Genomic DNA, 55,499 nt, shown 5'->3' with positions numbered 1-55,499 from the left:
TCGCGCGCCGTGCGCCGAGTCGTGTCGGCCGTCACCGCGGAGGCGCTGGACGTGGACTCGTCCGATGTGTCCGTCGAGCTCGACGACGAGGGAGGACGCCTCCACGTCGTCGCGCACGCCCCCATCCACGTCACGCCCCTGGGCGAGACGGGCCGCCGCTCCTCCGGGACGCTGCTGGACCGACTCAGCCGGGCGCAGACGACCATCCGCTCGCGCTGCCTAGAACTGACGGGCTCCACGATCGGCCGGGTCGACCTCCGGATCACCGGTGCCGACCTCCGAGAACGAAGGAGGGTGTCGTGACGACTCCCACCACTGCCGGCCGGGCGCTCTACCCGCGCCTGGTGCGGCGCGAGACGCACTCGTCCCGCTCCGGATCGGCGATCGTCCTCGCCGTCCTGCTCATCCTCCTGTTCGCGTGGCTGGGCACGGAGGCGGTCCTCGCCGTCCTCGGCCAGCCCGCGCTGCTCGTGGCCCCGCAGGACGGAGCGTCCTCGCTGCTCAACGCGGCCGCGGCGCCCATCGCGCTGACCGCCGCCGCCGGCGCCGTGCTCGCGCTGATCGGGCTCGTCCTGATCGTCGTGTCGCTCAAGCCCGGCCGCCGCGGCCGTCGCGCCGTCAGCACCGACCGCACCGCGGCGATCGTCGACGACCGCGTCATCGCGCAGGCCGTCGCGCGCACCGCCGGCTACGCCGGTGACGTCGACCCCGACAACGTGTCGGTGTCGGTCGGATCCCGCGTCGTCGACGTGACGGTCTCCCGCACCTCCGGCCGCAGCATCGACGTCACGCCGATCCGCGAGGCCGTCGACGCCGAGCTCGCCACGTTCGACTGCACCCCGCGCCTGCGCTCCAAGGTGCGCCTGTCCGAGAAGGGAACGGTCCGCTGATGACCACCACGAACCGATTCCTCAACCGGCTGCTCCTGTTCGTCGTGGGCCTCGTCCTCCTCCTCGCCGGCGGCGCCGTCGCGGTGGGGTCGCTGCTCCCGCAGGTGCAGGAGAACGTGTCCACCGCCGCGCAGGACGCGGCCGACCCCACGAGCCAGGCCCTCTCGGGCGGCACCCCGTGGATCCTCTGGGTCATCGCGGTCGTCGCGCTCGTCCTCATCCTGCTGCTGGTGCGCTTCATCGTGCGCCAGGGCCGCGGCCGCACCTCCACGCTGCTGCGCGTCGGCTCGGGAGAGGGAGCGGGGACGCCCACGGGCGGCTCCGTCACCATCGACGCGAAGGTCGCCGAGCAGGTCCTCGAGGAGGCCCTGTCGCAGGAGCCGTCCATCGTCGCGGTCGACGTGACCGCGTTCGAGATCAAGCACCAGAAGGTGCTGCGCGTCACCGCGCACACCCGCCGCGGCGCCTCGCCCGCCCGCACCCGGCAGACGGTCGACCAGGCCGTCCGCCAGTGGGACGCCCTCCTCGGCGAGGAGACGCCCGTCGTCATCCAGATCGTCAGTGGTCTGCGGACGAAGATGAGCGGCACCGCCCGCGTGCAGTAGCCGCCGGCACCACCGTCCGGCCCTCCCGATCGGGAGGGCCGGAGAGCCCCGCTCAGGCGGGATGGAAGTCTTTCTGAAGGAGCACCCCATGTCCGATCCGATGGAGCCCGGCACCGTCGAGCTCATCCGCACCGATGAGCAGCCGACCCCGAACGAGCAGAGCCGGCGCGAGTCCGCCCGCCGCGACGGGAAGCCGTCCGAGCCCGAGTCGACAGAGAGCCGGGTCGCGACCGCCGCCGGCGAGAGCGCCCAGCGCGTGTCCGGCGTCCACCACCTCGGTGGAGCCGTCGCCCGCGGCCTCGACCGCGCCTCCCGCCGCGTGCTGGGCACCAGCACCGTCCCTGGAGTAACGGTCTCGAAGGCCGACGGCGTCACCACCGTCGACATCGACCTCGTCGTCGAGTACCCCCACCCCGTCCGCGAGGTCCTGGACGCCGTGCGCGATCAGGTGCAGCGCGTGGCGGAGCCGGTCGCCGGCGGCCACGTCGTCGTCAACGTCGAGGCGACCGACGTCCACGGCCCGTTCGACCCGATCGAGAAGCCGGAGGAGGACGAGGAGCCGCTCGTCGACACCGCCAAGCGCGCCGCGTCCGACGCCCGCGACTCCGCCAAGGAGGCCGCCGGGAACGCTCGCGACGCCGTCTCCGGTGCCGTCGACTCCGCCCGCGGACGTCTGGCGGACGCCGCCGACGACGCCGCTGACGCGATGGACCGTGCGGCCGACGAGCGCGACGAGCGCGCAGCCGCCCAGAAGACGGCCGACGCCGAGCGCGCCGCCGAGCGCGACGAGGACGACCCCCGCGTCGAGACCCACGCGGCCCCGGCCGTCGTCGAGACCGCGGAGTTCGTGGTCCGCGTCCAGGTCGAGCCGGTGGACGACGACGGCGACCCCCGCACCGCGACCGTCGAGGTCGCTCCGGCGGAGGAGTCCGAGCACGTCGAGCGCGACGAGGCCGCGGCCGATCGCGACGCCGCGTCCGACGACGCCGACGCCCACCGCTCCGAGGACGACCGCGCGTCGTCCGCCGCCGGTCGGGAGTAGTCCCGTGCGCACCCGCTCGTACGGCGCGCGACGCAGGCCGCGTGCGGCCTGGATCGCGCTCGGCACGGGCGTCGTGCTCTCGTTCGTGGTCGTCGTCGCCGTGCTGCTGCCCGTCCTCGGGCTGATCGGCGCGGCGGACGGCACCACGGCCGGGGCGCTCGACGTCCCGGTCGGCGCGATCGTCCTCTCGATCGTCCTCAGCTACGCGGTCGGCCTGGCCTGCCTCGCGGTCGCGTTCCTCTCCCGCAACGCGGCCCTCGCCTGGGTCGCCGCGGTGGCCGCCGTGATCGCGACGCTCATCGGCTCGATCTGGCCGCTCGTCGCGACCGGATTCGCCAGCGTCGACCAGGCGAAGGACGTCATCCCCTTCATCCAGGACCTGATCGCCCGGGTCCGGGGGTAGCGTCGGGGCGATGAGCTCCGACTACCTCCGCGCCTACGACGACCAGCTCCGCTCCGACGCCGAGACCCCGAGCGCCGTCTCCGTGACGCGCGAGGGGCCTCTGCGTCTGGTGACCTTCGCCGGCGGACGCGGCTTCGTCACCTACCGCGACCTCGCCGGCGCCTCCTCCGCGGAGATCGCCCGCCTGGTCGCCGCGGCCTGCGCGCACTTCGACGCCGATCCCGGCATCACCCGCGTCGAGTGGAAGACCCGCGGCCACGACGAGGCCCCCGGCCTGCACGACGCGCTCGTCGCGAACGGCTTCGCGCCGGACGAGGCCGAATCGATCATGATCGGCCCGGTCGAGGCACTGCTCTCGGACCGGCCGGTCCCGGAGGGGGTCGTCCTGCGGCGGGTCGTCGACGAGCCGGACGTCCGCGCGTTCAGCGCCATGATCGACGCCGCCTTCGAGGAGGAGGTCGACGTGTCGATCGCCGATTCGCTCGTCGCCCGCCTGGCGCGCGGCGACGGCATGGAGCTGTGGGTCGCCGAGGTCGACGGGCGCATGGCGTCCGGCGGCCGGCTCGAGCCCGTCCCGGGCACCGCCTTCGCCGGCATCTGGGGCGGAGCGACGCTGCCGGAGTACCGCGGACGCGGGCTCTACGGCCTGGTCACGGCCGCCCGCGCCGCCTCCGCACAGGCACTCGGGAAGACCCTCGTGCACAGCGACTCGACCGAGTACTCGCGGCCCATCCTGGAGCGCGCGGGCCTGGTCCGGGTGTCGACGACGACTCCGTACCGTCGACGTCGTCCGTAGTCCGCGCTCCGTGGGTTCGCGAGGATCTCGAGACGCGCGCTGAGCGCGCTACTCGATCAGCATGTCGGGGACTTCTGCTGGTCGAGTAGCCCGAAGCGGCGTATCGAGACCTGCCCGTTCGTGCGTGGAGATCTCGATACGCGCGCTGCTCCGATCAGCTCGGGGACGTGATCTCGAGCGCGATGTTGTCGGGGTCGCGGAACTCGAGGAGGCTCATGCCGCCGGCGTCCTTGATCGGCTCGTGGGCGATGCCGAGGTCGTCGAGCACGGCCGCGGCGGCCTTCAGCGCGTCGAGGTCGGGGACGGTGAAGCTGACGTGGTCGAGCCCGACCCGGTCCTCGTCGAAGCGGTCGTCGCCGGGCGCGACGGGGCGCAGGCCGAGCAGTCCGCCCGGGAACTGGTAGATCACGCCGCCGAACACGAACGCCAGCTGCTCCTTCTCCTCCGGCGACGCGTCGGCCGGCGGCGCCTCGAAGGCGACGTCGAAGCCGAAGACGGAGTCGTAGAAGGGGCGCGAGACGGCGATGTCGCGGACGGTGAGTCGGACGTGGTTGTAGTCGACAGCGGGGATCGGCACAGGGGTTCCTCTCGGCGGGGCGGGCGGAGTGCCCGTCTCCAGTTGTTCGGAGGCGGCGGGCCGCCGGTTCGGGGCTGGCGCCGCCTCCGGGGATCGGGTAGCGCGTCAGTCCAGCTCGGTCGGGCGCGCCGGCTCGGCCAGCAGGGCGCGCGCCGCCATCCCGATCACCGCGCTGTAGGTGGGGTAGGCGAAGCGGACGTTCGCGAGGGTCGCGAGGTCGACTCCGGCCGCCATCGCCGTGGTCACCGACTGCACGACCTCGATCGCGTTCTCGCCGACCGCGTGCGCACCGAGCAGCAGCTCGCGGCGCCGGTCGGCGATCAGCGTGAGGAACCCGTTCTCGCGGTCGTCGATGACGGCGCGGTCCAAATTGGAGAACGGCACCGAGGCGACGACGCACTGCGGGTCGCGCTCGCGGGCCTGCTCCTGCGTGAAGCCGACGCCCGCGTAGTCAGGGTCCGTGAATCCGCCCGCGGGCAGGAGGAACTGGGGCGTGCGCCGGTTCGCGCCGAGCACCGCGTTCTCGGCGGCGGCCTCCGCCTCGAACTGCGCCGCCTGGACGAGCATGTCGCGCCCGTTCGCGTCGCCGACCGCGAAGATGTGCGGCACGACGGTGCGGAAGTACTGGTCGGCGGGGATCGCCGAGCGGACGACCTCGATGCCCGCGTTCTCGAGTCCGAGGTCCTCGACGTCGGCGGGCCAGCCGGTGGCCATGATCACCACGTCGACCTCGGCCGTGCGGTCCTCGCCGCCCTCGCGCCACGCGATCGCGAGCGAGCCGTCGTCCTGCCGCTCGATGCCCGACACCGTCTCGATCCCGGTGCGGACGCGGACGCCCTGGCGCTCGAAGGCGGCGCCGACGTGCTCGGAGATGCTGGAGTCGGAGGTCATCAGGATCCGCGGGGCGACGTCGAGGAGCGTCACCTCGGAGCCGAAGGCGTTGAAGACGGTGACGAGCTGGGCGCCCGTGTTGCCGCCGCCGATCACGGCGACGCGGCGCGGCAGCTCGGTCAGCCCGAGCACGTCCTCCGGCACGGTCGCGAGCTCGGCGCCCGGGATCGGCAGCCGCCGCGAGTGCCCGCCGACGCAGACCATGATCGAGCGCGCGCGGATCCGCCGCCCGCTGTCGAGCACGAGGGTGCTCTCGTCGACGAAGCGGGCGCGGCCCTCGTGGATCAGGTCGACCCCCGCCTCCTCGAACCGCTGCGCCTCGCGCTTGATCGAGCGCACCAGGTCGACGCGCTCGTGCACGTGGCGCACGGTCGCGGCCCAGTCGAGGACGGGAGTGCCGATCTCGATCCCGTAGTCGCCGGCGGAGCGGGTCTCGCGCATCATCCGCGCCGTCTTCGCGAGGACGCGGGTGGGCACGCAGCCGGTGTTGACGCAGGTGCCGCCGACGCGCGCGGCCTCGAGCACGACGACGCGCGCTCCCAGCTCAGCGGCGCGGAGGGCGGCGGCCGTCCCCGCGGGTCCTGCGCCGATGACGGCGACGTCGTACTCGGCCTGCTCGGGAGTGCTGTCGGGCACGGGGACCTCCGGTTCTGGGTGTGCTCCGATCCTGCCGCTCCGCGCCCCGCTGCACCCGGCCTTGACAGCCCGCCCGCGGACCGGCGTCGCGGGCGTCCCGACGCTGAACATCGGCCGAGGACGGTTGCTCGGCGGGCGCCCGGCACGGTGGGATGACCGGGTGGGCTGCGGCGGGGGACTCGAGCGGAAGGCGCTCCGATGAGCGCCCGCACCTTCGGGGTGGAGGAGGAGTACCTCCTCGTCGACGCCGGCACGTTCCTCCCGACGCCCGCGGCGCCGCTGCTGCTCGGCTCCGTGCGCGGCTCCGCTGCGGTCGCCCTGGCCGCCGAGCTCAAGGCGGAGCAGATCGAGGCGGTCGGCTCGCCCGCCCGCACGTACGACGCGCTGCTGGCCGGACTGCGCGAGGGCCGCCGCCTGGCCGACGACTCCGCCCGCGAGGTCGGTGCCCGCGCCGTCGCGGTCGCGACCAGCCCCGCCGCGTTCGAGCCGCACCTCTCGGCCGACGAGCGCTACGACCGGATGGCCGAGCGCTTCGGCCTCGTCGCCCGCGAGCAGTTCACCTGCGGCCTGCACGTCCATGTCGGGATCGGGTCGCCGGAGGAGGGGATCGCGGTCCTCGACCGGCTGCGCGGCTGGCTGCCCGCCCTCCTCGCCCTGAGCACCAACTCCCCGCTGAGCGCCGGTGTCGACACCGGGTTCGCCAGCTGGCGCTACCAGTCGTGGGGGCGCTGGCCCACCGCCGGCCCGGTCGGCATCTGGGGCGACGTCGAGCAGTACCGGAGCGTCGTCGCCTCCCTCACCTCCTGCGGCGTGCTGCTGGACGAGGGCATGCTCTACTTCGACGCCCGTCTCTCCCGTGCGCACCCGACCGTCGAGGTGCGCATCGCCGACGTCCCGCTGCACGCCGAGGACTCGGCGCTGATCGCCGTCCTGATCCGGGCGCTCGCCGAGACGGCCGTGCGCGACGCGGGCGCCGGGGTCCCGCCCGTGCCGCTGCCGACTCCGGTGATCGCCGTCTCCTCGTGGCTGGCGAGCCGCCACGGCACGACCGGCGACCTCATCGATCCGGTCGACGGCTGCCCGGCCCCCGCCTCCGCGGTACTGGCACGCCTGCTCGACCACGCGGGTCGGGCGCTGGCGGAGTCGGGCGACGAGGAGGTCGCGGTGTGCGGCGTCGAGCGGGTCCTGGCGCGGGGCACGGGCGCCGAGCTGCAGCGCGCGGTGTGGGAGCGGACGGCGTCCGCGGCCGAGGTGATCGCGGACGCGGCGGAGGCGACGCGCGCCTAGAGGCTCGCTGGTCGCAGGCTCACGGCTCGCTGGTCGCGGGCTCGGCGGTTCAGGGCTCGCTGGTCGCGGGGTCCGCCGACCCGGACTCCACCGACCCGGACTCCACCGTTCCGGACTCCGCCGCCTCGGGCTGCGGCGACTCCGGCACCAGCTGGTAGCCGCCCTCGATCGTCCCGTCCGGGCGGAGCAGGATCTGCGTGTACACCGGGGCGCCGCTGCGGAGCGTCGTGCCGCTGACCCGGAGGGGCTCCCCGGCGAAGAACGCCTCCGAGCCGGTGCAGCCGGCGAAGAAGGACGCGTCCGGGCGCTGCACGGCGAGGCACACCGTGGTGCCGTTCGGCTCGGTGATCAGCAGGCGGTCGTTCTCGGCGGTGTCGAACCCGGAGCCGTAGACGACGGCCTCCCCGGCGAGCAGGGCGAGGCCCGGCGGGACGTCGGTGGTCGGCTCCCAGCCCTCGACGAGCGCGGCGAAGCGGTCGGCGGGATCCGCGGAGGCGGTCGGCGGGGCGACGGGGTCCGCGGGCGGAGGGAGGAGGAGCGCGGTGGGGACGATCGCGCCGACCGCGGCTCCGCCGACGATCGCGGCGGCGAGCACGAGGCGGCGGCGGGGGTGCGGCGTCCGCGGGGCCGGCCGGTCGGGGTGCTCGGCGGGCGACTCCGGAGTCCCGGAGCCGGCGGTCGCCGACAGCGGAAGTGCGGTCGCCGGCAGGGGGAGACGCGAGTCGATCGCCGTCCCGGGATGCGCCGCGCCCGGCTGCGCTCCAGACGGCGCGGCGCCGGTCCGCGCGCCGGACCGCGTCACTCCGGGAGGCGCGTCCTCCGCCTCCAGCTCGCCGAGCCGTCGCAGCGCCTCGCGCCGCTCGTCCCGGTCGGCGCCGTCGTCGCGGGGTCGGGCCGACAGGATCCGCTCGAGATCCCTGCGCTCGTCGTCCTCGGCCTGCACTCCGTCAGTATGGCGGCGCCGGACACGGGAACGGCCCGCGACCCCCGGGACTCCGCCTTTTCAGCGGTGTCCCGGTGGCCGCGGGCCGTTCCGGTGCGGGCGTCAGCCCGACGGGTTCTCGACCGGGTCGCCCTCGGGGTCGGTGGCCGTCTCGGGGTCGACGTGCTCGGGGTCGGTGGTCTGCGGGTCCTCGGGAGTGTTCTTCTCGGTCATCGGATCCTCCTTGTCGCTGGATGCGGAACGTGCGGACAGGTTCCACGCTACGGCGGGAGCTCCGTGGAGCGCGCCCGGTTGACTCCGCCGCCCGGTGTCCGGAACCGAGGTCAGGAGCGGCGGATCCGCCCGAGCGGCCCGTCACGCTGCTTCCGGCCTCGGCTCCGGACGCCGCTCGCCTCAGCCGGCCCCTTCACCCGTGGCAGCCGCGGGCGTCCACCGCAAGGCCTGGCAGCGCTCTGTCGCGATTCGTACGCTGAACCCATCGAGCCGAGGAGCAGCAGCGCCACATGATCCGCACCACCGTCACCATCGAGGGCAAGACCTACGGGCTGTCCCAGGGGACCGACGTCGCCGAGCTGAAGCGGTCGGCGACCGAGGCGACGCAGGCCGGAGGAGGCCTCGTCGACTTCGTGATCGTGGGCAACCGCCAGGTCAGCGTCCTGATCTCGACGGGTGTTCCGGTGATCTTCGAGGAGCTCGAGGTGCCGGACGACGACCGCGACACCGGTGACGTCCACCAGCCGTGGGACGACATCGACTACCTCGACTGACCCCGTCCTCCCGGTCGCGCCGAGTCGCGGCCGGGTCCCAGACGCCTGAGGGGCGCCGCCGGCTGGACCCGGCGTCTCTCGGGCACCTCGTGCCGCGCTACTCCGCGGACTCGCTCTCGGCCAGCTCGCCCTCGACCAGCGTGCGGGCGGCCGAGGCGAGGGCCGAGCGGATGCGCTCCGCCGGCTCGTGCAGCATCGCCGCGATCGCGTCGACGTCGTGGCCGCCGGTGTGCCGGAGCAGCCAGGCCTGGCGCTCGAGCGTCGGCAGGGCGTGCAGGCGGCGGTGGAAGCCCGAGCGCAGCAGGTCGTCCTCGCGGATCGCCGCGGGGGCCTGCTCGGCGCGCTCCATCGCGGAGCCGCCGCGCTGCACGCTCGCGCGCCCGACCTCGGAGCGCATCAGGTCGAGGGCGCCCGTGTCGTCGAGTCCCTGCGGCCGTCCGCTGCGGACGGTGACCGCCGCGTGGCGGAGGGCGGCGCTCGCCGCGGAGTCCGACAGCGTGAGGCGGTAGGCGTACGCGTAGAGGCCGAGGGCGCGGTTCTCGAGGGCGCGGCCGGCGAGCAGTTCGCCCTGCTGCTGCGACTGCGTCATGCCGACGGCGGCGACGGGTCTGTCGTAGGTGGTCACGGTGACTCCTCGGCTCCGCGCGCTCCCGGTCGGGAAACGCGTCGGAGGCGATGCTAGGGAGTCGAGAACGATCGTTCTACCCTTGACATTTCAGAATCTTTTTCGATGCGTGCGCATGGAAGCGCTTTCCCGACAACCGTCCCGGAACGTGGAAGCGCTCTCACTCCCGCGCCGAGAGGATGCAGAACTCGTTGCCCTCCGGGTCGGCGAGCACGACCCAGGACTGCTCGCCCTGCCCGATGTCGGACCGCGTCGCCCCCAGGCCGACCAGCCGCGCGACCTCCGCCTCCTGGTCGTCCGGCACGAAATCCAGGTGCAGGCGGTTCTTCACGGTCTTGCGCTCGGGCACGTCGAGGAAGAGCAGGCTCGGCCCGCGGCCCGATGGGGCGAGCAGCTCGATGCCGTCCTCGTCCTCGTCGACGACGTCCCAGCCGAGGGCCTCCTGCCACCAGTGCCCGAGGGTCCGGAAGTCGGTGCAGTCGACGATGATCTCTTCGAGTCGGAGGGCCATGCACCGACGCTAATCGGCGCGGGGCGTGTCGGGGAAGTGCGTCCGGCGGGTCCGCGCGGCGCCGCGGCTCCGTCCGGCCGTGTCGTCCGCGGGACGGGTGCCCGTGCCGGTTCGGCACGACGGCTGGCGGCCGGAGCGGCGGCGCGGCATCCTCGACGCGGGTGCCTCTGCGCCCCGGGGACGAGGAGCAGCATGAGCACCGCACGCGAGCAGTGGGAGGCGCGCTACGCCGACTCCGATCGGATCTGGTCGGGCCGGCCGAACGCGACGCTGGTCGGGCTGGTCGGCTCGCTGCCGCCGGGCCGCGCCCTCGACCTCGGCGCCGGCGAGGGGGCGGACGCGCTGTGGCTGGCGTCGCTCGGCTGGCGCGTGACCGGGCTCGACCTCTCCGAGACGGCGCTGGGCCGGGCGCGCGCGGCCGCGGCCGAGCGGGGCGCCGACGTGGACTTCGTGCAGGCCGACCTCGCCGAGGACTGGCCGGTCGTGGGGGAGTTCGATCTGGTGACGGCGAGCTTCCTGCACTCGATGGCCGAGTTCCCGCGGATCGACGTGCTGCGGCGGGCGGCCTCCGTCGTCGCTCCCGGCGGCCGCCTCGCCGTCGTCTCGCACGCCGCACCCCCGCCGTCAGCGAGCGGCGACGACCACCGCCACGGAGCGATGCACCTCGTCGGCCCCGAGGAGGAGCTCGCCGAGCTGGCCCTCGACCCCGCCGAGTGGACCGCGGAGCTCGTCGAGACGAGGGAGCGCGCCGTGACCGCTCCCGACGGCACGGCAGCCGTGCTCCTGGACGGCGTGATGCTCCTGCAGCGACGCGGCTGAGCAGGCGCCGCTCGAGGACCCGCGGCCGGGCTAGCGTGGTCCGCGACCCCGACCCCGCAGGAGGCGCCGATGCCGCTCGATCCGTACCTCGCCGCCCGGCTGCCCCTCCTGGCCGGCCTCGCGTATCCGCTCGACGCCGAGCAGGCCGCCCGCATGGCCGCCTTCGAGGAGGATCCGGGGCCCTGGTCGCTGCCCGAGGGGATCGACGTCGTCACGGAGACCGCGTCCGGCCCGCACGGACCGGTCCCGCTGCGCGTGTACTCGCCCGCCGCACCCGAGCGCGCTCTGCTCTGGGTGCACGGAGGAGGGTTCGCCGCCGGGAGCATCGACATGCGCGAGTCGCACGTCGTCGCGGCGGAGCTCGCCCACCGGGCGCGGGCCCGGGTCGTCTCCGTCGACTACCGGCTCGCCGGCCCCGACGTCCGCTACCCCGTCCCGCTCGACGACGTGCACGCCGCCTGGCGGCACCTCCGCAGCACGGAGTCCGGATCCACACCCGTCGCGATCGGCGGCGCGAGCGCGGGAGCGGCCCTGGCCCTCGGTGCGGTCCTCCGCGAGCGCGACGCCGGTGCGCGGCTGCCGGAGCACGTGCTCCTGGCCTACCCCTTCGCCCACTTCCCCAACCCCGCCGTCGACGACGCGATCGCGGCCGAGCTGCGCGAGCTGCCGCCCGTCCTCCGCTTTCCTCCGTCGAGCATCGAGGGCATGGTGCGCACCTACCTCGGGCGGACCTCCGACCTCCCCGTCGAGGCGCTGCCCGGCTCCGCGCCGCTGGCGGGTCTGCCTCCGGTCACGGTCCTCGTGAACGAGTACGACGAGCTGCGGGGGTCGGCCGAGCTGCTCCTGCGCCAGCTCGCGGAGGCGGGCGTCTCCGTGACCGGGCACCTGGCCGCCGGCATGCCCCACGGGCACCTCAACCGGACGCCGGCGCTGCCCGAGGTCGACCGCTCGCTGCACCTCTTCGCCGCCCAGCTGCGCGCGATGGGCTGAGGCGCTCTGCCCCGTCCCGTCCCGCTCTGCCCCGCTCAGCTCAGGCGCGGTCCGCACCGTCCCGCTCAGGCGCGGTCGTGCAGGGTGACGTGGTAGCCGTCCGGGTCGGCGAAGGTGAAGGTGCGCCCGAACGGGCCGTCGATGGGAGCCGCGACGACGGGGTACCCGTCGGCGACGAGCGCGTCGTGGATCTCCTGCACGCCGGTCGCGTGCAGCCAGATCGCGGCGCCCACCCCGGGGCGGGAGGCGGAGTCGAGGTCGGTGCCGGGCGCGAGATCGCGCAGGGCGAAGGCGATCGGAGTCGTCGTGAAGACGACGGCGTGCGGCGGGCCGGCGGGCGAGCGGACCAGGCCGAGGTACTGCTCGTAGAACGCCTGGGACGCCGCGAGGTCGCGGACCTGGAGCGAGACGAAGTCGGGGCCGGTGACGGGCATGGGGTTCCTCCTCGGTTGTGTCAGCTTTCTGACACACCGGAGCGTATGTCAGAATACTGACATGAGTCAAGACGGCATCGACCTCGAGACCTCGCTCGGCTACCTCCTCAAGGAGGCGTCGAGCGCCCTGCGCGCGGCGATGGAGGCCGTGCTCCGCCCGCTCGGGATGACGGTCACCCACTACTCCTGCCTCGAGCTCCTCGCCCAGCGGCCGGGCCTGTCGAACTCGGAGCTCGCGCGGGGCGCCTTCGTCACCCGGCAGTCGATGAACGTCCTGCTGCAGACTCTGGAGCGCGACGGCGTCGTCACCCGCCCCGACGCGGCTCCCGTCGGCAAGGCGCTCCCCGCCCGGCTCACCGGGCGCGGACGCCGGAGCCTGGCCGAGGCGTCCGCCGCCGTCCGCGGGGTGGAGCTGCGGATGCTGGAGGGGCTCGCGGAGGAGGAGCGGCAGGCGGCGGCGCGCCTGCTCCGCGGGATGATCCGATCGCTGCGGGTGGACGACCGCGCCTGAGGGGCGCTGTTCCGCCGTCTGTAGGAACGGGCGCCGCGCGCTCGCCGGTACGGTCGCGCTCATGGCAGCAGGAGGAGCGGTGCGCCCGCTCGACGTCGGGATCGTCGGCGGCTCGATCGGCGGACTGTTCGCCGCGGCCCTGCTCGTCCGCGACGGGCACCGCGTGACGGTCCTCGAGCGGTCGGCGACGGGCCTGTCGCGGCGGGGCGCCGGGCTGGTGGCCCAGCAGGACCTGATCGACCTCCTGCACGCGATCGGCCGCGACGACGAGGCGCGGGTCGGCGTCGTTGCGCACGAGCGGATCACCCTCGACCGCTCCGGGCGCGTGATCGGCCGCGACCCCTCCCCGCAGACGCAGGTGTCGTGGGACCACCTCTACGACACGCTCCGCTCGCGGATCCCCGCCGACCGCTACCTCCTCGGCCACGCCGTCGCCGGGGTGCGCCCCTCGACCGGGACGGACCCGGTCGTCGTCGAGCTGCGCGACGGGAGCGGCCTGGAGTTCGACGTCGTCATCGGAGCCGACGGCCTCGGATCCGTCGTGCGCGCGGCGGTCGCGCCCGAGGCGCCGGGCAACCGCTACGCCGGCTACTCGACCTGGCGCGGGCTGATCCCGGAGTCGGCGCTCCCCGCCGGGGCCGCGGCGACTCTGCTCGGACGCTTCGCCTTCTACACCGCGCCCGGCGAGCACATGCTCGGCTACCTCGTCCCCGGACCAGCCGGCGAGGTGGAGCCCGGCCGACGGCGCTACAACTGGGTCTGGTACCGGCCCCTCTCCGAGGACGCCCTCCGCGGAGTGATGACGGCGTCCGGCCGTCCGTCGGAGAGCGTGTCCCTCGCGCCCGGCGATCTCGCTCCCGATCTCCGCCGCCGGCTCGAGGAGGACGCGGTCGACCGCCTGCCGCCGCCCTTCGCGGCTGCCGTCCTGGCCGAGTCGCAGCCCTTCCTGCAGGCGATCGTCGACTACGTCCCGCCGCGGACGGTCCGCGGCCGGGTCGCCCTCCTCGGTGACGCCGCCGTGACGGTGCGGCCGCACACGGCCATGGGCGCGGCCAAGGCGGCGGGCGACGCGCTGGCCCTCGCCGCCTCCCTCGCGCGGCACCCGGTCGACGAGGCACTCGAGCGCTACGAGGCCGAGCGGCTCCCCGTCGGCCGCGCCATCGCCGAGTACGGCAGGCGCGTGGGCCGCTCGATCCCGCTGCTGTCCGAGTGACCGCAGCAGCATGCGCCCGGCCGAACCCGGATCGACGGCGCGAGCCGATCCTCGGTCGGAGCGGACATGGCTCGCGCTCGCCCTTCAGCGTGCAGGGTCCGATGCGCTGCCCGGCGGCGACTCGAAGGGAAGCTGGAACGGGGGTTCGCAGCATCGCATGGTCGCCACCACGTGGCGCCGGCGCGGACGATTGCAGTCGATAGCGATGAATTAGGTTTCGGCTAGAGGTGACTATCATCGGCTAGATGTTGCCTGAGCAGAACCCCTACAGCCCTGGATCCGGTCGGCGGCCGCCCGAGCTCGTTGGTCGGACTGGCGAGCTCGAAGCGTTCGACACGATCCGCGCTCGTGTCACGCATGGAATGAGCGATCGCGGCATCGTCCTCACGGGCCTCCGCGGCGTCGGCAAGACGGTGCTGTTGAACGAGATGCACCGCATGGCGGAGTCGTTCGAGTGGCTCACGGTGCGCCTCGAGGCGCGTCGGGATGAAGGCGGCGCGCGGGCCGTACGGCGTGCCCTGGCTCGAGAGCTCGTCGTGTCCGCTCGCAAGCTCACCCGCTCGAAGCCGACGGCGCTGATGCGAGAAGCGCTCGGCACGATCTCCTCGTTCAATGCGAAGGTCGGTGCAACGGGGATCGAACTCGGAGTCGCACTCAACGACGGACGTGCCGACTCCGGCGACGCTGAAGTCGACCTCCTCGAGCTCGTCGAAGACGTTTCCACCGCTCTGGGGGAGCGTCGTCGTGCCTTCGGTGTGTTCGTCGATGAGATGCAGGACCTCGATGCGGAGACGATGGGTGCGCTCATCGCCGCTCAGCATGCGGCGAACCAGCGGGAGTGGCCGTTCTACATCATCGCCGCCGGCCTCCCGAATCTCCCCCGTGTCCTCACGGAGACGCGTTCGTACGCCGAGCGCCTCTTCAACTATCGACAGATAGGCACCTTCTCTCGCGATGATGCGGCGCACGCTCTCCGAGAGCCCGCGGAGCGGCTCGGCGCTGAGTTCGCTCCCGATGCGCTCGAGATTCTCCTCGAAGCCGCAGGCGGCTACCCGTACTTCATTCAGGAGTACGGGCAGGCCGCATGGAACCTCTCCAGTCGTCTTGTCACTCTGGCCGACGCCACGGCAGCAGTGCAGTACGGGACCGAACAGCTCGATGCCGGATTCTTCCGCTCACGATGGCAGCGAGCCACGCGCTCAGAGCGACGAATGCTCCGCGCCATGGCAGCCGACGGTGAGGGACCCTCCTCCACCGCTCTCGTCACGCAGCGAATGGGTATCCCGACAACCAGCCTCGGGCCCTACCGTGCCGCGCTCATCAGCAAAGGACTGGTCTACTCACCCGAGCACGGCCAGATCGCCTTCACGGTCCCCGGCATGGCTGGATACGTCGACCGCCACCACGAGGACCTCGACGACGGGAGCCCGAGCGTCTGAAGTCGACCAGACGTCTCCTCTCTCAAGGGCTCGGAGTCCGGTCGCGTACGGGACGTCGCAGAACAGTAGGCCTGGGGAGGCATCAAGACGGAGAACCAGGGACGGCCCTGATCTTCCGGCTGGTCTCCTCAGGTGAGCCGAGGTCCGTGCCCGTCACGAGTTCATCCGCCGCCCCCGCCTGGCCGCTCCCCGCCGTCCGCCGCGCGTCCCTTGCTCCTCGACCGCGGAGACGGCACCCTCGGGTGACGGCCCACGGCGAAGGAGACGCATGGACGACGACGGACTCCTGGCTGCGCTGCTGCGGGGACGGCCGGCGACGCTGGCCGACGCGGCGGAGCTGACCCACATCGACGCGGCCGAGGTCGCCGCGGCGATCGAGCGGCTCCGCGGCCGGGGGCTCATGGGCGGCGAGGGCGAGCAGCTCGACTTCCCGGCGCCGATGGAGTGGGCGGCCGCGGCCATCGCCCGGCACACCGAGTCGGCGCGGCGGGCGGGCAGGGAGTCCCTGGACGGGATCGAGCGCGTCGTCGCGGGCCTGCCGATGCTGCTCGGCGCCTGGCGGGTCGGCGAGGACACGTCGGATCCCGTGCCGACCCTCCTCCGCCACGGGCCGCACGCGTCCGAGGACCTCTGGTTCGACCTGGTGCGCCGCGACTCCGGCTCGCTCGTGGCGGTGCTCCCGAACGTGGAGCGGTTCCTCGACCCGCCGACGGAGCGGGCGATCCGCTTCGGGCACGCGCTCGCGGCGAAGGACCGGGTGCGCGTCATCATGCCGGCCGCCGGCGCGCGCGACCCCCGGGTGCTCGCCCGGGTGGAGGCGTACCAGGCGGCGGGCGTCGAGTACCGGCTCCTCGAGAGCCCGCCGAGCTGGTTCTGGGTCGACGGCGACCACCTCGCCGTCCCGTTCGAGTGGGGCGAGACGAAGCCGACCAGCGTGCTCGGCGTGCGCCATGCGGCGCTGGCCGGTCTGGTCGAGTCGTACTTCGAGGTGCTGTGGCGGCAGGCCGCTCCGATCGGAGCGGTCGACCAGAGCTGGCTGCCGCTGCTCCGGCTGATGCGCCAGGGCGTCACGCTCGAGACCGCGTCGCACCGGCTCGGCATGAATCCGCGGACCGGCCGCCGCCGCGTGGCCGCCGCGATGGAGCACTACGGAGTGGCGACGCTCTTCGCGCTCGGCACGGCGTGGGCGGCGGACTCGCGCACCCGCGACGGCGACGCCGGTGCCGGAGAGCCGGTGCTCGATGATCCGGAGGCGCTCGAGCCGGGAGCGCTGGACGACGGCGAGATCGACCTCGCCGAGACGGTGCCGCGCGATTGAGCTCCCGCGGGACCGAGCCGTGCGGCCGACCCCTCGACGCCTTCGGGTGGCAGTGAGGAGTCGGCCGATGCGCCCGCCCGGGCACCTCTCCAGTGTCCGGACGTGACCACCGCGGGGACAAGAGCCTGTAGCGGACACGTCCGGAAGAGGACACCGCACCCGGGAGCGGATCGCCGGCGCTCCCGCTCCGGGGCGGGCGCGTGCCAGGCTTGCCGCATGGATCTCGAGGTGCGGCCGGGGCTCGTCGTCCCCGCATCGGAGCTGCAGTGGCGGTTCTCGCGCTCCTCCGGGCCCGGCGGGCAGCACGTGAACACCTCCGACAGCCGCGTGCAGCTCACCTGGAGCGTCGAGGAGTCGACGGCCCTCTCGGACGAGCAGCGCTCGCGCCTGCTCGAGCGCCTCGGGCGGCGGCTCGTCTCCGGAGCGGTCACCGTCACGGTGGCGCAGGAGCGCTCGCAGCTGCGCAACCGCGAGACGGCCCTCGAGCTGCTCCGCGGGATCATCACCGCGGCCCTCGCGCCGCCCTCCGCCCCGCGGCGCCCGACCCGGCCCACGCGCGGCTCCACCCGCCGCCGGCTCGCCGCGAAGCAGCAGCGCTCCGAGACGAAGCAGCAGCGCCGGCGGCCGCCCGGCGACTGAGCGGAGCCGGGGGTCCGTCCGGCGGGTGCGCCAGGCCGCGGTGCCCCGATCGCGCCGGACCCGGCTCAGGGAGTGAAGAACGCCTCGATCGCCGCGGTCAGGGCGACCAGGTCGTCCACGTGGGCTAGCTCGCGCGCCGAGTGCATCGAGAGCAGCGGCACTCCCACGTCGACCGTGGAGATGCCGAGCCGGGTCGCGGTCAGCGGGCCGATCGTCGATCCGCACGGCACCGAGTTGTTCGAGACGAACTCCTGGTACCCGACCCCGGCGCGCTCGCAGACGCCCGCCCACAGCGCCGCGCCGCGCGCATCCGTCGCGTAGCGCTGCGTCGCGTTGATCTTGAGCAGCGGCCCCTTCCCGGCCACCGGCTGGTTCGCGGGATCGTGCTTCTCGGAGTAGTTGGGGTGCACGGAGTGGCCCGCGTCGGCCGAGAGGCACCAGGAGGCGGCGATCGCCCGGGCGCGCTCGTCGACGCCGGCGCCGAGGGCCGTGCCGATGCGCGAGAGGACGTCCTCGAGGAACGGCCCGCTCGCTCCGGACCGGCTCGCCGAGCCGAGCTCCTCGTGGTCGAAGGCGGCGAGCACGCTGATGTGCGCGGGCGGCGCCGCGGGATCGGCGCTCGCCGCGAGGAGCGCGACGAGGCCGGCGTGCACGGAGCTGAGATCGTCCATCCGCCCGGCGGCGAGGAGCATCTCGTCGAGGCCGAAGCGGCGCGGCGCCTGCGTGTCGGCGGTGAGCAGGTCGTAGCCGGCGATGTCGGAGGCGTCGTCGAGCCCGGCGTGCGCGGCGAGCAGCTGGAGCAGGTCGACCTCGGAGGCGTCGCCGATGCCGAACACGGGGACGGTGTGCTTCTGGCGGTCGAGGGTGAGTCCCTCGTTCGCCGTGCGGTCGAGGTGGATCGCGAGCTGCGGGATCCGCAGCAGCGGGCCGGTCCGGAGCAGGCGCGTCGAGCCGTCGCGGGTGACCACGCGCCCGGCCAGCTCGAGCTCGCGGTCGAGCCAGGAGTTGAGCAGCGGGCCGCCGTAGATCTCGACGCCGGCCTGCAGCCAGCCCTTCGAACCGATCGTCGGCCGGGGCTTGAGCATGAAGCCGGGGGAGTCGGTGTGGGCGCCCAGGATGCGGAAGGGCGTGGTCGCCCCGGAGCCCTCGGGCAGGTGCCAGGCGATGATCGCGCCGTCGCGGACGACGTAGTACCGGCCGGGCCCCGCGGGCCACGCCTGCGTCTCGTCCAGCCCCGTGAATCCGGCTCCCTCGAGGCGCCGTGCCGCCTCGGCGGCCGCGTGGTACGAGGAGGGGGAGGCGGTCAGGAACTCGGCGAAGTCGGCGATGTGGTCGTCACGCGTGGTCATCCCTCCAGTGAAGCACGCGGCGCGGCCGGGACGGGGAGGGTGCCGGGGGAGCCCCTGCGGCGGCCGTCACGGCCGGGCAGGGGCACCCCGGGGCGGAGGGTCAGCGCCGGGTCAGGTCGACGTCGGCCTCCGCGGCGATCGCCTTGATCAGCGCCGAGGCGTTCTCCCCGCCGAAGCCGGCGGCCATCGCCTCGTCGATGTAGTGGCGGGCCGTCGCGACGCCGGGGACGGGTGCGCCGACGCTGTCCGCGTAGGCCTGGATCAGCCCCGCGTCCTTCTGCATCAGCGCGAGGGCGAAGGACGGCGAGTAGTCGCCGGCGACAGCCTGCTCGACCCGCTGCGGGCGTCGCACTTCCCCGTTCGAGTCCGCGACGGCCGAGGACGCGGTCATCACGGACGCGGAGTTCACGTCAGTTGCCGCGGATCTGATGAACATCCGCAGCACGATCGGGTACGTCTCGAGCAACCTCAACCAGCTCGCCCCTCGGTGGCGCCAGCGGGCGAGGGCTGATGCGCAGAAGTTGTGCGCGGGAAGAGGTGCTGAACCGCTCGTCGCCGCGTGAGGAGGGGGCGACGAGCGGTTCAGCGCTGGTCTTTCGGGTGTCGTTAGCGCACGACTCCGTCGATCTCGAAGCTGTCGAAGCTGCCGGCGAGGTACGGGTCGGGGAACTGTGACTTGCCGAGGAAGTTGCCGCTGGTGCGGCCTAGGTCCTTCGGAGCGAGCGGCATGGCGGTGTTCTGCCCGACCTGCACTCCGTTGGCAAAGATCGTTCCCGTCGTCGTGCCGTTCGTATTCGCCTTGAAGGTCACCTTGATGTCGGTCCACTGCCCAGCGGGCATCGTGAAGTTCGTCGAGATCCGTGTCTCCGCTCCATTACCGGAGGTCGTGAGGGCGAGCCCTAGCTTCCCGTCAGTCGACTTCGGCGTGAGGAACACGTACTTCTGGGTGCTGCTGCCGAAGTCGAACAGTCGGCTGAAGGTGGAGATCGAATCGACCTTCACCCTCATCGAGATGGTCAGGTCCTTCGAGCGTGACAGGATGTCCGACGGCAGCTGGGCGAAGGCCCCGTCGCTTCCGTTCAGCCGCAGCACGCTCGCCGTGCCGTCGGTGGCGGTTGCCGCCGTCCCCTTGAGCGCGAGCGCGTTGCCGTTGCCGGAGGCGTCGGGGACGGTGCCGTTCGACGATGAGTCGAAGGTGTAGGTCACCCAGTCGGCCGGGAGCGGCTGCAGGGCTTGAACGGTCACGGACACCGTGTCGGTGGTCGCAAGGACGCCGTCGCTTGCCCGGAGTGCGAACACGTAGCTGCCGGCGGTACTCACCGACGCAGACGTGCGGCGAGCAGTCGGCGACGCGAAGGTCGCGGTGGCACCGGCAGGAGCAGACTGCACGCTCCACTGCGTCGTCAGGGTTCCGTTCGGCGAGCCGAGTCCGTCGTCGGAGGCGGATCCGCTGAGCTGGATCGGATCGAGTCCGAGGGACAGCCCGGCCTGGTCGGGTCCGGCGTTGACGGTCGGCGCCGCATTCGCGCCCGGGGCGGTCGAGACCAGGTGGACGATGTACGTGCTGCCGGCGGGCGCATCGAACGGGACGCGGACCGGCGCGGGAAGCGTTCCCGCGAGAGAGGCGGGCCGGTAGACGTTGACGGTGCGCTGGCGCACGCCGTTCACGATGACCGCGTAGCTGCCCTGCGCGAGGCCGCTGACCTCCGCGATGCCGGAGTGTGCGGTGCCGGTGCGGTTGAGCATGTCCAGGCGCAGGTCGGCGCTGTTCGAGCCGACGATCGCCTGCGAGTAGGCGTCGTTCTCGAGGTCGACCGACAGCTGCTGGGTCACCAGGTTGAGGCGGCGCTGCAGGCCGTCCTTCGGGATGACGGTGGTGGAGTAGGCGTCCCGCGAGACGTCCGCTCCGTATCCGACGACTCCGAAGATCGGGTCATCGGTGACGACGTCGGCGCTGAGGGTCTGCAGGGTGCCCCACAGTCCGAGATCGCTCTCGCCGGTCATGCCCCGCCAGCCGTTGTTCAGCTTGACGTTCGCGCCTCCGCCGACCCCGAGGGTGCCGAGGTTGCCGCGCTCGGCCTGGTACGACCACGATGCGGCTCCGATGTTGGCCGGCGCGTTGCTGATCTGGCCGGAGTTGATGGTCGCGAGTCCTGCGACCTTGCCGGCGTAGTTCAGGCGCTGCAGCTCGGCGCGGCGCGCGGCGGTGATGGCCGTGGTTCCGGTCTCGAGTGCTGCGGTGTGGTTGATGTAGTCGTCCATCGTGTAGCCGGCGAGGGAGGCGCTGTACTGGAACTGCCACCAGTTCTCGCCCGTGATGGTGGTGGGGTCGGAGTACCAGTACCAGACGGGCATGCGTCCGCGGGCGGCCTCCGTCTTGGCGACGATGTCGCGCATGACGCGCAGGGCGTTCGTCTTGTCATCGTTCACATTGAGCTTGGCGAGGGTGTAGACCGCCTCCTCCCCCGTGTTGTCGTAGCTGTACTCGGAGCCGTAGGGGTAGGCGTTGGAGGAGAAGTTGGCGTACTTGATCGCCATCTTCGCTTCGATGTCGTTGGCCTGCGTGTCCAGTCCCTCGGCGCGCAATGCGGCGATGAGATCGGGTGTCGAGAGCTCACCCATGAGTCCGGTCTCCCAGTTGTAGGCGACGGGTCCCTCGTAGAGCTCCTTGAAGATCCCGTAGGCCGTCGTCAGGTACCACTGAGCGGGGTGGGCGTAGGCGATCGCGGAGGGGTTCTGCTTGGCGATGTTGTACATGCCGAAGAACGTGTTGTAGACGTGCGGGTAGGCGTAGCCGCGGTAGCCGGGCGTGGTGTTCAGGCTGCCGGGCTTCCCCTGCTCCCAGAAGTCGTAGACGGTGTACTTCGGCGCGGCGCTGGGCGACGTGTTCCCCATCAGGTTCTCCCAGACGGCCTTCTGGAGGTAGTCGTCGAGGGCCTTGATCTGGGTGGCGTCGGGCAGGGCGACGAGCTTCTCCGCGAGGAACTGGCCGTGCGGGAGTCCCCAGTCGTCGCCGAGCCCGTAGTAGCCGGCGTACTCGTTGCGGCGGCCCTGAGGGGCGTTCGTCGTGGTGGCGAGGCTGCCGTCGGGGGCGTTCATCATCCAGTCGTCGAAGGTGTAGTTGCGGATGTCGCTCGCGGAGAGTCCGTCGGACGGCTTCCACTGGGTCTTCTCGACCATGAACTTCGCATGCGTGTCGAGGAGTCCCGCGACACTGTCGATCACGGAGAACTGGAGGACGGACTGCCGCGCGGCGCCGGTCTGGTCCGTGTACGAGACGGTGACGTCGTTGGCGCCCAGCTGCGTGCGGTCGAAGGTCATCCCGTAGATCCGGTAGTCGCCGTTGCTCCGGGAGAACGTCACGACGGGGTTCGTGGGCGCTGACCCCTTGAGGTCGTTGCGGTTGCGCGCGGTGACTGACGTGATGGTGCCCTTGATCCGGAACGCCATCTCTGCGCGCCGGTCGATGGGCACGATGAGTCCGGGGACGACCGTGGTGTCGAGCAGCCCTCGATCGAACATCGTCTGCTTGAGTGCTGCGTCGTCATCGACCTTGCCGATGCGATAGGTGTAGCTCTTCGTCGCGCCCGGCGCGATGGCGACACTGGTGGAGCTGAGGTAGCCGCGGTTGGTCTTCTGGATCGCGGTGGAGTGCGGGTAGTAGATGTTGAGGCCCTTGATGTTCGAGCTCTCGTTCGCCGAGTTCCAGGCCCAGGAGGTGTTGCCGACTTCCTCGGTGCGCCAGCGGTCCTGGTACTCGAAGCCGGAGCCGGATGCGGTGTCGGCGGTCATGGCGATGAACGGGCCCTGGCCGCTGGGACGCTCGAGAGTGACGTAGGAGCCGTTCTTGCCCACGTAGGAGTGTGTGAGGACCCGGGTCTCGTAGATCGAGTCGCCCTGCCTCCATAGCTCGTTGCCGGGAACGGGGACACCCCAGTCGCCGATGACGAGCTGCGTGGCCGCGGTGTTCTTGACGTCCTGCTTCCAGACCAGGGAGCCGTCGGAGGCGAGAGAGTACGTCTCGGTGACGGTGAAGCCCTTCACGCCTTCCGCGTTGGTGGAGTTCTGGTGGGTGACCGTCACACTGCTCGACGTCGCCGAGACGGTGCGGCCGTCGGCCGACTGGGAGGTCCACGCGGTCTTCCAGGGGTTCGCGCCGACACCGGTGGTCGACACTGCTCCCGTGCCGTTCGCGTAGGAGAACATCAGGTTCCCGAACCACTGGCGGTACTTGCTGTTCGTCTCGCGGGCCTGCTCCGGAGCGCTGTCCGGGTTCATCAGGTATTCGGTGTCGTGTAGGTCGCCGACGATCTTGAGCGACTGCATCGACCCGTCCGCGGCGAAGCTCGCGCGGATCTTGTCGGAGGCGAGCGTGTAGGGGTAACTGGTGGCGGCGTCGGCGGTCTGGCCGACCACCACCGATCCTGCTGCGGCGATGACGCCGATCGTGAGTGCCGCGAGCAGCCGAGAGGCTCTGCGTGAGAGGAGGGACATGTCCTGCCTTCTTCGTCGAAGTGCGGATGCGGTGACCGGCGGCCGCCGCAGAGGAGCGAGGATCCGCCCGGCGGTGGGAGCTCGCCCGGGAATCAGGAGTGGTTCACGGGAAGCCAGATGCGCATCGACACGGGACCTCGGGATCCCCACGACCGGTACGGGGTGAGCGCCACGGTCAACGGCCGTCGGTGCGGGGTTCGAGGGATTCTGGAGAAGGGCCATTCGTGCTCGTCGCGTTCGGCGACGCTGCCGGCGAGCGTCACACGCCCCTCTCGTGCGATCGGGACCGCTCCGGCGTCCAGGGCGATGTCGTCGACGTGGGCGCCGGCGGGGAGGTCGACGGACTCGAGGCAGAGGATGTCCGGTCCGTGCTGGACGGCGACGGTGCCGCGGGTGGCATCGATCCTCTCGTCGGGCTGCACGAGGACGGGTTCGAAGGGGAGGTCGAGTTCGATCCGGTCGCCGACGCGGAAACGCCGTTCGAGGTGGAGCGTGCCGTGGAACGGTCCGGTCGGCGTCTCGGCAGCATCCCCGTCGGCGGAGACGACGACGACGTCCGCGTTCGTCGCCCAGGTCGGGATCCGCAGCGTCAGAGTCCACGGCTCGACGGGTGTGCGCGTGATGGTCACGGCGACTCGCCCCCGCTCCGGCAGGTCGCTGGAGACCTCCATCGAGACGTCTCCCTGGAGGAGAGCGGCGGAGATCGTGGCGGACGCGTACTGGTGCAGCTGCACACCCTTCGCATCGGTGGTGGCGAGGTAGCCGGACAGCGAGGCGAAGGTGCGGGCGAGGTTGTTGGGGCAGCAGGCGACGTCGAACCACGCCGCCCGCTGACTGGAGTCCGCGCGCTTGGACTGCTCCTCCGGGGAGGACGCGACGCCCGGCTCGCGCCGGTGGAGGGTGTTCGCGTAGAAGAAGGAGCGGCCGTCCTCGGACACGGCGGTGGCGATGATGTTGTGCAGAGTGCGTTCGATCAGGTCCGCGTAGCGCGGGCGGCCGGTGGCGAGCAGCAACCTCCACGAGAGCATGATCGAGCCCACGCCGGCGCAGGTCTCGCAGTACGCGCGGTCGTTGGGTAGCTCGAAGTCGGCGCCGAACGCCTCGTCCTGGTGATGCGAGCCCATTCCACCGGTGATGTAGGTCCGGCGTGCGACTGTGGCCTCCCACTGCCGCTCGACGATCGCGAGCAGCTCGGCGTCATCAGTGTCCACGGCGACGTCGACCACCGCGGACGTGAGGTAGAGGGCGCGCACCGCGTGTCCGCGGAGGACCTTGGCCTCGCGGATCGGGACGTCGTCCTGGAAGTAGGCGCGACCGAACTCGACGTCTTCCAGGCTCTGGTGACCGCGGCGGTCCAAGAACACGCGGGCTTGCTCGAGGTAGCGCTCCTCCCCCGTGGCGCGGGCGAACTCCGTGAGCGCGACCTCGATCTCCGGATGTCCGCAGACCGTCTGGCGGCCGTCCGCCCCGAACTCCGAGCAGATGTGGTCGGCGAGACGGCGCGCGGCCTGCGTGAACCCGTCCTCACCGTGGGTGCGCAGTCGCGCGACCGCGGCCTGGAGGAGGTGTCCGGCGTTGTACAGCTCATGGCCCCACTCGAGGTCGCTGTAACGCTCAGCCTGACCGTGCCGGCCGAAGCGGGTGCCGAGATAGCCGTCGCTCTCCTGCGCACTGACGATGCGGGCGGTGAGAGCGCGGATGATCGATTCGGTCTCCGGGTCCTCACGTCCGGCGGTGTGCCAGCAGAGCCCTTCGAGGGTCTTGTAGACCTCGGAGTCGGCGAACTCGCGTCCGCGACGGCCTTCGGCGAGTCCGCCCCCGACGGCGAGCTCGAAATTGCGCAGCCATCCGGCGCGCTCCAGCCAGCCGAGGTTGTGCTCGAAGGTGGCGGTCGCGTTGACGGCGACCCGACGTCCCCAGAACCCCTCCGGGTCCAGCTGGACCCGGTCGATGGCGAGGGGTGTCAGGGTCCCGGCGGCCGGGTCAACGGGCAGGGCTGGGGAGAAGGTCATGACGGGATCTTTCAAGAGTGGCGCGGGACGAGAGGAAGGACGACTGCTACTTGACGCTGCCGACGGCGAGGCCCTCACGCAGCAGCCGGAACGACAGCACGTAGACGGCCAGCAGCGGCAGCGAGGAGATGACCGCGAGAGCCATCAGCCCGGGCCAGTCGATCCCGTACCCCGACGTCTGCTGCGCGATGAGAGCGCTGATCGGGTAGTTGACCGGAGAGAGGAAGAGGTTGATCGCGAAGAGGAACTCGCCCCAGGCGACGAGGAAGATCAGCGAGCCGACCGTCGCCATGCCGTTTCGAACGATCGGGACGACGACGGCGAAGAAGGTGCGCAGCCGACCGGCCCCGTCGATGGAGGCGGCCTCTTCGATGGCGTCGGGCACCGCGGCGAAGAACGGTCGCAGCAGCAGCACGGCCCACGGCAGCAACATCGCCGTATCGGCGAGGACGAGACCGGCGGTGGTGTCCAGAAGACCGAGCCTGCTGAAGATCGCGAACAGAGGGATGATGCTCGCCGTCTGCGGCACCATCTGCAGGAAGATCAGCAGCCCGAGGACGAGACCGGCGACGACGCCGTCGACGCGGCGCAGCGCGTAGGCGAACGGGACGCCGAGCGCGAGCACCAGTGCAGTGGTCCCGAGGGCGATCTGCGCCGACTGGGCGAGCGCCGTCGCGAGGGCGGGGTTCGCGAGCGCCTCCGCATAGGCGTCGAAGGAGGGCGCCGAGAGGATCGCTCCGCCGACCACGTCGCCCTGGCGCTTGAGGGAGGTGAGCACGATCCAGACAAGGGGCAGCCCGTACAGGACGTAGAGCACCACGCGTACGGTGAAGGCGACCGGCTCCCGGGTGCGGGACGGTCGCGCGACGCGGGTCGCAGCGCCGCCTCGCAGGCGGGTCAGGGGGGCGGTGAGGGTGCTCATCAGGACTCGCTCCTGGTCGATCGGACGTAGACGACGGCGAGGACCGCCACGATGGCGAGGGCGATGATGCCCGTCGCGGAACCCAGTCCGTAGTCGTGCTGGACGAAGGCCTGGGAGTAGCTGAGGTAGGGCAGCGTGGACGTCGCGTCTCCGGGGCCGCCGGCGGTCATCACGTAGATGAAGTCGAAGCTGCGGAAGGCGTAGACGACGGTCAGGATCGCCAGGATGACGGCGGTCGGCCGCGCCGCGGGGATGAGGATGCTCCGGATCTCCTGCCAGCGGCTCGCGCCGTCGACCGAGGCCGCCTCGAGGATCTCGGGGTCGATGCCCAGCAGAGCCGACCGGAAGACCAGCGCATTGAAGGGGATGACGGCCCAGGCGTTCACGATCGCGACCGAGAGCAGCGCGAACCTCGCGTCGTAGAGGAAGGGGACGCCCTCCGCCGAGAGGCCGGTCGCCCGCACGAGCGTGTTGACCAGACCCTGATCGGCGAGGAGGAACTTCCAGATGCTGCCGTTCACCACGGGCGGCATGGCCCAGATGAACACCATCATCCCCAGGAGGAAGGCACTGCCCAGCCGGGAGGAACGGAGGGCGATCGCCGCTCCGAGTCCTCCGACGACCCCGACGACCGTGACCAGGACCACGAAGGCCCCGGTGCGCAGCGTGGCGCCGCCGAGGTCGGAGCCCTGGAGCAGCGCGAGGAAGTTCTGCACTCCGACGAACGGCCAGTCCCCGTTGAGGGTTCCGGAGCTGACCTCGCTGACGCTCATCCTCATCAGCAGGTAGATGGGGTAGAGCGACAGCGCCGCGAGCAGCACTCCTCCCGGTGCGGCGAAGCCCAGTCGGCCGCCGCCGACGCCGGATCGTCTCCGGGTCGTGGTCGAGGTGCTGCTCACGGTCGCTCCATTCTCTCGTCGGGGTCTGCTACTGCTGGAGCAGCGGCGTCAGGGTCGTCATCAGGTCGCTCGAGAGCTGCTCGGGGGTCCCGCTGCCGGCGACCGCCGCGCTCCAGGACTCACCGACGGTCTGCAGCACCTTCGCGACGTTCTCGGACGGGATCGCCGGGTCAGGCGAGGTGTGGCCGTCGTCCTGGAGGATCGCCGCGAACTGGGAAAGGATCGGGTCGCTGCCGACCTTGTCGTCGGCAGCTGCATCGGCACGGGCGGGGATCGAGCCGAAGGCGTCGAGCAGCGTCAGCTGCCCCTGCTTCGAGAAGAACTCCTGCTCGAGGTACTCCTGCGCGAGCGCCTTGTTCTCGGAGAAGGCGCCCACGTTCTGCACCTCACCGCCGAGGTAGACCGAGCCGCCCTCACCGACGGGGATCGGCACGACCCCGTACTCGAACGCGGCGTCCTTCTCGGCCGAGGTGATCTGCCAGTTGCCGTTGACGGCGAAGGCCGTGTTCCCCGCGGCGAACTGCTGGAAAGGGACCGTCTGGTCCCACGTCGCCGCCTCCTTGGTCAGGTAGCCCTTCGCGGTCCAGTCCTGCACCATCGCGAACGCGTCCTGCAGAGGCTGCTGCTCGGGTGCGGCGTAGTCCCACCCGGCACGCGAGAGCCACGGGAACGCCTGCCACTCGCCCTCGGAGTTCGCCTTGCCGGTCAGCGTGATGCCGTCCTTGCCGGCGGCCGTGGCCGAGGCGAGATCCGCCTCGAGCTCCTCGAACGTGGTGGGAGCCTCGACACCCAGCTCGGTGAGGATGTCCTGGTTGTACCAGAGGCCGATCAGGTTCACGAAGCCCTGCACGCCCATGACGTCGTCGCCGACCTTCTGCACGACGGCGTCGGGGAACTGCCCGGCGTCGGCGTACTGGTCCCACCACTCGTTCATCGGCTCGATGGCCTTCGCCTCGGTGAGGGTGAAGGTGTCGGCGGCGTTGTAGACGACCACATCGGGGCCGGTGCCCGTTCCCGCGGCCTGCACGAGCTTGTTCGTCAGCTGGTCGAACGGAACGTAGACGTTCTCGACCGCGACCCCCTCGTGCGTCGATTCGAAGTCCGACGCGAGCTCCTCGAGTCCGGCGGTCTGGCCGTCGACGGAGTAGTAGTGCCAGACGGTCAAGGTGTCGCCGCCGTTCCCGGCCGAGGCGCCTCCCGCGGACGACGGCGTGCAGCCGCTGAGAAGAAGGGCCGCAGTCGCGGCTGTGACCGCTGCGACGATGCTGATCCGGGTGCTGTGACGCCTCACGACGTGCCTCGCTTTCACTGTCTTCATTGACTCGGCCACCTGGTGCAGGCATTTCATCGATGAAATCGAGGACCGCTGTCGGCGATAGTAGAGCCGCCGGGCCGACCCCGTCAACATTCGACACCATCCCTTTCGGATCGCGGTGTGCTGGTCGAGGCGTGCATACTGTGCGCACCAGTTCATCGATGAAACGGAATGGCCATGACCTCGCACCCCGTCCACCGAGCGCACGGCATCGTGCACCCCGCCTTCACGGTCGGGACGATCGATCCGCGGCTCTTCGGATCGTTCGTGGAGCACCTGGGCCGAGGCGTGTACGGCGGCCTGCTCGATCCTTCGCACGAGAGTGCCGACGCCGACGGATTCCGCACCGACGTCCTCGCGCTCGTCGAGGAGCTCGGGGTCACGACCGTCCGCTACCCGGGCGGTAACTTCGTCTCGGCGTACGACTGGCGCGACGGCATCGGTCCGGTCGAGGACCGTCCCGTCCGGCTCGATCCTGCCTGGCACACCGTCGAGCCGAACCGCTTCGGGGTCGACGAGTTCGTCCGCTGGTGCCGGGCGGCACGCGTCGAGCCGATGATGGCGCTGAACCTCGGGACCGACGGAATCCGCTCGGCCCTGCACCTGCTGGAGTACGCGAACCACCCCGGCGGCACCACTCTCTCGGACGAGCGGCGCGCGAACGGCGCCGACGAGGCGCACGGCATCCGTCTCTGGTGCATCGGCAACGAGATGGACGGGCCGTGGCAGATCGGCCACCTGAGCGCCGACGAGTACGGGCGTCTCGCCGCCCGCACCGCCGCCGCCATGCGCGCACTCGACCCCTGCCTCGAACTGATCGTCTGCGGCAGCTCGAACGACCGGATGGCCACCTTCGGAGCCTGGGAGCAGGAGGTACTGCTGCACACGATCGAGCACGTCGACTTCGTGTCCTGCCACCAGTACTTCCGCTACGACGGCGACCTGGCCGCGTTCCTCGCCTCCGGCGTCGCGATGGACCGCTTCATCACCGCCATCGCCGACACGATCGGACAGGTGCGCGCACAGACGCGATCAGAGCGTCCGATCGCCATCTCCTTCGACGAGTGGAACGTGTGGGACTTCGTCGCCCACGACGAGCGCGTCGCCGGAGGGCTCGAATGGGAGGAGGCGCCCCGACTCCTCGAGGACCGCTACACGGCAGCGGACGCCGTCGTCGTGGGCGACATGCTCATCAGCATGATCAACAGAGCCGACATCGTCCGTGCAGCGAGCATGGCTCAGCTGGTGAACGTCATCGGTCCGATCATGACCGAACCGGACGGCCCCGCCTGGCGGCAGAGCACCTTCTGGCCGTTCGCCCAGGCACGGCGTTCCGCCGGCGCGACCGCGCTCCGGACCGTCGTCGAGGCGGACAGCACGGGAGGGGGCGAGGACTCCGCTCCCGTCCTCGCCTTCGCCGCAGCGGCACACGCCGACGGCTCCCTCGACCTGATGATCGTCAACCGCGCGACCGACGGCGTCACGGAGACCACGGTCGACCTCACCGCGTTCCCCGCCCTCACCGTGACGGAGGCGCTGATCCTCCGACACGAGGACCCGTTCGCGACGAACTCGGCGGAGCTCCCCGACACCGTCACTCCGCGACTCCTCGCCGTTGCGCTGTCCGACGGCGTCCTCTCGTTCCGGATCCCCGCCATCGCCTGGGTGACCGTGCGCCTCTCGCCGACCGTCGACCTGGGATGATCGGGGAACGCTCATGGGAGGGATGATGCCGATGCCGCGATCGCGAACCCGCCCGGTGACCATGGCCGATGTCGGCGCTGCTGCAGGCGTCACCGCTCGCACGGTCTCCAACGTGCTCAGCGGCAACGCCAACGTCAGACCCGAGACCCGCGATCTCGTCCTCAAGGCAGTCCGCGATCTCGGATACCAACTCAACGTCTCCGCGCGCGGACTGCGCACCGGCCAGACCGGGCTCATCACCCTCGCGATCCCGGATCTCGCGATCGAGTACTTCGGCCAGCTCGCGACGGTCATCATGTCGGAGGCCGAGCGGCACGGCTGGACCGTGATCATCCAGCAGACCGGAGCGCGCCGAGACGCCGAGATCGCCGTCCTCTCCGGCTCCAGCCGCCAGCTGTCGGACGGACTGATCTTCCAGCCTCACGCACTCGGCCCCGGAGACGAGAAAGTACTCGTCGGGGACCGCCCACTCGTTCTCCTGGGCGACAGGATCTTCGACGGCCCGGTCGATCACGTGACCATGGCGAACACAGCCGCCGCGGCCACCGCCACGCAGTACCTGATCGACCGCCAACACCGGCGCATCGCCGCGATCGGCAGCAACCCCGCCGGCGGATCCGTCAGCGCCGCAGCACTCCGCTTGGACGGATACCGCGGTGCCCTCGAGGCGAACGCGATCCCGTTCGACCCCGCCCTCGTCGCGGTCGCCACCGAGTGGCACCACGCCGACGGCGCCGTCGCGATGACGCAGCTGCTCGACTCCCGCGTCCCTCTGGACGCCGTCTTCTGCTTCAACGACACCCTGGCCTTCGGGGCACTGCACGCGCTGCACGTTCGCGGCATCCGCGTACCGGAGGACATCGCGGTCGTCGGCTTCGACAACGTCACCGCCGCCGCCTACGCGATACCCGCCCTCACCACGATCGATCCCGGCAGCCGCCAGATCGCCAAGACGGCCGTCGACCTCCTCGCTCAGCGCATCCGGAACGGCCCTCCGGCGCACCCGAGCGAGATCGTCGTCGAGCACTCGCTCATCTCCCGCCGCAGCGCGTAGCACAAGCACATTCGTCAGCGACGAGCCGGTCCGCGCCCGAGAACACGTCTGGCTTTGATCGCTGCGACCTTCTCCTTCGTGCCCTCGTACCAGGGCACGGTGCGCAGCAGCGCGGCCCTCGATCCGGTGGAGAGCATTACGGCGCGGCCGCGGGGCATCGCTCCGAGCTCGTCCACGGTCAGGATCCGTTCGCGCTTCAAGGCGGTCGAGGTTGAGCGGACGCCCTTGTTATAGCTGGCGGAGGTCGTTTCGCGGTCGTAGTCCCCGACGAGCTCGGAGACGTTCTGCAGGAAGTCGTTCTCCTTGACGCTGCCGAGGTAGAGGAACGCGTTCGATGCGCTCCACAGCTTCAACATGCCCTCCTTGCCCCGTGCCGCTCATCCAGGCGTCGATCCTCCCGCCCGACGGCAGGCGCGCCTAGCCGCGAGGCCCGCGTCTCTGCGGGACGGAGGCGCCGTCGTTCCCGCGGCGGGACGGCGCTCGTCTCTCCTGTGGTGGAAGCGCGCCCGTCACTCCTGCGCGCCCGTCACTCCTGCGTGCTCGTCACTCCTGCGCGGCCGCCGCGAGGGCACGGTCGAGCCAGTCCGCGAGCAGCAGGCGCTCCGCGGGCGTGAGGCCGGCGAGCTCCGGTGCGAGGGCCCGGACGCCGACGAGGGCGGTGAGCCGCCCGCCGTCGCCGGGGGAGGGCGGGTCGGTGAGGATCCCCGCGAGCACGCTGTCGAGCGCGGCGTCGGCGAGACCGGGGTCGCGGTCGGCGGCGGGGGTGGAGAGCAGGGTGGTGACCACGCCGGTGCCCGCCGCCTGGATGAGGCCGACGGCGCGCTCCTCCGGCACGCGGAGGCGGCCCTCGGCGGCCACGCGCTGCACGCGGGCGGCGAGGACCCGCCGCCCGGAGAGGGCGGCCGGCGATCCGGAGGCGCGGCCCGGATCGCTGAGGAGGCGGAAGAGCGCGGGGTTGGCCAGGCCGAACTCCACCTGCGCGGCCCAGCCCGAGCGCAGGTCCTCGACCGGGTCGACACCGCCGGCGACGGCCGCTTCGACCGTCCGCGCCTTGGAGTCGACCCAGGTGGCCAGCACGTGCTCCGCGACCGCCTCGAGCAGGCCGTCCTTGTCGCCGAAGAGGCGGTAGATCGCCGGGGCCTGCAGCCCGGCCGCCTGGGCGACCGCTCGCGTGGTGACGGCGGCGGGGCCCTCGTCGCGGAGGAGGCCGGCGGCCGCCTCGACGATGCGCAGGCGCGTGTCGGTCGGAGGAGTGGGGCTGGTCACGTATCGACGGTAGCGCACGGTTGCTATCAAGGGAATTCCGTGGTTATCTTCCTCGTGGTATCGCTGATACCCCTCATCGGAAGGCTCTCCCCATGATCATCGTGACCGGTGCCACCGGCGCTCTGAACGGCGCCACCGTCGACCACCTCCTCGACTCCGTCCCCGCCTCCGGGATCGCCGTCGTCGCCCGCGACGCCTCGAAGGCCGCCCGCTTCGCGGAGCGCGGAGTGGAGGTGCGCGTCGGCGACTACGCCGACCCCGCCTCCCTCCCGGGCGCCTTCGACGGAGCGGATCAACTGCTCCTCGTCTCCTCGAGCGATCCGCGGGCCGACGCCGTCGCCCTGCACCGCACCGCCGTCGAGGCGGCCGTCGCGGCAGGAGTCGGACGGGTCCTCTACACGAGCCACCAGGGCGCCGCCGCCGACACCCCCTTCGGCCCGGGCCGGGACCACGCGGCGACCGAGCGCCTGCTCGCCGAGTCCGGACTCGCCTGGACGTCGCTCCGCAACGGCTTCTACGCGCACAGCCTGGGTCTGTTCCTCGGACCGTGGCGGGAGACCGGCGTGATCGAGGTCCCCTCGGACGGTCGCGTCTCGTGGACGGCCCGCGAGGACGAGTCGGAGGCGGCCGCCCGGCTTCTCCTCTCGGGGAGCCCGCAGGACGGGCCGATCATGCTGACCGCGACGGAGGCTCCGACGTTCGAGGAGATCGCCGGGATCGCGGCCGAGGTCGGCGGGCGGCCCGTCGAGCTGCGCGTCCTCGGCGACGACGAGTGGGTCGCCGCGCGCGTCGCGGCGGGTCAGTCCGAGTTCCTCGTGCGCTTCACCCTCGGGATGCACCGGGCGGCCGAGCGCGGCTTCTTCGCGGGCACCGGCCCCGAGCTCGGGCGCCTCCTCGGACGCGAGCCGCGCAGCGTCCGCGACCTGCTCGAAGCCGGGCAGGCAGCCGTCGCCGGATGACGCCGGGCGGGCCGCCCCGGGCCCGCCCGCGTGACGAGGCGCCGCGCCGTCCGTCGAAGCGCGGCCGAGGCGGCGGCGTCTCGGCGTCAGGGCGGTTTCCCGGCTCCCCCCGCACGACGACGGGAGCCCGCCGCACCGGTGAGGTGCGACGGGCTCCCGAGGAGTGCCGTGCGTCAGCCGCAGCTGCGCGCGCTGTAGGGCGCGGTGGCCGTGGCCGTGACGGTCTTGCCGCCGACCGTGGCCGTGCCGGTGACCGTCGCCTCGCCCGCGGCGAGCTGCGTCGAGCGCACCGTGAACGCGGCGGAGCCGGAGGCGCCCGGCTTCACGCCGGCGATCGTCTTCACGCCCTCCGGGGTGCTGATCGAGACGTCCATCGGCACCGTGTCTCCGTTCTTGCCGACGACCGTCAGCACGACCTTGCCGGCGACGCAGCGCGACGTGGCGGTCGCGCTCACCTTCAGCGAGGACTGCACGGTGACCGTGACCTGCACAGGCATGCGCGACGCGTCCTGCGCGACGCCCGAGACCGTGAAGGTCCCGGCCGTGGCGTAGGCGGCGGGCGCGACGGCGTCCCAGGCCACGTCGACCGTGCTGGTGGTGCCGGCGGCGGTCGTGATCGTGGCGCGGGGCAGGACCGGCGCGGTGCCGACCGTGGTCGTCGCGGTCAGCGGAGCGACCGAGGCGACGGCCAGGCCGGGGGCGTAGCCCTCGAGCACCTTCTGGTACTCGGAGCGCGTCACCGGGATGACCGTGCCGTGGCGCGGCTTGCCGCCGTCGGCGTTCTGCGGCAGGCCCGTGCGGAGCTTCGCTCCGAGCGGCTGCCAGGAGTCGCCGTTCGCGAGGTCGTCGGTGCCGAACGGGATGTAGTGGTTCGGCCCGTCGTGGTAGTTCGGCTGGTCGATGAAGAGGAACCAGTCGAGGCCGTTCACGTCGCCCTCGTTGGCGGGGAAGACGTTGGGGCCCTCACCGCTGGTGAAGGTCTTGCCGGGCTCGCCGTTGGGCAGGCCCGAGGCCACCTTCTCCTTGACCAGCGACCACTCGTCCGCCGGTCCGCCGGTGCCGGGCAGCGAGCCCGAGACGGTGGCCAGCAGGTCGGTGCTCTTCTCCTCGCGGAGGGTCATCGACGCCTCGTCCTTGGTGAAGCGGTAGTAGGTGTCGCCGTCCTTCGCGACCGTCGAGTCGATGGTGCCCTTGCCGGCGCCGCGCTTGACGTCGATCCACGGCTTCGCCTCCGAGAAGGAGGTGAAGTCCTCGGTCGTCGCGTACATCATCTGGTTGTAGGTGACGGAGGCGCGATCGGCCGTGTTCGTGGTCGGGTACATGTTCGAGGCCCAGAAGACGACGTAGGTCTGGAGCTCGTCATCCCAGTACGCCTCGGGGGCCCAGGTGTTGCCGGCGAAGTCGGTGGAGACCTTGACGTGGCGCTGGGCGGACCAGTTCACCAGGTCGGTCGACTCCCAGACCTCGATGTACTTCGAGCCCGACTTCTGCGCGGTGTCGAAGCCGCCGGGGAGCCCGTCGATCTTCAGGTCGGTGGCGAGCATGAAGAACTTGTCGCCCTCGTGCGAGCGGATGATGAACGGGTCGCGCAGGCCCATCGTCCCCAGGTTCGAGGTGAAGACCGGCTTGCCGCCGTTCAGCGTGTTCCAGCTCAGCGCGTCGTTGCCCTTCGAGGCGGCGAGGCTGATGCGCTCGGCGCCGTCGCCCTCTCCGGTGAAGAACGCCCAGACGTACGCCTCGGTGTCGTCGGTGCCGGCGGGGAGCGGCTGCACCCGGAGGGTGAAGTCGCGGGTCCGGGTGGTGGATCCGCTGGTCGCGGTCGCGCGGACGACCACGTCGATCGCGGGGCTCCCGGTCGCGGGGCGGTCGACGTCGATGGTGCGGGTGCCGGCGGCGCTGCCGTCGCGGACGGTCGCCCCGCTCGGGCTGACGACGCTCCAGGCGATGCTCGAGCCGAGCGTGCCGGTGGTGGGCACCGAGACGTTCGTCCGGATGTCGCCGACGTTCGGGATGGCGATCGCGGCGAGGTCGCGCTGGACATTCGTCGCGTCGTCCAGCTGCGCGGCGACGCGCACCGTGTAGTCGACCGAGCGGGTCTCGGTGCCGACCCTGTAGGTGGCGGTGAGGGTGGCGGTGGCGTCCGGCTGTCCCGCGGCGGGGCGCGTGACGGTCGCGGTGCCGCCGGTGATGGCCACGGCCGCGCTGTTCGACGTCCAGGTGATGCCGACGCCGCTGGCGGTGGTGGGCACCGTGAAGCCGGCGGTCGCCTCCGTGGGCACCGTGACCGACGCGACGGCGCGGTCGAGGGCCTGCGAGGAGTAGAGCGCCTGCACGGAGCTGCTGCTGAGGGCGCTGTCGTAGACGGCGAAGTCGTCCATCTCGCCGTTCCAGCCCGGGTCGTTGTAGGTCGAGCGCGCGATGTACGCGACGAGCGACGGGCCGAACGAGGAGACGTCGCGGGCGATCGTGCTCTGCGAGATCTGCGCGCCGTTGACGTACACGGTGAGCTTGCCGGTCGAGCCGTCGATGACGGTCGTGTAGAGCGAGAGGCCCGAGGGGGTGCGCGCGCCGACGGTCGGGGTGCCCGTCGCTCCGGCGCCGACCTCGGTGTTGTAGGGAGCGCCCGCGTTGACCGAGTTGGTGACGACCGACTTGGTGTAGCCGGAGAGGTTGCTCGGGTTGAGCAGCCAGTAGCCGGAGGAGAACGAGGCGCCGGAGGCGACGGGCGCTCCGACGAACGCGGCGGCGACGTTGCCCGTGCCGCCCTTGTGGGCGAGCCAGGTGGAGAAGGTCAGGTCCTTCTTGCCGACGAGGCCGGCGGTGGGGATCTCGAGGTAGGGGGCGGCCGCGGCGGATCCGCCGGGGAGGCTGATGAGCCCGTTGCGGAACTGGGCTCCGGAGCCGCGCAGCGTCGCGCTGTAGCCGTTGCCGCTGGTGTCGGCGACCGTGGTGCCGGTGGGGGCGGTGTCGAACGTGTAGTGGAGGAGCGGGGTCTCGGTGGCTCCGAAGGCGGAGCTGGGGACCGTGGCGCCGAGCAGCGCCGTGGCGGCGACGGTCGCGACCGCCAGAGCGGTCCTCACCGCCGATCGTGATCGTCTCATGCAGATAGGCCCTCGTGATCGGATGCGGCGTCGAGGCACGATCCGCAGGGCCGCGGAGGTGTGCGTCTTCGCACGGTATGTGAACGTGAACATCCTAAATCGCGGTGCCGGATCCTGACCAGTCCCCGGGAGAGGTCTGCGGGCTCCTGCAGAACGCACGCCGAGAGCGCGGTCCCTCGCCCGCCGACGCAGAGGCCCTCCTCTCCGCCGACGTTCTGCCGGAGCCGGCCGGGTGGCACGATGTCCGCATGGCCTCCGACCGCCCCGTCCTGCTCGTCGTCGACGTCGCCGACGGCGGCCGCGAGGACCCCGAGTTCGAGATCGAGCTCCAGCTGCTGACCGCGAGCGTCGTCTCGGCCGCCACCGCCGCGGGCTTCGTGGTCGACCGCGTCCCTGCCGAGCAGGCCGGCGCCGCCGAGCTCGAGCGCCGGCTCGCCGCCGCCGACGCCGTCGTGGTCACCGGAGGGGAGGACGTCGACCCGTCCCTCTACGGCGGCCGACCCGACGACCCGCACCGCGGCCAGTCCTTCCCCGCCGCCGACCGCGCGCAGATCGCGCTCGTCCGCCGGGCCGTCGAGACGCGGACCCCGCTGGTCGGGATCTGCCGCGGGATGCAGCTGGTCAACGTCGCCCTCGGCGGCGACCTCGTGCAGCACCTGCCCGGCGCCGGCCACGTGGGCCGGTCGGTCCCCGGCGAGCACCTGTCGGGGATGGTCGACCACCGCGTGGCGCTCGAGCCGGGCAGCGCCCTCGCCGGCATCCTCGGCGCCGCGGAGCTCGACGTCCGCAGCTCCCACCACCAGGCCGTCGACCGTCCCGGCGAGGGCCTCGTCGTGGTCGGCCGCGCCGACGACGGCACCGTCGAGGCCCTCGAGCACGAGTCCGCGCCGCTCTGGTGCGTGCAGTGGCACCCGGAGGACGCGGGCTCGCGAGGCACCGTGCTCACGGACCTGCTCGAGGCGGCGCTCGCCGCGACCGCTACTTGATCGACCCGCGCATCACTCCGCTGACCACCCAGCGCTGCGCGAAGAGGTACACGATCAGCAGCGGCGCCATCGCCATCAGGTAGGACGCGAAGGCGACGGTGTAGTTCGTGTTGAACTGCCCCTGGAAGACGTACTCGGCCAGCGGCAGGGTGCGGGCGGACGGGTCCGAGAGCACCACGAGCGGCAGGATGAAGTCGTTCCACGCCCACACGCAGGTCAGGATCCCGACGGTCGCGTTCATCGGGCCGAGCAGCGGGAAGATCACCTGCCAGTAGGTCCGCCAGGTCGAGGCGCCGTCGGTGCGCGCCGCCTCCTCGAGCTCGATGGGGATCGAGCGGATGAAGGCCGTGTAGATGAACGTGTTGATCGAGAGCCCGAACACGGCGTAGAGCAGGATCAGCCCGGCCTGGTTGTCCAGGCCCAGCAGGGCCGTCTCCTTCACCACCGGCAGCATGATGATCGGGAACGGCACGAAGACCGCGGCGAGCAGGTAGAAGTAGACGCCCTTGAAGAACGGCCTGTGCATGTTCCGGGCGACCGCGTAGGCGACCATCGAGTTCGAGAACAGCGTCAGCACGACGGCTCCGACCGTGATCAGCGCGGTGTTCACGAAGGCCTGCGGGAAGCGGGTCGCCGTCCACGCCTCGGCGAAGTTGCCCCACGAGATCGAGGTCGGCAGCTCGAACCCGGTGCCGCCGAGCTGGTCGGGCGTCTTCAGCGCGGTCACGACGGCGAAGTAGAGCGGCAGGAGGATCGTCAGCGAGCAGACCGCGATGAGCGCGGTCGCCCACCAGTTGATCCGGTAGGTGTCGCGGGAGGGCCGGCGCCGCCCCTCGGGCTCGCCGAGGGCGATCGCGGTCGTGGGGGTGATGGTCGATGTCATCAGAACGACGCCTCTCTGCGGCTGAGGACTCGGAACTGGATCAGCGAGACCACGATGATGATGAGGAAGTAGAGGACGGCGTTGGCCGTCTGATAGGCGTACTCGCCGCCCTGGAAGCCGCCGCGGTAGATCAGCAGCGTGATCGACTCCGTCGAGGTGCCGGGACCGCCGTTGGTGAGGGCGATGATGTGGTCGAACACCTGGAGGAAGTTCTTCATCGAGATGACCATGTTGATCGTGAAGAAGGAGGCGATCAGCGGGAACGTGATCGAGGTGAACTGCCGCCACCTCCCCGCTCCGTCGAGCGAGGTCGCCTCGTAGAGCTCGCCCGGGATCGTCTGGAGTCCGGCGAGGTAGATGATGATCGAGAAGGCCGAGGCCTGCCAGACCGCCAGCACCACGATCGCCACCCACGCCCAGTCGGCGTTCGCGAGGATGTTCTCGCCGATCACCGGGATCGCGCCGAGGATCTGCGGCAGCGAGTTCGCGAAGAGGTACTGGAACACGTAGCCGATGACCAGGGTCGAGAGCACGTAGGGGATGAAGTAGATCCCGCGGAACGCCGTCTGGAACTTGATCCGCGCGTTGAGGGCGACGGCGATGGCGAGCGAGATCACGTTCACCAGCACGGTCGCCACGATCGCGAAGCCGAAGGTGAACCCGTAGGCCTTCCAGACGCGGTCGTCCTGGAGGAGCGCGAGGTAGTTCGAGGCGCCGATCAGGTCCCAGGAGCCATAGCCCGCGTAGTCCGTGAAGCTGAAGAAGATTCCGGTGAGGACCGGGACCGTGTGGAGCACGAAGAAGAGCAGGACGGCGGGGACCGTCATCCAGTAGAAGGTCTTCGAGGTGCGGCCGATGGTGCGCTTGCGGCGCGCGGGCGGCGGAGGAGTGGTCGCCACCGCCTGCGCGGCGGCCGTCGTGGTCGTGGTCATGGGGTCACTTCCTGGTCGTGCGTGCCGCGACTTTGCGCCACTCACTGTCGAGGGTCCGGAGCGCCGCGTCGGCGTCCCCGCTGGCGAGGAACGCCTGGAGCGTGGGGTTGAGCGGGATGCTCGCGGGGATCTGGTGGTCGACGAAGCCGATCAGCCGTCCCTGCTCGAAGTAGGGCTGCAGCTCGGCCAGCGTGGGGTCCGAGTTGGGTGCGGCGCCGACCAGCGGCGAGAAGGCGGCCTGGCTCGCGACGTACGGCTCGACGACTCCGGGGGTCAGCAGGAAGTCGACGAAGCGGCGGGCCGCGTCGAGCTTCGGAGTGCCGCGGCCGATGGCGACGGCCACGTCGACGCCCGAGGTGACCTGCGTGTCCGCCGGGTCGTCGAGCACCGGGTAGGGGAAGACGCCGAGGTCGATGTCAGGGTTGTTCGTGCGCACCGGGTTGATCGCCCAGATGCCCTGCGGGTACATGGCCGCCTCGCCCGCGGCGAAGGCCTGGTTGCCGTCGTCGTAGCCGCGGCCGAACGAGCCCTCCTGCGTGTACGAGAAGAGCTGCCCGAGCCGCTCCATCGTCGTCGCGTAGTCCTTCGAGAACGAGACGGGGGAGTCGGGGCCGAGCGCCGCTCCCTCCTCGCGCATCGCGTCGAAGAAGCCGTCCGGCTGCAGCTGCCCGCCGAGCGCGTTGAAGGCGGGGGCGCCGGTCCAGTTGTCGAGCAGGGCGCCGTAGAAGGGAGTGATCCCGGCGGCGGTGAGCGTCTCGCAGACGGCGATCAGCTCGTCCCAGGTGGTCGGCACCTCGATCCCGTTCTCGGCGAAGATCGTGCGGTTGTAGAGGATCCCGTCCGCGTTGTTCGCGAAGGCGAGCGCGTTCACCTCCTTCCCCTCGAAGCTGCCGAGGGCGGCGAGGATGTCGAGGGCCGCCGGGTTCACCCGCTCGACCAGCTCGTCGCCGGTGAAGTCGTGGAACACGCCGGCCTTCGCGAGGTCGGCGTAGTAGCCGCTGCCGTTCAGGGTCAGCACGTCCGGCACCTTGTCCTTGACGAGCAGGGTGCGGATGGCCGTGTCGGGGTCGGGCACGTTGTTGGCGATGACCCGGATGTCCGGGTTGGCCGCCTCGAACTCGCGGATGATCCGCGCGAAGTCCTCCACCGCCTCCGCCTTGAACTGGAAGAAGTCGAGCGTGGTCACTCCGTCGCCGGCGCCGGGGGAGGCGCAGGAGGCGAGGGCCGCGGCGGACGCCGCGGCGAGCGGCACCGAGAGGAACAGCCGCCGGGAGAACCCGGGGGGATGCGGATGAGCGGACATGCGGCGCCTCCTTGCGCGTGGGGACAGGTCTCAGGGCGCGCTCGACCGCGGAGGGCGGTGCGAGAGCAGGTGCGGCGGCGGGGGAGCGGGGTCGGCTCCGGAGCCGGGAGGGCGGGTCAGAGGGCGGTGAGCACGAGCACGACGAGCTGCTCCGGATCGAGGACGGGGGCCTGGAGCCCGACGGTGCCCAGCACACGGCCGCGGAGCGCGGTCCCGTGCTCGGCCCAGCCGAGCGGCGACTGCCCGGGGCCGCCGAGCGGCGACGTGACCGGGGCGAGCGCTACGGAGTAGGTGCGCTCCGGGTCCAGGCCCGGGAGCGTGATCCGTCCGGGCGGGTAGGTCTCGCCGGTGCGCAGCTGGGTGAAGGTGAAGAGGGCGGCGGAGCGGTCGGCGGCGACGACTCCGGAGAGCGAGGCGGCGTCGTCGGCGAGGTCGGCGCGCACGACCGTCCCGGTGTGCAGCAGCGCCCGGTGCTCGCGGTGGAAGGCGACCCAGGCGGTCAGCTCCTCCTCGACGGCGGGGGCGAGATCCGAGACGTCCCACTCGATGCCGAGGTGGCCGGGCAGCGCGGTGCCGGCGCGGAAGGCGAGCGAGTGGGTGCGCTGCGTCGAGTGCGACCGCGGCCCTCCGATGTGCTGCCCCATCAGCTCGGGCGGCACCACCAGCTGGGTGAAGGGCTGGATGGTCTGCCGCTCGAGCGGGTCGATGCAGTCGCTCGTCCAGATGCGGTCGGTGCGGGCGAGGATCCCGAGGTCGACGCGGGCGCCCCCGGAGGCGCACGACTCGATCTCGACGCCGGGATGCCGGGACCGCAGCTCGTCGAGCAGGCGGTAGAGCGCGAGCACGTTCTCGTGGACGGCGGAGCGACCGGTGGCGGGCGAGACCGCCTCGATCACGTCGCGGTTGTGGTCCCACTTGAGGTACGCGATCGGGTACTCGATCAGCAGCGCGTCGAGGGCGTCGAGCACGTGCTCGAACGCGCCGCGCTGCGAGAGATCGAGCACCTGCTGCTGCCGCCCCGAGGCCGGGAGATGGCCGGCCGGGCCGAGGATCCACTCCGGGTGCGCGCGGGCCAGGTCGGAGTCGGGGCTGATCATCTCGGGCTCCACCCAGAGGCCGAACTGCATGCCCAGGCCGGTGACGACGTCCGTCAGCGGGGTGAGGCCCTCCGGCCAGACCGCGGGATCGACGGTCCAGTCGCCGAGCGCGGCGGTGTCGTCGCGGCGGCCGAGGAACCAGCCGTCGTCGAGCACGAAGCGCTCGACCCCGATCCGCGCGGCCCGCTCGGCGAGGGCGGTGAGGCGAGCGAGCTCGTGGTCGAAGTAGACGGCCTCCCAGGTGTTGAGGGTGACGGGCCGCGGAGCGACGGGGTGCTGCGGGCGGGCGCGGAGCGACGCGTGGAACCGGGCCTGCAGAGCGCTGAGCCCGTCGCCCCAGGAGCCGTAGGCGACCGGGGTCTCGTAGCTCTCGCCCTGCGCGAGCTCGATCTCGGCGGGCCGCAGCAGCTCGCCGGCCGCGAGGAGCGAGACGCCCTCGACGGTGCGCTCGGCGCGGAGCGAGGTGTCGCCGCTCCAGCCCAGGTGGACGCCGTGCACGAGCCCGCGCTCCCAGCCGAAGCCGGGCGTGCCCGCGGCGAGGAGGAGGGTCGCGTCGGCGCCGGGACGGCCGCGGCGGGTGCGGCGGGTGTGCTCGCCGATGGTCAGTGGGCGGCGCTGCGGGTGGCGCTCGCGGAGGTGGTGCCCGGTGGTGTCGAGGATCTCGCGCGCGGTCGCGGGGAGCGGGAAGCCGAGCTCGAAGCGCTCGAGGCGGAACGGGCGGGCGTCGAGGTTCTCGACCCGGGCGCGCTGGGTGAGCAGGCCGGCCGCATCGACCTCGAGGTCCACGGTCAGCCGGACGCCCGCGCCCGTGGCGACGGTCCGGAGGGCGGAGCCGAGCGCCTCGATGCTCTCGACCTCGAACCGCTCCGACGCGGCCGCGCGCTCGTGGGTGCCCTCGAAGGTGGGGGCGTGCTGCCAGCCGTCGGCCTCGACGGCGACGAGGCCGAACGGCGCGAAGGCGTCGAGCCCGCCCGAGACGCGCTGGGGGAGGGCGGCGTCTGCCAGGGCGGATAGTTCGGCGGCGGAAAGATCTCCGAGCGCGGCGCCCCAGTGCACGATAGTGGGGAAGGTGACGAGGCGGGCGTCGACGACGACGCTGGTGCCCCCGTCCTGCAAGTGGAAGAGGCGCGATTCCCGGCCGGAGAGGGTCAAGGAGTCGTTCGTGGGGGCGATGCTGCGGTGCATGGCTTATTTCTAGAGCAGAAGTAATAGGGGTGTCAAGAGCGGCAGGAGTGGCCGGATCCGTTCCTGGTTCGGCGCAGTGCCGGTAGCTTTCTACCAGGCCGGAAAGAAGGAGCCCCGTGACCGACACCATCGTCGCCGAGGACGCCTCCGGGAGCTCCTCCGAGCTCCTGGCGCGCGAGGTCCTGATCCACGGTCCCGTCTCGCGGGCCGAGCTCGGCCGCCGCCTCGGCCTCTCGCCCGCCAGCCTGACCCGGCTCGCGCGCCCGTTCCTCGACGGCGGCCTGGTCGTCGAGGGCCCCGAGCAGAGCACCGGAGTCGGCCGCCCCGCCCGCCCGCTCGACATCCGCGCCGACGCGCTGAGCTTCGCGGGCGTGAAGATCACCGGCACCGAGGTCCTCGCCGTCCGCACCGACCTGCGCGCGCGGACCGAGCGGGAGCTGGTCCGCCCGCTGCCCGGCACGGAGCCCGCCGACGTGATCGCCGCGATCGTCTCGGTCGTCGACGAGCTCGGCGGCCCCTCCGCTTTCGCCGGCCTGGGCGTGACGCTCGGCGGGAGCATCGGCGCCGACGGCCGGGTGAGCCGCGCGCCGTTCCTCGGCTGGCGCGACGTCGACCTCGCCGCTCCGCTCTCCGCTGCCCTCGGGCTGCCGGTCGCCCTCGAGAACGACGTGGTCGCGCTCACGGGAGCCGAGCACTGGTTCGGGCGAGGCCGCGGCATCCCGCACTTCGCGGTGCTCACCGTCGGCGCGGGCGTGGGCTACGGACTGGTGGTGCACGACCGGGTGGTCGCGCCCCCGGAGGCGGGGCTCGGCCTGGGCGGCCACTACCCGCTGGATCCCACCGGGCCCGTCTGCGAGGCCGGCCACCGCGGCTGCTCGACCGCGATGCTCAGCCTGCCCTCGCTCCTCCGCCAGCTCTTCGTCGCCACCGGCCGCGAGCTGAACCTGGCCGAGGGCTTCGCCGCCGCTCGCGCGGGCGACCCCGGTGCCGAGCGCATCCTCGCCGACTCCGGCAACGCGCTCGGGACGATGATCGCCGCGATCGGCAACCTCTCGATGTCCGGCACGGTGATCCTGGCCGGGGAGGGCGTCGCCCTCTACTCGGAGCAGGCCGCGGTGGTGGACGCCGCGATCGCGGCCACGCGCGACCCGGACGCTCCGCCCCTGGCGCTGCTCGTCGACGACGGCGGGCTGGTGGAGTGGGCGCGCGGCGCGGCGGCCGTCGCGATCCAGCGGCTGCTGCCGCGGATCGCGCTCGGGACGCTGGGGTAGCGGGGCTCCGCGGCGCGCACGCGCTCGGGGTGCCGGGCGGGCGCTCGGGGTGCCGGGCTGGCGGGTCTCCGCGCCCAGTGGGCCGTCGGCACGCTCGCCCCGGATTTCAGCGCCGCGCGGAGGCTCGGGATGTCGGCCCGGCGGGCGTCCGCTCCGGGCGGGTGCCGGGACGCCGGCCTCGCGGGCTAGGCGCCGAGCGCCGAGCCGGGCAGGTCGGTCTGCAGGCCGTCGACGATCCGGCCGAACGCCGCGATCGCCTGGTCGTCGCCGAGACGACCGGAGTCGACTCCTCCGGCGATGCGCAGGACCTCGGCCCGGCGCTCCGCCCTCTCCACCGCGTCGAGCCCGGAGGCCCCGATCGCTGCGGATGCGCGCACTCGCGCGACGATCGTGCCGACGTGCCATCTGCCGCGTGCCATCTGTCTCCTCCTGAAATCCCCGCCTCTCTTCGGAGCGGACGCACACCCGGATGGGTGCGCGTCCCCGGGTCCTCACCCCCGTCGCTCCGGCGATGCGTCACGAACGGTCGTCATCCGGCCGCCGTGGCGACCGTTCGTGACGCATCGATCGAGCCGGGGGTGCCGGAGCGCCCGCTCGCGGAGAGGGGGCCGGGGCGCCAGACTGACGGCGAGCGGAGGGAGGCACGATGCGACGCCTCCGCGCCCTCGCCGCCGCGCTGCTCCTCCTGCCCGCCCTCGCGGCCTGCGCGCCGGGAGGCGCGACGGGCGCCCCGAGCGGCACCGCGGCGGCCACCGTGGCTGCGACCACCGCCACCCCGTCTCAGGCCGCCCCCGACCCGGCCCGCTCCTCCGCCGCGTCCGCCCCGGCTCCCGGGGTCACCGTCTCCGTCCAGCAGGACCGCTCCGACATCGCCGGCGGCACCATGGCCTTCGAGGTCCACAACGGCAGCGGCGTCCCGATCGAGGTCACCGCGGCCCGCCTCACGGACTCGCGCCTCGCCGCCCCGCTCACCTGGACCGGCGGCACGGGCGTCCCCGACGGGACCTCGCGAGACCTCCGCGTCGACCTGCCCGAGCCCGCCTGCCCGGCCGCGGAGGCGCCCGCCGCGCTCGAGGTCGTCCTCGCCATCGACGGCCACGGCGAGCACGCGTACCCCGCCGACGACCCTTTCTCGTTCGTCGACGCTCTCGCCCGGTCCGGATGCTTCGCCCGCACCGTCGACGCCGACCTCGCCCTGCGGATCGACACGTCCGGAGGCGCCGCGCACGAGCCGGCCCGCCTCACCATCACCGCCGACGTCCGGGGCACCCCCCTCGTGCTCCGCAGCGTCGACGCCACGATCCTGCTGCAGCCGCCCGACGCCGCCGACGCCTGGACCCTCGACCGCTCCGTGCCCGCCGGGACCCTCGACTCCGTGGTCCTGGACGCCGTCCCCACCCGCTGCGACACCCACGCGCTCGCCGAGGACAAGGTCGGCACCCGCCTGCCGATGACCGTCGAGACCGCGGGCCGGCAGGGCACCGTCGTCGTCGCCGCGACCCCCGAGCAGAAGGGCGAGCTCTACGCGTTCATCACCGCGTACTGCTCGTCCTGAGCAGGGGTGGCGGGCGGTCCGGGGACGCGGACGTCGGCGCCGCGGACGCGTCTCGCCGTCCACCTCGGCCGTCACTCGCCGCCGCTCGCCCGCATCGGCAGGTTGCGCCGTCGGCCGCGCCGAGCCGGTCCCGCCCGCCGTGGGACGAGCCCGGCCTGCCCCGCCCGCCGTGGGACGAGCCCGGCTTGCGCCGCCCGGTGGCTCGGCTCAGCCCGCTCGACTCAGCTCAGCCCGGTCCAGCCAGCGCCCCGCTCCGCTGTGCGCGCCCCAGCCGCGCCCGTCCGCTTCACGCCGGCGCCGTGCTCAGCGCCTGCAGCCCCGTCACCCGCAGCAGGTCGAGCCGCGCCTCGTCCTCACTGCCCGGCGCCACCGTGTAGACGACGATCCGCAGGTCGGTGCCCGGAGCCGTGAGCACGTCGCAGTCGATCGTGACCGGTCCGACGGGCGTCCGCGTCACCGTCTTCCGGCTCGCGCGGTGCTCGGCGATGCGCGCCTCCGCCCAGCGCCGCTCGAACTCGGGCGACTCCTCGCGCAGCCGGGCGACGAGGGCGGCGAGCACCGGATCGCGCGGGTAGCGTCCGGTCGCCGCGCGCAGGTCGGCCGCGAGGTCGCTCGCGAAGTCCTCCTCGTGCTGCGCGTCGAACTCGGTGCCCGCGTGGCCCGAGGTGAAGTGCCGCCAGACGAGGTTCCGCTCCAGCCCGGTGAACACCGAGGGGTCGCCGTTGAGGGCGGCCCAGAGCGGGTTCCACAGCAGGATGTCGTGGGCCGCCGTGAACACCGCGAGCGGCACGTCGCCCAGGCGGTCGACGATCCGCTGCACGCCCGGGCTCACGTGCTGCGGCACGACGCCCGGCGAGGGGACGGCGGCGCCGGCGACCCGGTAGAGGTGGTCGCGCTCGCTGTCCGTGAGCCGGAGCGCCACCGCGAGAGAGCGGAGCATCGACGGCGACGGGTTCCGTGCGCGTCCCTGCTCGAGCCGCACGAGGTAGTCGACGCTCACGCCCGAGAGCGCCGCCAGCTCCTCGCGGCGCAGGCCCGTGGCGCGGCGGCTCGAGCCCGCGGGCAGGCCGACGTCGGCGGGACGGATGCGGTCGCGCCACGAGCGCAGCACCGTGGCGAACTCCTCCATGCCGCCCATCCTCCTCCGCCCGCCGTCGCCGAGCCAGGTACTGCCGGTCCCCCCGTCGAGCGCGGCCTGGTCGAGGCCCGACCACCCGCGCAGGATGGGCCCATGACCACGACACTCATCACCGGAGCGAACCGCTCCCTCGGCCTCGAGACCGCCCGCCGACTCCTCGAGGCGGGCCACACCGTCTACGCCGGCATGCGCGACACCGCCGACGGCGACGCCGCCCGCGCGCTCGGCGCCCACCCCGTCCGCCTCGACGTCACCGATCAGGCGAGCGTCGACTCCGCGATCGCCTCCCTGCCCGGGCTCGACGTGCTCGTCAACAACGCCGGAGTGCTGGGCACCTCGTTCGGCGTCGACGACCTCACCCCGGAGGCGATGGCGGGCGTCCTCGAGACGAACGTCGTCGGCATCGTCCGCGTCACACAGGCCGCGCTCCCGCTGCTGCAGGCCTCCGCGGCCCCGGCCGTCGTGAACGTGGCGTCCGGAGTCGGCTGGCCGCGCTGGCTGAGCACCGAGGGCCACGACGAGTTCCCCGTCACCGCGATCCCCTACGCGGCATCGAAGGCGGCGGTCGTCGCGCTCACCGTGCAGTACGCGAAGAACCTGCCGGCGATGCGGATCAACGCGAGCGACCCCGGCTACACCGCGACCGACTTCAACGGACACGGCGGGCACCAGACCGTCACCGAGGGCACGGACGCGACCGTCGCGCTCGCCCTGCTCGGCTCCGACGGGCCGACGGGCGAGTTCCACGACCGGCGCGGGCGCATCGAGTACTGAGCGGCGGGGAGGGCGGGCGCGACCGGCCGGACACCGGCCCGGACCCGGCAGGCGTCCACGTGCCCGTTCGAGGAGCCGCTGCCCCGAGCGCGGCGTGCGTCCACGTGCGCGTTCGAGCAGATCCCGCCCCGACCCTACGTGCGTCCGCGCACGCCCGAGACGCGGTGAGGTCCCCGAACCCGCCCTCGGCGCACCGGCCAGCACATGGTGATGAGGTGTCCTGTCTGCGCGGTCACCGGTCCTCGGTGCTGGGCTGTGAGTGACGGCCGGAGCCGGGACGCTGCCCACCGCGTGACAGAGGGCCGGATGAACCGCCGGCCCGACGGTGCGTGCTCGCTCCGGTGCGCCTACCGACTCACCGCGTCTCGTGTCAGCTCTGCAGCTCGACCCCCCAGTTCGTCCTCTGGACGTCGGCGTCGAGCCCGCGCAGCTCGCGCGCCACGGCGTCCGCCTGCTCGCGCAGCTCCCGCACCGGCAGCGCGGGCAGGCGGCGCAGCTCGCTCCGGAGCTGGCGGTAGCCGCGCTCGCCGGCGGCCGCGTCGGCCGCGCGGGTCAGGAGGCTGTGCCGGGCGCGCAGGGCCTCGCGCCGGGCGAGCGCCGCGGTCAGCACCTCTCCGGTGGGAGTGGTGGCCGTCGCGTTGGTGAGGTTGATCGCCGTGACCAGCCGCTTGAGCTCGCCCAGTGCGCGCGTGCAATCGGCGAGCAGCTCGGCCGGGTCCTCGGTCGGCTCCTCCCCCTCCTGGTAGGAGGCGTTCGCGACGATCCGCGACTGGAGGGCCTCGATCCGCTTCTGCAGGTCGGCCCGCTCGAGGAGTGCTTCGGCGAGAGTCATGCGACCAGGCAAGCACACATCGGCGCGACCCGCGCCCCTAGGCTGCGACCGTGCCGCTGCAGAACCATCCCGGAGACGTCGAGTTCCCCGTCCGACCCCGGCTGCGCTACGCGCGGGCGGCCGATGCGCACCGTCGCGGGCAGGGCGCCGGACGCCGCGCCCTCCTGGTGACGGCCTTCGCGGCTCCGGTGGGCCTGGTCGGCTTCGCATGGGGGCTCGCGCTCGGCGGCGGCGAGAGCGTCGTCGCGTTCACGGCGTTCGCGTTCGCACTGGCCTTCGGGCTGCTCGCCGCCACGGTCGGCTTCCAGCAGTGGGATGCGCGCGCGCCGCGCCGCGAGCAGCTCGCCTACCTCGGCGCGGCCGACTCGCCGACCCCGTCCCTCCGCCAGCAGCAGCTGCTCGCGCTCGACGCGGTCAGCGACTTCTCGTTCGCCGGCTGGAACTCCTCCCTCGCGTTCCAGCCCTCCTGGGCCGAGCTCCCGGAGGAGCTGCGGCGCCGCTACGCCGACGGAGCGAAAGGAGCGCCCTGGCAGCAGCTGCCGCTGCATCCGCTCGTCGAGCACCGGGTCGCGCTCGACCGCGACTTCCGCATCGCCTCGGCCGACGACGTGGAGCTGCTGGTCGCCGACGTGCTCACCCGCGGGCCGCTCTCGACCCGCTTCGCCGAGGTCTCGGCCTCCGCCGACGCCGAGCGGATGCGCTCCCGGGTCGCCGCGCTCACCGGCGGCAGCGAGTTCCACCTCCTCGAGCTCGCCCAGGCGGTCGACGGGCGTCCGCCGCTGCTCCTGCTCGCGGGCGACGCCGAGCGCACGATCGGCGCGATCCGCTACGCCTACGTCGCCGGCTACCTCCCGGCGGCGCGGGCCTGGGAGCTGCTGGCCGCGGTCGGCGACCGCGTCTTCGAGCGCTACTCCGGCTGGGACGCCTACTGGGCCGACGCGGCCCTCGCCATCGCCTTCCGCACCGACTCCCTCGGCGCGGTGCAGCACCACCACCGTCTGCGCGCGGAGCTCGCGGCCTCGGGGTGGCCGGCGGCGGCGGTGCCGTACCCGGGCTGAGCGCGGGGCGGCTGCGGAGACGGTGCGACCGAGCTGGAGCTTCCGGACCGGAGGCGTGCGCCCGCGCATTTGTCGCCGGCCGCCGACAGGGCTGTCGACCCGGAGAGCTTCGCCCCCGGCGTCAGCCCAGCTTCGAGGCGGGCACCGTCTCGAGGTGGAGCAGGTCGCGGCGCAGGCGCTGCGAGCGGACGTAGCTGCTCAGCACGTGCTCGGGCGAGGGCGGGGAGTCGCTCCCGCCGAGGAGGGCGCGCGCGGTCGTGAGGCGTGCGCGGCGGATCTCGTCGAACACGGTGGTGCCGTTCCGCGCGAAGGTGCGCTGCAGCGTCCGCTTCGGGACGCCGAGGCGCTCGCAGATCTCCTGGACCGAGAGGCGGGGGTCGGTGGACATCGCGGCGATCAGGGCGAGGGCGCGCGTGTAGACGTCCTCGCTGCTCTCGCGCGGCAGCGAGGTCGCCAGCACAGCGCCCGCCAGCTGCTCGACGGCGGCCCGCACCAGGGGGAAGGCGGGGGAGTCGGCGTCGAGGGTGGAGCCGAAGGTCGCGTTGACGGTCGAGAGCAGGATTCCGCGGCTGGCCGCGTCGGCCTCGGTGACGACGGCGCCACGGTCGGCCGAGTCGACCAGGCCCAGCAGCGGGCGGTCGAGGGCGATCTCGGTGCGGGCGCTCGGGGTGTCGGTCACGATCGTGAACGGGGAGTCGCAGTGGAGGAAGGCGATGTCACCCGGCGCGACGCGGACCTCGAGCGCCGCCGGATCGTCCGGCTGGATCACGAGCGCGCCCTCGAGCGGGATGATCAGGCGGACGCCCGGGCCGGCGGCGGAGGTGCGGTGCAGGCGGGCCGGCGAGTGCCAGATCCGGAGCACGTCGACGCCGTCGCTGCAGAGGGTGTCGGCCACGATGCGGAACGCGCCGTTCGCGCGGACGTCGACGCCGCTCTGCGCCAGCCACGCGGCCGCCGCCGTGTCCCGGCGGGACACCCCGCGATCGACGATCGGTCGGCTGCCTTCTGCGATTCCCCTCACGGCGGAGTCCTTTCCTCTGGCGCGTCCTCCGTACGACGCGATCCCTCTACCCTGGCCGATCCGGCCCGGTGGTGAGAAGTCTTCATGCGATCGCATCGTCGCTCACCTCCACCGCAAGGTGTCGGATCCCGCCATCGGGGGACGGAACCTGACCTCCGGGGTGCGCCTCGGATCGACGTGGACCTCGAGCGCGGCGACGTCGGTGAACGGCCGGTCGTCGCTCGTGCGGCCCCGCAGCACGATGGAGTGGCGGAGCGTCCGGGGCGCCCGCAGCGGCGCGATCGTGTAGTGCGCGACGGCCACGAACCCCGCTCCCGGGGCGACCCGCTCGGGCCGGCCGACGACGGTGACCGGGGCCTCGTCGTAGTCGAGCTCGGCGCCCGAGCCGTCGGTGAAGGAGCCGCAGAACAGGGCGAGGTCGTGCAGGGCGGAGGTGCCGGAGTTGTGGAACTGCATCCAGAAGGTGATCACGGCGACGGAGCCGCACGCGGGCGCGAGCCGCACCGCGCTGCCGTCGAGGACGAGGTGCGGAGGCGCATCGAGCGTCGGAGCTCCGAGCATCAGCCGCGCCGCCTGACGCCCGCCGCCGGTGCGGCCACCGGTTCCGCTGCGCGTCCCGCCAGCTGCAGGAGGCCGCACGCGGCGACCACTCCGACGAGGGCGGCCGCCCAGCTCAGGTCCTGCTGGTCGAACTCCCGGAGGTGCGCCAGGACGCCCGTGAATCCGAGGATCCCCTGGGCCGCGGCGACGGTGGCGAAGGCGAGCAGCGCGGCCGTGGCGGCGACCGCGGCCGGGGCGGGCGGGTCGCCCTCCGAGTCCTGGGCGAAGCGGCGGACGGCGTGCGCGAGGGCGAGTGCGCAGAGGGCTGCGGCGACGAGGGCGGCCGCGGTGTAGGCCGGGCCGGCGGCCAGCAGGAGGAGGGCGCCGACGACGACCCGCAGGCAGGCCGGGAGGACGCCGGGAGCGCTGCATCCGCGCGCGCCCGGGCCTCCCCCGAGGGCCGCGGCGCGGGCGCGGGACTCCTCGAGGCGCCTCCGGACGCCATGAGGACCAGCGGCGCGGAGCAGGGCGGTCGCGCCCGAGGCGAGCAGCGCGACGCCGCCCTCGTCTTCCCCCTGCTCGTCGGCGTCGGCAGGGGTCATCGGGTCTCCTTCGGGGCGGGGACGGGGCGCGGCACCTCGATGATCCGTCCTCGCGGAGCGCCTCGGGAGGCCGGGCGCGAACGCTCACGAGGCAGGCGCGCCAGAACGTCAGAACGCGCCAGTGGACCGTGCCGCCGAGCTGTGCCAACGGCACCGCGGAACGTGCCACGCGCCTCCGCGTGCCCGCTGCGCGCTGTTTCGAGACGGCCTACGCTCACCGGATGGACGAGGTGCGGGACGCGTACGGCGCGCGGGCGGAGGAGTACGCGGCGCTGCTCGGATCGGTCGACGCGGGGCCCGCGGCCGATCGCGAGCTGATCGGGTCGTGGGCCGACGGGCTGGGGGGCACGGTCGCCGATGTGGGCTGCGGGCCCGGGCACTGGACGGAGTTCCTCCAGCGGCGCGGAGCCGCCGCTATCGGCGTCGACCCGGTGCCGGAGTTCGTCGCTCTGGCGCGGGCGCGGTTCCCGGACGTCCCGTTCCGGCTCGGCTCGGCGCTCGAGCTCGACGTCGACGGCCTCGGGGGCGTTCTCGCGTGGTACTCGCTCATCCACCTGCCGCCGGCGGAGCTGCCCGGCGCGGTCGCGGCGCTCGCCGCGCACCTCCGACCGGGCGGAAGCCTGCTGATCGGCTTCTTCGAAGGGCCGCGCTCGGAGGCGTTCGCGCACGCCGTCGCACCGGCGTGGTTCCATCCGCTCGCCGAGATGCGCGCCCTCGCCGAGCAGGCCTGCCTCGAGGTGACCCACTCGCTCCGCCGCAGCGCCCCCGGCGTCCGCGACCACGGCGAGCTGATCGCTGTACTCCCGCGCTGACGCCGAGCTGATCGCCGGCCTCTGATCCGGACGCCGCCGACGCCGCGCTGGTTCCGTGCTGACGGCACCCGCTCCCGCTGGTCACCGGCGGCCGACGTCCCGGCCCACCGCATCCCGCCGAGACACCACCGCCCCGCCGAGGCGCCGCCGTCTCAGCGGTGCTTCGGCGATCCCGGCGGTGTATCGGCGGACGAGGGCCGCCGCGCCTAGAGGCGGTCGGCGCGCCACTCCGTGGGGATCTCCTCGCCGCGGCGGAACGCCTCCTCCTCGCGCTCGCGCAGCTCGACGCGGCGGATCTTGCCCGAGATCGTCTTGGGCAGGGGGTGGAACTCGACGCGCCGCACCCGCTCGAAGGAGGAGAGCAGCTCGCGGGTGTGGGCGAAGATCGCGCTCGCCGTCTCGGCGGTCGGCTCCCAGCCGTCGGCGAGGGTGACGTAGGCCTTCACCACGCTGTGGCGCACCTCGTCCGGAGCCGGGACCACTGCGGACTCGGCGACGGCGGGGTGCTGCAGCAGCACGCTCTCGACCTCGAACGGCGAGATCTTGAAGTCGGAGGACTTGAAGATGTCGTCGGTGCGGCCGACGAAGGTGATCGTGCCGTCGACCGCGCGGACCGCCACGTCGCCGGTGTGGAAGTAGCCGTCCGCGCGGGCGCGCTCGGTGCGGTCCTCGTCGCCGAGGTAGCCGGACATCAGGTTGACGGGTTCGACGGACAGGTCGAGGCAGATCTCACCGGTGGAGGCGGGCTCGCCGGTCAGCGGATCGACGAGGGCGATGGCGACGCCGGGCAGCGCGCGGCCCATCGCTCCGGGGACCACGGGGGCGCCGGGCGGGTTCGCGATGATCGCGGTGGTCTCGGTCTGGCCGTAGCCGTCGCGGATGGTGAGTCCCCACTCCCGCTCGACGGTCGCGATGACCTCGGGGTTGAGCGGCTCGCCCGCCGAGAGGATCTCGGTCAGCGCGCGCGGCTTCGCTCCCAGCGCCGACTGGATCAGCATCCGCCACACGGTCGGCGGCGCGCAGAACGTGGTGACCTCGGCCCGGTCGAGCTGCTGGTGCAGAGCGGTGGGGGAGAAGCGGCTGTAGTTGTAGACGAACACCGTCGCCTCGGCGTTCCACGGCGCGAAGAAGCAGCTCCACGCGTGCTTGCCCCAGCCCGGCGAGCTGATCGCCATGTGCACGTCGCCCGGCTGCACGCCGAGCCAGTACATCGTGCTGAGGTGCCCGACGGGGTACGACTCGTGCGTGTGCACGACCATCTTGGGCTTCGAGGTGGTGCCGGAGGTGAAGTAGATCAGGCACGGATCGGAGCTCTGGACGACCACGGTCGGGCTGATGCCGAAGGGCTCGAGCGAGTCGGCGTAGTCGAGCCAGCCCTCGACGGCGCCGCCGACCGCGATGCGGCCGAAGCCGCCCTCCATCTCGTCGAACTTGGCGGTCTCGGAGGCGTCCGCGATGACGTGCGCGACCTCGCCGCGCTCGAGGCGGTCGGCCAGGTCGGCGGGTGAGAGCAGGGTCGTCGTGGGGAGGATGACCGCGCCGAGCTTCATGATCGCGAGCATCGACTCCCAGAGCTCGAGGCGGTTGCCGAGCATGAGCATCACGTGATCGCCCTGCTCGACGCCGACCGAGTGGAGCCAGGCGGCGACCTCGTCGGAGCGCCAGCGCATCCGGTCGAAGGAGTACTTCTCCTCGGAGCCGTCCTCCTCCACGATCCAGAGGGCGGGGCGCTCGTTGCCGATGGCGATCGCGTCGAACCAGTCCACCGCCCAGTTGAAGCGGGGCCCGACGTCCGGCCACTGGAAGGCCTCGTTCGCGGCGACCGCATCGCGGCGGTGCTGCAGGAGGGTGTCGCGGGCGGCGCGGAAGCTCCCGGTGGGGTTCATGCATGTCTCCGTAGCGGTCGAGGTCCGGCCGCTGGCGGGACCGACCCCCATTCTGCTCCCGCTGCGGTGCCGGGTGCTGCGTGGGGGAGGCCCGGTGGGGATGTCCGTCGGAGGGAGCACCTGTGGAGGAGCGGTCGAGTCCGTTTCGCGAAGGACGCGGCGTCAGCGGGAGAGCGGAGGGCTCGCCCGCCGCAGCAGGCGCTCCCTCCGCTCCCTCCGCGGGACCTCAGTACTTGATGGACTGACCGCCGTCGATCGGGAGGACGGTCGCGTTCACGTACGAGGCGTCGTCCGAGAGGAGGAAGGCGACGACCGAGGCGATCTCGTCGGCCTCGCCGTAGCGCTTGGTCGGGTTGACCTGGATGAACTCCTCGGCCGCCTTGCGCGGGTTCTGCGGGTCGAGCTGCTTCATCGAGTTCTCGACCATCGGGGTCCAGATGGCCCCGGGCGCGATCGCGTTGATGCGGATGCCGAACTCGCCGTACTCGATCGCGGAGTTGCGGGTGAGGCCGACGACGCCGTGCTTGGCGGCCGCGTAGCCGGACTGGTTGCCGATCGCGGTGATGCCGCCGACGCTCGCGGTGTTGACGACCATGCCCGAGCCCTGCTCGCGCATCACCTTCAGCACCTTCTCGAGGCCGAGGAACACGCCGCGGAGGTTGATCGCGACGACCTTGTCGAACTCGTCGGCCGTGAAGTTCTCGGTGAGGTTCTGGCGGCCCTCGATGCCGGCGTTGTTGAAGAAGCCGTCGATCCGGCCGAAGGCCTCGAGGGTGCGCGCGACATAGGCGTCCACGTCCGCCTCCTTCGACACGTCGGCGAGGACGGTGATCGACTCGGTGCCCTCGGGCAGGACGTCGACCGTGGCGGCGAGGCCCTGCTCGGAGATGTCGACGAGGGCGAGCTTCGCGCCCTCCTGGGCGAGGCGGACGGCTGCGGCGCGGCCCAGGCCGGATCCACCTCCGGTGATGAGGACGACGCGGTCGGTGAAGCGGGTGCTGGTGGTGGTCATGACGACTCCTGCTCGAAGAGGGATGGGCTCGGAGGCCGTGTGGTCGGCGAGTCCGTATCCATGCGTCTGCATGCAATTGGCTCCACGATACTCCACAGGTGTCGGTTGAGTCTGAGTGCGCGGTCAGGGATGGAGTGATCCGGGCTGCGGGCGCCCGCAGCCCGGATCACTCCATCCCTGACCGCGCACTCAGACTCAACC

At 72.5% G+C, this 55,499-nt stretch carries 52 protein-coding genes (1 of these 52 running past the window's edge); 24 read left to right on the top strand and 28 right to left on the bottom strand.

The genetic code is table 11. The annotated features are described in order from the left end of the window. The 6 genes from C5C54_RS06685 to C5C54_RS06660 all read left to right on the top strand — a co-directional run. A protein-coding gene (locus C5C54_RS06685) for a hypothetical protein (RefSeq protein ID WP_258063245.1) crosses the window boundary here: on the top strand, nt 1-303 show its 3' portion. Its footprint begins 54 nt before the window's first position; only the last 303 of its 357 coding nucleotides appear in the window; its start codon lies off the left edge, out of view; the stop codon is at nt 301-303. Then, complete coding sequence (locus C5C54_RS06680) at nt 300-890, top strand: DUF6286 domain-containing protein (RefSeq protein WP_104225847.1); 591 nt, start codon at nt 300-302, stop codon at nt 888-890. The genes C5C54_RS06685 and C5C54_RS06680 overlap by 4 nt, the downstream gene beginning before the upstream one ends. Continuing rightward, nucleotides 890-1,495 (top strand): hypothetical protein, encoded by a 606-nt coding sequence (locus C5C54_RS06675; RefSeq protein WP_104238125.1) that lies wholly within the window; start codon nt 890-892, stop codon nt 1,493-1,495. Before C5C54_RS06680 ends, C5C54_RS06675 begins: the two co-directional genes overlap by 1 nt. A gap of 88 nt (nt 1,496-1,583) precedes the next feature. Next, complete coding sequence (locus C5C54_RS06670) at nt 1,584-2,537, top strand: Asp23/Gls24 family envelope stress response protein (RefSeq protein ID WP_181027147.1); 954 nt, start codon at nt 1,584-1,586, stop codon at nt 2,535-2,537. 4 nt (nt 2,538-2,541) lie between these two features. Next, nucleotides 2,542-2,940 carry a hypothetical protein gene (locus C5C54_RS06665; RefSeq protein ID WP_104247233.1) on the top strand — a complete coding sequence of 133 codons (399 nt, stop codon included), beginning with the start codon at nt 2,542-2,544 and terminating at the stop codon, nt 2,938-2,940. A 10-nt stretch (nt 2,941-2,950) separates the two neighbouring features. Further along, complete coding sequence (locus tag C5C54_RS06660) at nt 2,951-3,736, top strand: GNAT family N-acetyltransferase (RefSeq protein ID WP_104247234.1); 786 nt, start codon at nt 2,951-2,953, stop codon at nt 3,734-3,736. 154 nt (nt 3,737-3,890) lie between these two features. On the opposite strand, the gene C5C54_RS06655 is transcribed toward C5C54_RS06660, so the two are convergent. Both C5C54_RS06655 and C5C54_RS06650 read right to left on the bottom strand, forming a co-directional pair. Next, nucleotides 3,891-4,313 (bottom strand): VOC family protein, encoded by a 423-nt coding sequence (locus C5C54_RS06655; protein ID WP_104223996.1) that lies wholly within the window; start codon nt 4,311-4,313, stop codon nt 3,891-3,893. Between the two features lie 105 nt (nt 4,314-4,418). Further along, nucleotides 4,419-5,840, bottom strand: a complete 1,422-nt coding sequence (locus C5C54_RS06650; RefSeq protein WP_258063244.1) for an NAD(P)/FAD-dependent oxidoreductase — start codon at nt 5,838-5,840, stop codon at nt 4,419-4,421. Nucleotides 5,841-6,038: 198 nt separating this feature from the next. Here C5C54_RS06650 and C5C54_RS06645 point away from each other — a divergent pair, with 198 nt between their 5' ends. Next, nucleotides 6,039-7,127, top strand: a complete 1,089-nt coding sequence (locus C5C54_RS06645) for a glutamate--cysteine ligase (RefSeq protein ID WP_104288005.1) — start codon at nt 6,039-6,041, stop codon at nt 7,125-7,127. 49 nt (nt 7,128-7,176) lie between these two features. On the opposite strand, the gene C5C54_RS17580 is transcribed toward C5C54_RS06645, so the two are convergent. After that, entirely contained in the window at nt 7,177-8,070 is an 894-nt protein-coding gene (locus C5C54_RS17580; RefSeq protein ID WP_146078798.1) for a hypothetical protein, read from the bottom strand. A gap of 503 nt (nt 8,071-8,573) precedes the next feature. Here C5C54_RS17580 and C5C54_RS06635 point away from each other — a divergent pair. Next, the gene (locus C5C54_RS06635; RefSeq protein WP_104224053.1) at nt 8,574-8,837 is read left to right on the top strand and encodes a hypothetical protein; all 264 of its coding nucleotides are present in this window, start codon (nt 8,574-8,576) and stop codon (nt 8,835-8,837) included. A gap of 97 nt (nt 8,838-8,934) precedes the next feature. Here C5C54_RS06635 and C5C54_RS06630 read toward each other — a convergent pair whose 3' ends face one another. Continuing rightward, entirely contained in the window at nt 8,935-9,462 is a 528-nt protein-coding gene (locus C5C54_RS06630; protein ID WP_104288004.1) for a hypothetical protein, read from the bottom strand. Nucleotides 9,463-9,622: 160 nt separating this feature from the next. Next, nucleotides 9,623-9,973, bottom strand: coding sequence for a VOC family protein (locus C5C54_RS06625; protein WP_104260527.1), 351 nt, complete (start codon nt 9,971-9,973; stop codon nt 9,623-9,625). Nucleotides 9,974-10,165: 192 nt separating this feature from the next. On the opposite strand from C5C54_RS06625, the gene C5C54_RS06620 reads away from it, so the two are divergent. Both C5C54_RS06620 and C5C54_RS06615 read left to right on the top strand, forming a co-directional pair. Next, on the top strand, nt 10,166-10,792 hold the full coding sequence (locus tag C5C54_RS06620) for a class I SAM-dependent methyltransferase (RefSeq protein ID WP_104288003.1): 627 nt from the start codon (nt 10,166-10,168) through the stop codon (nt 10,790-10,792). Nucleotides 10,793-10,861: 69 nt separating this feature from the next. Then, complete coding sequence (locus C5C54_RS06615) at nt 10,862-11,782, top strand: alpha/beta fold hydrolase (protein ID WP_104288002.1); 921 nt, start codon at nt 10,862-10,864, stop codon at nt 11,780-11,782. Nucleotides 11,783-11,847: 65 nt separating this feature from the next. On the opposite strand, the gene C5C54_RS06610 is transcribed toward C5C54_RS06615, so the two are convergent. Beyond that, nucleotides 11,848-12,216, bottom strand: coding sequence for a VOC family protein (locus C5C54_RS06610; protein WP_104288001.1), 369 nt, complete (start codon nt 12,214-12,216; stop codon nt 11,848-11,850). A 61-nt stretch (nt 12,217-12,277) separates the two neighbouring features. On the opposite strand from C5C54_RS06610, the gene C5C54_RS06605 reads away from it, so the two are divergent. The 5 genes from C5C54_RS06605 to arfB all read left to right on the top strand — a co-directional run bounded on the left by C5C54_RS06605 (nt 12,278) and on the right by arfB (nt 17,336). After that, nucleotides 12,278-12,727 carry a MarR family winged helix-turn-helix transcriptional regulator gene (locus tag C5C54_RS06605; RefSeq protein WP_104263257.1) on the top strand — a complete coding sequence of 150 codons (450 nt, stop codon included), beginning with the start codon at nt 12,278-12,280 and terminating at the stop codon, nt 12,725-12,727. Between the two features lie 61 nt (nt 12,728-12,788). Then, nucleotides 12,789-13,940 (top strand): FAD-dependent monooxygenase, encoded by a 1,152-nt coding sequence (locus tag C5C54_RS06600; RefSeq protein WP_219812165.1) that lies wholly within the window; start codon nt 12,789-12,791, stop codon nt 13,938-13,940. Nucleotides 13,941-14,185: 245 nt separating this feature from the next. Further along, nucleotides 14,186-15,379, top strand: coding sequence for an ATP-binding protein (locus C5C54_RS06595; RefSeq protein WP_104225860.1), 1,194 nt, complete (start codon nt 14,186-14,188; stop codon nt 15,377-15,379). Between the two features lie 268 nt (nt 15,380-15,647). Next, nucleotides 15,648-16,697 (top strand): hypothetical protein, encoded by a 1,050-nt coding sequence (locus C5C54_RS06590; protein WP_104269565.1) that lies wholly within the window; start codon nt 15,648-15,650, stop codon nt 16,695-16,697. 216 nt (nt 16,698-16,913) lie between these two features. Beyond that, nucleotides 16,914-17,336, top strand: a complete 423-nt coding sequence (gene arfB, locus C5C54_RS06585; RefSeq protein WP_104224044.1) for an alternative ribosome rescue aminoacyl-tRNA hydrolase ArfB — start codon at nt 16,914-16,916, stop codon at nt 17,334-17,336. 65 nt (nt 17,337-17,401) lie between these two features. On the opposite strand, the gene C5C54_RS06580 is transcribed toward arfB, so the two are convergent. The 7 genes from C5C54_RS06580 to C5C54_RS06550 all read right to left on the bottom strand — a co-directional run bounded on the left by C5C54_RS06580 (nt 17,402) and on the right by C5C54_RS06550 (nt 28,303). Further along, complete coding sequence (locus C5C54_RS06580; protein ID WP_104260523.1) at nt 17,402-18,685, bottom strand: M18 family aminopeptidase; 1,284 nt, start codon at nt 18,683-18,685, stop codon at nt 17,402-17,404. A gap of 100 nt (nt 18,686-18,785) precedes the next feature. Beyond that, a complete protein-coding gene (locus C5C54_RS06575; protein WP_146078797.1) occupies nt 18,786-19,121 on the bottom strand; it encodes an NAD-binding protein in 336 nt (111 codons plus the stop codon). Between the two features lie 170 nt (nt 19,122-19,291). Next, a complete protein-coding gene (locus C5C54_RS06570; RefSeq protein WP_104257467.1) occupies nt 19,292-23,179 on the bottom strand; it encodes a DUF5695 domain-containing protein in 3,888 nt (1,295 codons plus the stop codon). 92 nt (nt 23,180-23,271) lie between these two features. Further along, nucleotides 23,272-25,191: a glycoside hydrolase family 127 protein gene (locus C5C54_RS06565; RefSeq protein ID WP_104225865.1), complete on the bottom strand. Its 1,920-nt coding sequence runs from the start codon at nt 25,189-25,191 to the stop codon at nt 23,272-23,274. Between the two features lie 46 nt (nt 25,192-25,237). Next, complete coding sequence (locus C5C54_RS06560; protein WP_104224039.1) at nt 25,238-26,113, bottom strand: carbohydrate ABC transporter permease; 876 nt, start codon at nt 26,111-26,113, stop codon at nt 25,238-25,240. Then, the gene (locus C5C54_RS06555) at nt 26,113-27,012 is read right to left on the bottom strand and encodes a carbohydrate ABC transporter permease (RefSeq protein ID WP_104247247.1); all 900 of its coding nucleotides are present in this window, start codon (nt 27,010-27,012) and stop codon (nt 26,113-26,115) included. Before C5C54_RS06555 ends, C5C54_RS06560 begins: the two co-directional genes overlap by 1 nt. 28 nt (nt 27,013-27,040) lie before the next feature. Beyond that, nucleotides 27,041-28,303 (bottom strand): extracellular solute-binding protein, encoded by a 1,263-nt coding sequence (locus C5C54_RS06550; protein ID WP_181027149.1) that lies wholly within the window; start codon nt 28,301-28,303, stop codon nt 27,041-27,043. Between the two features lie 201 nt (nt 28,304-28,504). Here C5C54_RS06550 and C5C54_RS06545 point away from each other — a divergent pair, with 201 nt between their 5' ends. Together C5C54_RS06545 and C5C54_RS06540 are read left to right on the top strand one after the other, a co-directional pair. Continuing rightward, a complete protein-coding gene (locus C5C54_RS06545) occupies nt 28,505-30,031 on the top strand; it encodes an alpha-N-arabinofuranosidase (protein ID WP_104247258.1) in 1,527 nt (508 codons plus the stop codon). A 31-nt stretch (nt 30,032-30,062) separates the two neighbouring features. Continuing rightward, nucleotides 30,063-31,085, top strand: coding sequence for a LacI family DNA-binding transcriptional regulator (locus tag C5C54_RS06540; RefSeq protein WP_104224058.1), 1,023 nt, complete (start codon nt 30,063-30,065; stop codon nt 31,083-31,085). Between the two features lie 14 nt (nt 31,086-31,099). Here the strand turns inward: C5C54_RS06540 and C5C54_RS06535 are convergent, their stop codons facing one another. Together C5C54_RS06535 and C5C54_RS06530 are read right to left on the bottom strand one after the other, a co-directional pair. Then, nucleotides 31,100-31,441: a TraM recognition domain-containing protein gene (locus C5C54_RS06535; RefSeq protein WP_104287999.1), complete on the bottom strand. Its 342-nt coding sequence runs from the start codon at nt 31,439-31,441 to the stop codon at nt 31,100-31,102. Nucleotides 31,442-31,628: 187 nt separating this feature from the next. Beyond that, the gene (locus C5C54_RS06530) at nt 31,629-32,351 is read right to left on the bottom strand and encodes a TetR/AcrR family transcriptional regulator (RefSeq protein ID WP_104260519.1); all 723 of its coding nucleotides are present in this window, start codon (nt 32,349-32,351) and stop codon (nt 31,629-31,631) included. 92 nt (nt 32,352-32,443) lie between these two features. On the opposite strand from C5C54_RS06530, the gene C5C54_RS06525 reads away from it, so the two are divergent. Continuing rightward, on the top strand, nt 32,444-33,310 hold the full coding sequence (locus C5C54_RS06525) for an NAD(P)H-binding protein (RefSeq protein ID WP_104287998.1): 867 nt from the start codon (nt 32,444-32,446) through the stop codon (nt 33,308-33,310). Nucleotides 33,311-33,483: 173 nt separating this feature from the next. Here C5C54_RS06525 and C5C54_RS06520 read toward each other — a convergent pair whose 3' ends face one another. Next, nucleotides 33,484-36,390 carry an immunoglobulin-like domain-containing protein gene (locus C5C54_RS06520; protein ID WP_181127858.1) on the bottom strand — a complete coding sequence of 969 codons (2,907 nt, stop codon included), beginning with the start codon at nt 36,388-36,390 and terminating at the stop codon, nt 33,484-33,486. A gap of 269 nt (nt 36,391-36,659) precedes the next feature. Between C5C54_RS06520 and C5C54_RS06515 the strand changes: the two genes are divergently transcribed. Then, nucleotides 36,660-37,397, top strand: coding sequence for a gamma-glutamyl-gamma-aminobutyrate hydrolase family protein (locus tag C5C54_RS06515; RefSeq protein ID WP_104287996.1), 738 nt, complete (start codon nt 36,660-36,662; stop codon nt 37,395-37,397). On the opposite strand, the gene C5C54_RS06510 is transcribed toward C5C54_RS06515, so the two are convergent. The 4 genes from C5C54_RS06510 to C5C54_RS06495 form a co-directional block, all read right to left on the bottom strand. Then, entirely contained in the window at nt 37,390-38,280 is an 891-nt protein-coding gene (locus tag C5C54_RS06510) for a carbohydrate ABC transporter permease (protein WP_347877594.1), read from the bottom strand. The two genes, C5C54_RS06515 and C5C54_RS06510, sit on opposite strands and share 8 nt — an antisense overlap. After that, nucleotides 38,280-39,212 carry a carbohydrate ABC transporter permease gene (locus C5C54_RS06505; protein ID WP_104225874.1) on the bottom strand — a complete coding sequence of 311 codons (933 nt, stop codon included), beginning with the start codon at nt 39,210-39,212 and terminating at the stop codon, nt 38,280-38,282. Before C5C54_RS06505 ends, C5C54_RS06510 begins: the two co-directional genes overlap by 1 nt. Nucleotides 39,213-39,216: 4 nt before the next feature. After that, nucleotides 39,217-40,515, bottom strand: coding sequence for an ABC transporter substrate-binding protein (locus tag C5C54_RS06500; RefSeq protein ID WP_104287995.1), 1,299 nt, complete (start codon nt 40,513-40,515; stop codon nt 39,217-39,219). A 116-nt stretch (nt 40,516-40,631) separates the two neighbouring features. Continuing rightward, on the bottom strand, nt 40,632-42,797 hold the full coding sequence (locus C5C54_RS06495) for an alpha-galactosidase (RefSeq protein WP_104287994.1): 2,166 nt from the start codon (nt 42,795-42,797) through the stop codon (nt 40,632-40,634). Nucleotides 42,798-42,913: 116 nt separating this feature from the next. On the opposite strand from C5C54_RS06495, the gene C5C54_RS06490 reads away from it, so the two are divergent. Then, nucleotides 42,914-44,068, top strand: coding sequence for an ROK family transcriptional regulator (locus C5C54_RS06490; protein ID WP_104287993.1), 1,155 nt, complete (start codon nt 42,914-42,916; stop codon nt 44,066-44,068). A 185-nt stretch (nt 44,069-44,253) separates the two neighbouring features. Here the strand turns inward: C5C54_RS06490 and C5C54_RS06485 are convergent, their stop codons facing one another. After that, entirely contained in the window at nt 44,254-44,487 is a 234-nt protein-coding gene (locus C5C54_RS06485; RefSeq protein ID WP_104287992.1) for a hypothetical protein, read from the bottom strand. Nucleotides 44,488-44,714: 227 nt separating this feature from the next. Here C5C54_RS06485 and C5C54_RS06480 point away from each other — a divergent pair, with 227 nt between their 5' ends. Further along, entirely contained in the window at nt 44,715-45,623 is a 909-nt protein-coding gene (locus C5C54_RS06480) for a hypothetical protein (RefSeq protein ID WP_104287991.1), read from the top strand. A 286-nt stretch (nt 45,624-45,909) separates the two neighbouring features. Here the strand turns inward: C5C54_RS06480 and C5C54_RS06475 are convergent, their stop codons facing one another. Beyond that, entirely contained in the window at nt 45,910-46,752 is an 843-nt protein-coding gene (locus tag C5C54_RS06475) for a helix-turn-helix transcriptional regulator (RefSeq protein ID WP_104287990.1), read from the bottom strand. A gap of 102 nt (nt 46,753-46,854) precedes the next feature. Here C5C54_RS06475 and C5C54_RS06470 point away from each other — a divergent pair, with 102 nt between their 5' ends. Next, on the top strand, nt 46,855-47,535 hold the full coding sequence (locus C5C54_RS06470; RefSeq protein WP_104287989.1) for an SDR family NAD(P)-dependent oxidoreductase: 681 nt from the start codon (nt 46,855-46,857) through the stop codon (nt 47,533-47,535). A 370-nt stretch (nt 47,536-47,905) separates the two neighbouring features. Here the strand turns inward: C5C54_RS06470 and C5C54_RS06465 are convergent, their stop codons facing one another. Further along, nucleotides 47,906-48,367 (bottom strand): DIP1984 family protein, encoded by a 462-nt coding sequence (locus C5C54_RS06465; protein WP_104287988.1) that lies wholly within the window; start codon nt 48,365-48,367, stop codon nt 47,906-47,908. A gap of 50 nt (nt 48,368-48,417) precedes the next feature. Here C5C54_RS06465 and C5C54_RS06460 point away from each other — a divergent pair, with 50 nt between their 5' ends. Beyond that, nucleotides 48,418-49,425, top strand: a complete 1,008-nt coding sequence (locus C5C54_RS06460; protein WP_104248304.1) for a DUF1266 domain-containing protein — start codon at nt 48,418-48,420, stop codon at nt 49,423-49,425. A gap of 121 nt (nt 49,426-49,546) precedes the next feature. On the opposite strand, the gene C5C54_RS06455 is transcribed toward C5C54_RS06460, so the two are convergent. The 3 genes from C5C54_RS06455 to C5C54_RS06445 form a co-directional block, all read right to left on the bottom strand. Further along, nucleotides 49,547-50,401: a helix-turn-helix domain-containing protein gene (locus tag C5C54_RS06455; RefSeq protein ID WP_181027279.1), complete on the bottom strand. Its 855-nt coding sequence runs from the start codon at nt 50,399-50,401 to the stop codon at nt 49,547-49,549. A gap of 147 nt (nt 50,402-50,548) precedes the next feature. Continuing rightward, a complete protein-coding gene (locus tag C5C54_RS06450) occupies nt 50,549-51,007 on the bottom strand; it encodes a hypothetical protein (protein ID WP_104227480.1) in 459 nt (152 codons plus the stop codon). Then, a complete protein-coding gene (locus C5C54_RS06445; RefSeq protein WP_104287987.1) occupies nt 51,007-51,588 on the bottom strand; it encodes a hypothetical protein in 582 nt (193 codons plus the stop codon). The genes C5C54_RS06450 and C5C54_RS06445 overlap by 1 nt, the downstream gene beginning before the upstream one ends. A 221-nt stretch (nt 51,589-51,809) precedes the next feature. Between C5C54_RS06445 and C5C54_RS06440 the strand changes: the two genes are divergently transcribed. Beyond that, a complete protein-coding gene (locus tag C5C54_RS06440; RefSeq protein ID WP_104287986.1) occupies nt 51,810-52,400 on the top strand; it encodes a trans-aconitate 2-methyltransferase in 591 nt (196 codons plus the stop codon). Between the two features lie 206 nt (nt 52,401-52,606). On the opposite strand, the gene C5C54_RS06435 is transcribed toward C5C54_RS06440, so the two are convergent. Next, on the bottom strand, nt 52,607-54,286 hold the full coding sequence (locus tag C5C54_RS06435; RefSeq protein ID WP_104287985.1) for an AMP-binding protein: 1,680 nt from the start codon (nt 54,284-54,286) through the stop codon (nt 52,607-52,609). Between the two features lie 226 nt (nt 54,287-54,512). After that, nucleotides 54,513-55,298 (bottom strand): glucose 1-dehydrogenase, encoded by a 786-nt coding sequence (locus tag C5C54_RS06430; RefSeq protein ID WP_258063242.1) that lies wholly within the window; start codon nt 55,296-55,298, stop codon nt 54,513-54,515. Nucleotides 55,299-55,499: the final 201 nt, after the last annotated feature.

Source organism: Rathayibacter sp. AY1F2, from assembly GCF_002930885.1.
GTDB lineage: Bacteria > Actinomycetota > Actinomycetes > Actinomycetales > Microbacteriaceae > Rathayibacter.
This window is presented reverse-complemented; position numbering and strand designations above follow the sequence as displayed.

Bases quoted from the DNA above. Each gene is read 5' to 3' on its own strand.
- C5C54_RS06515 (WP_104287996.1), top strand. From the start codon at position 36,660: ATGGCCTCCGACCGCCCCGTCCTGCTCGTCGTCGACGTCGCCGACGGC.
- C5C54_RS06445 (WP_104287987.1), bottom strand. From the start codon at position 51,588: ATGACCCCTGCCGACGCCGACGAGCAGGGGGAAGACGAGGGCGGCGTC.
- C5C54_RS06450 (WP_104227480.1), bottom strand. From the start codon at position 51,007: ATGCTCGGAGCTCCGACGCTCGATGCGCCTCCGCACCTCGTCCTCGAC.
- C5C54_RS06560 (WP_104224039.1), bottom strand. From the start codon at position 26,113: ATGAGCACCCTCACCGCCCCCCTGACCCGCCTGCGAGGCGGCGCTGCG.
- C5C54_RS06485 (WP_104287992.1), bottom strand. From the start codon at position 44,487: ATGGCACGCGGCAGATGGCACGTCGGCACGATCGTCGCGCGAGTGCGC.
- C5C54_RS06565 (WP_104225865.1), bottom strand. From the start codon at position 25,191: ATGACCTTCTCCCCAGCCCTGCCCGTTGACCCGGCCGCCGGGACCCTG.
- C5C54_RS06535 (WP_104287999.1), bottom strand. From the start codon at position 31,441: ATGTTGAAGCTGTGGAGCGCATCGAACGCGTTCCTCTACCTCGGCAGC.
- C5C54_RS06625 (WP_104260527.1), bottom strand. From the start codon at position 9,973: ATGGCCCTCCGACTCGAAGAGATCATCGTCGACTGCACCGACTTCCGG.
- C5C54_RS06470 (WP_104287989.1), top strand. From the start codon at position 46,855: ATGACCACGACACTCATCACCGGAGCGAACCGCTCCCTCGGCCTCGAG.
- arfB (WP_104224044.1), top strand. From the start codon at position 16,914: ATGGATCTCGAGGTGCGGCCGGGGCTCGTCGTCCCCGCATCGGAGCTG.
- C5C54_RS06465 (WP_104287988.1), bottom strand. From the start codon at position 48,367: ATGACTCTCGCCGAAGCACTCCTCGAGCGGGCCGACCTGCAGAAGCGG.
- C5C54_RS06505 (WP_104225874.1), bottom strand. From the start codon at position 39,212: ATGACCACGACCACGACGGCCGCCGCGCAGGCGGTGGCGACCACTCCT.
- C5C54_RS06660 (WP_104247234.1), top strand. From the start codon at position 2,951: ATGAGCTCCGACTACCTCCGCGCCTACGACGACCAGCTCCGCTCCGAC.
- C5C54_RS06605 (WP_104263257.1), top strand. From the start codon at position 12,278: ATGAGTCAAGACGGCATCGACCTCGAGACCTCGCTCGGCTACCTCCTC.
- C5C54_RS06670 (WP_181027147.1), top strand. From the start codon at position 1,584: ATGTCCGATCCGATGGAGCCCGGCACCGTCGAGCTCATCCGCACCGAT.
- C5C54_RS06545 (WP_104247258.1), top strand. From the start codon at position 28,505: ATGACCTCGCACCCCGTCCACCGAGCGCACGGCATCGTGCACCCCGCC.
- C5C54_RS06675 (WP_104238125.1), top strand. From the start codon at position 890: ATGACCACCACGAACCGATTCCTCAACCGGCTGCTCCTGTTCGTCGTG.
- C5C54_RS06580 (WP_104260523.1), bottom strand. From the start codon at position 18,685: ATGACCACGCGTGACGACCACATCGCCGACTTCGCCGAGTTCCTGACC.
- C5C54_RS06610 (WP_104288001.1), bottom strand. From the start codon at position 12,216: ATGCCCGTCACCGGCCCCGACTTCGTCTCGCTCCAGGTCCGCGACCTC.
- C5C54_RS06440 (WP_104287986.1), top strand. From the start codon at position 51,810: ATGGACGAGGTGCGGGACGCGTACGGCGCGCGGGCGGAGGAGTACGCG.
- C5C54_RS06600 (WP_219812165.1), top strand. From the start codon at position 12,789: ATGGCAGCAGGAGGAGCGGTGCGCCCGCTCGACGTCGGGATCGTCGGC.
- C5C54_RS06500 (WP_104287995.1), bottom strand. From the start codon at position 40,515: ATGTCCGCTCATCCGCATCCCCCCGGGTTCTCCCGGCGGCTGTTCCTC.
- C5C54_RS06430 (WP_258063242.1), bottom strand. From the start codon at position 55,298: ATGACCACCACCAGCACCCGCTTCACCGACCGCGTCGTCCTCATCACC.
- C5C54_RS06635 (WP_104224053.1), top strand. From the start codon at position 8,574: ATGATCCGCACCACCGTCACCATCGAGGGCAAGACCTACGGGCTGTCC.
- C5C54_RS06495 (WP_104287994.1), bottom strand. From the start codon at position 42,797: ATGCACCGCAGCATCGCCCCCACGAACGACTCCTTGACCCTCTCCGGC.
- C5C54_RS06570 (WP_104257467.1), bottom strand. From the start codon at position 23,179: ATGTCCCTCCTCTCACGCAGAGCCTCTCGGCTGCTCGCGGCACTCACG.
- C5C54_RS06620 (WP_104288003.1), top strand. From the start codon at position 10,166: ATGAGCACCGCACGCGAGCAGTGGGAGGCGCGCTACGCCGACTCCGAT.
- C5C54_RS06435 (WP_104287985.1), bottom strand. From the start codon at position 54,286: ATGAACCCCACCGGGAGCTTCCGCGCCGCCCGCGACACCCTCCTGCAG.
- C5C54_RS06575 (WP_146078797.1), bottom strand. From the start codon at position 19,121: ATGTTCATCAGATCCGCGGCAACTGACGTGAACTCCGCGTCCGTGATG.
- C5C54_RS06590 (WP_104269565.1), top strand. From the start codon at position 15,648: ATGGACGACGACGGACTCCTGGCTGCGCTGCTGCGGGGACGGCCGGCG.
- C5C54_RS06540 (WP_104224058.1), top strand. From the start codon at position 30,063: ATGCCGCGATCGCGAACCCGCCCGGTGACCATGGCCGATGTCGGCGCT.
- C5C54_RS06525 (WP_104287998.1), top strand. From the start codon at position 32,444: ATGATCATCGTGACCGGTGCCACCGGCGCTCTGAACGGCGCCACCGTC.
- C5C54_RS06615 (WP_104288002.1), top strand. From the start codon at position 10,862: ATGCCGCTCGATCCGTACCTCGCCGCCCGGCTGCCCCTCCTGGCCGGC.
- C5C54_RS06595 (WP_104225860.1), top strand. From the start codon at position 14,186: ATGTTGCCTGAGCAGAACCCCTACAGCCCTGGATCCGGTCGGCGGCCG.
- C5C54_RS06480 (WP_104287991.1), top strand. From the start codon at position 44,715: ATGCGACGCCTCCGCGCCCTCGCCGCCGCGCTGCTCCTCCTGCCCGCC.
- C5C54_RS06645 (WP_104288005.1), top strand. From the start codon at position 6,039: ATGAGCGCCCGCACCTTCGGGGTGGAGGAGGAGTACCTCCTCGTCGAC.
- C5C54_RS06475 (WP_104287990.1), bottom strand. From the start codon at position 46,752: ATGGAGGAGTTCGCCACGGTGCTGCGCTCGTGGCGCGACCGCATCCGT.
- C5C54_RS06510 (WP_347877594.1), bottom strand. From the start codon at position 38,280: ATGACATCGACCATCACCCCCACGACCGCGATCGCCCTCGGCGAGCCC.